The sequence below is a fragment of the Pseudomonas sp. W2Aug9 genome (assembly GCF_023127755.1).
GTDB lineage: Bacteria > Pseudomonadota > Gammaproteobacteria > Pseudomonadales > Pseudomonadaceae > Aquipseudomonas > Aquipseudomonas synxantha_A.
On the sequence record NZ_SPKL01000020.1, the window covers coordinates 417,388 to 472,330 of the forward strand.

Here is a 54,943-nt window from a genome sequence, read left to right on the forward strand (position 1 = left end):
AAATTCAGTCATTGCCTGAGTCCCCAACCGTTGATGCAGCGGCCGAAAGAACCGGTCCTGGCGCTGAATCACCGGCAGCCTGTCCTTGAGTGTCGTCGCGCTCAGGTGATACAGCGGCGGTACGTTGTAGAGCAGTTGGGCCAGTTCATTTTCAGCCCGTACATTGCTCAGCTTGAGGTTGTCGAACAGCCAGTGATGAGTGGTGATCACCGAGCCATGGAACACCGCCTGATACAACGGCAGCCGCATCGTCGGGTCGAAATACACCGTGCGCAGCGACGCTTTCAACGGCACAGGCTTGAAGAACACCGCCGGCTGTTCCGCCGGGTACCAGTTGCCGACGTAATAGGGCGACTGCCGGTCGCGGGTCATGTCCCGGTCACCCCAGCCAATCACCGGAGTTTGCATACCATGGGCAAACATAATGCCCTGAGCGGTGACGGCGTTGCCGTCTTCGGAACCTGCGGGCAGTTTTAGCGAAGTGTTGATCCAGCGCGAGGCGTCGATATTGCCCTGGGCATTCTGCACCTGACTCATGGAGGCGCCGTCGCGGTAGCTGTCAAAGATCATGCTGGTGGCGTACGCATCGAGGAACCAGGCATTGAATCCGGCTGCGGCCTGCACCGCCTTTACCCGTGCTTCCAGCAACGGTCGCACACAGCGCGGGTCCGTGTAGTGGCCGGATTGTTGGAAACCGGCTTTCGGCTGGCCGTTCTTCAATATGATTGCGCAGTCACGGTACGCCTTACCGCCCAGGTGGGCAGTGGCCCAGTCCGGATTTTCGCTGGCCGACAGCGCCGTTTCATACGAATCGTAAGGCGCCATCAGATACCCGGCATCCACGCCTGCGCGAATCGCTTCGGGATGCCAGAGCCCGCCTTCCCAGCCATCACCCAGGGTCAACAGCAGACGCGAGAGCCCCGCGTCACGCAAGGCTTGGATAGTCGAATGCCCCCAGGTTTCGGGGCGATCACTCAAGGCTGAGGCGAAATCCACGGCCAGCTCGCTACGCAACTCGCCGTAGCGAGTGGCAAGGCGACTCATGTCGGGCTCTTCCACTTGCCAGGCTTGCCGGGCCTTCTGGTTGATGGCCGCATTGAGGCCGCGCAGCAACACGGTTTGCTCATAACGATTCAATGCGGTTGTCTGTGCGAGCACCTTCGCAGACTCTTTGTCCAGCAGCCTGCCAAGCTCATGAGTGCGCAGCCGTTTGATCAACGTTGGCCAATCACGGACATCATCCAGCGTCAGCAAGCCGTTGCCCCAGAGGTAAACGTGACTGGCGCCGAGCAATTTCACCGCCTCGGGGGTTTGCCGCAGCTTGTCCGCCAGCGGCTCGTAACGGCCCTGCTCCACCAACCATTGGCGATAATGCTTGGCCCCGGCCAATGGGTCTGCATCGCCCAGGTACAGGCGCAGCGTCATCGGTGCGTCGGGGGCAAGGGTGGTGAATTCATGGGCCGCTGACAGCGCCAGACCCTGGCCGTCCGCTTGCCATTCAAGGCGATTGTTGTAGGGGTTGGTCAGCAGCCAGTTAAGCGTGAAGCGCCCGTGATCCAGGCCCCACAAGGGCAAGCTCAGGTCCTGGGTGGTATTGACTTCGCCGTGCTCAAGCAGGAACGCCTTCCACACGGGGTTATCAAAGGGCACATAATGCCCTTCAGCCAACGGCCAGATCAGCGCCTGGCCCATGGCCGTGGCCGGCTGGCGCAGCAGGGCCAATTCACCCGGCTCGCGAGCACTGATAGACAGGGACAGTTCGCGCTGCTCAAGCCGGGCCGTCAGGCGGTAGGCGCCGCTATCCCATTGCCAGGAGACCTGTGCGGCATCAGCTTGCAACGCACTGACAGCGTGCGCGGCGACACCGCTGGAGGCTTGTACCGGGGCCTCCCCCGCTGGCGTGACACGCAGCGCCAGGGTTGCAGGCTCGAGGTCAACGCGCCACAGGGCGTTTTCCAGCACGGTGGAGGCAAAGACTGAGGGCGCAAGAACAAGCGCACAGAGCACAAAGATGAGGCGCAGGCACTGCATGGGAATCGACCAGGACGGAGAAGTTAGGTCGAGAGGGTAAAACATGCAGACAGTGGCCGGGGCAACAAGTGGATTTTTCGGAAGCGTCCCACAGCCTCAAGCGAGATGAAGATCCAAATGTGGGAGGGGGCTTGCTCCCGATGGCGATGGGCCAGATACAGATGCACTGACTGAACCATCGCCATCGGGAGCAAGCTCCCTCCCACATTTTTAACCGCGCTGTTCCTGATGCTCTTGTTTGGGTTCGCGGATTTTGTACCAGGCCACATACAGCGCCGGAAGGAACAAAAGCGTCAGCAACGTGGCGATGATAATCCCGCCAATCATCGCGTAGGCCATCGGCCCCCAGAACACTTCCCGGGCAATCGGGATCATGCCCAGGCTCGCCGCTGCCGCCGTAAGCAGAATCGGCCGACGCCGGTGTTCGGTCGCTTCCACCACCGCATCCCACGGCGTATAGCCCGCCACTTCATACTCATGAATCTGTGTGACCAGGATCACCGAGTTGCGGATGATGATACCGATCAGCGCCAGGATCCCCAGGATCGCCACAAACCCCATCGGCGTACCGGTGGGGATCAACGCCAGCACCACGCCGATCAGCCCCAGCGGTGCAACGCTGGCCACCAGGAACATTTTCTGCACGCTGTGCAACTGGATCATCAGGAACGTGGCCATCAGGAACAGCATCAACGGCACCACACTGGCAATCGGGCCCTGGGCCTTGCCGCTTTCTTCCACGGTGCCGCCGGTGGCGACTTTGTAGCCCACCGGCAGGCCGTCACTGAATTTCTGGATGGTCGGCGCCAGTTGCTTGACCAGGTCGGTCGGCTGCATCTCATCGCGCACCGCGGCCTTGATGGTAATCGTCGGCTTGCGGTCACGACGCCACACCAGCGGCTGCTCCAACTCGTAACGCACCGTGGCAAACGCGAGCAACGGGATCGAGGTACCGTTGGGCGTAACGATCTGCAGGTTCTGCAAGGTTTCCGGCGTGCCGCGCTCGGCATCTTCGGCGCGACCGACCACGTTGATCAGGTAGATATCGTCGTGCACCTGGGTCACCGCCGCGCCGCTGACCACGCTGTTCATCAACTGCGCCACGTCTTCCGACGACAGCCCCAGTTGCCGCGCCTTGTCCTGGGCGATGTCGACGCGTAGCACTTTGCCCGGCTCGTTCCAGTCGTAGATGATCTCGCCCAAGTGGGTGTTCTGGTCCAGCAAGGTCGCCAGTTCGATGGCGTGCTTGCGCACCTGGTCGGTGTCTTTACCGGAGACGCGGTACTGGATCGGCCGCCCGACCGGCGGGCCCATTTCCAGCGGCTGCACATAGCTGCCGATACCGACAAAATCATCGCGCAGGCGTTTCTGCAATCGCGCAATCAAGGCGCTGCGCTCTTCCAGGCCCTTGCTGACGATCACCAACTGCGCGTAGTACGGGTTCTCCAGTTGTTGGTCCAGCGGCAGGTAGAAACGGATCGCGCCCTGGCCGATGTAGGTGCTCCAGCGAGAAATGTCCGGGTCGTCCTTGATGATCGCTTCGAGGCGGTCAACCGCCTTGCGCGTCTCGTTGATCGAGGCGTTTTGCGGCAGGTTCAGATCAACCAGGATTTCCGGGCGATCCGATGACGGGAAAAACTGGTTCTGCACAAACTGCATGGAAAACACCGAGGCCGCAAACAGCGCCACAGTGATACCGATGGCCCACCAGCGGTTGCGCATGGCCCAGAGCATACCGCCATTGAACGCGCGGCCGATGCGCCCAGGCTCGGCGTTATGCGGCTTCACATTGGCGCTGAGAATATGCACGCCGATCACCGGCGCAAACAGTACCGCCACCACCCACGACACCAACATCGCCACGGCAATCACCGCGAACAGAGTAAAGGTGTACTCGCCCGCCGAACTGGCATTGAGGCCAATCGGCACGAAACCGGCTACGGTCACCAGCGTACCGGTGAGCATCGGGAACGCTGTTGAGGTGTAGGCGTAGGTGGCGGCCTGCTCCTTGGTTTCGCCTTTTTCCAGGCGCGTGATCATCATCTCCACGGTGATCATCGCATCGTCCACCAACAAGCCGAGTGCAATGATCAACGCACCCAACGATACCCGCTGCATGGTGATGCCGCTGTATTCCATAAACACGAACACCAGCGCCAGCACCAACGGAATCGAGCACGCCACCACCAGCCCAGCGCGCATACCGAGGCTGATAAAGCTCACCACCAGCACGATAATCACGGCTTCGAACAACGCGCTGGTAAAGCCGCCGACGGCCTCTTCCACCACTTCGGCCTGGTCAGACACCTTGTGCACACCGACGCCAACCGGCAGGTCGGCAGTCAGCTCATCCATGCGCCCGTGCAGCGCCTTGCCGAACGACTGGATATTGCCGCCCTTTTGCATGGCGATCGCCAAGCCAATCGCCGGCTTGCCATTGAAACGGAACATCGGCCTTGCCGGGTCGACGTAACCGCGACTGATGTCAGCGATATCCGCCAGCCGATAGAAGCGGTCATTGAGGCGCAGGTTGACGTTGGCCAGGTCTTTCTCCGAAGCAAACTGCCCGGAGGTGCGCACCGAAATCCGCTCCGGCCCGGCCTCGATCACCCCGGCGGGCGTTACCGCATTCTGCGATTGCAGGCTTTGCACGACCTGGCGCTGATCAATGCCCAACGCCGCCAGTTTGCGCGTGGAGAAGTTCAGGTAGATCACTTCGTCCTGCTGGCCGATCATCTCGACCTTGCCCAGCCCCGGCACCGAGCGGATTTCGGCGCGCACCTGCTCCACGTAGTCGCGCAACTGGCGCATCGACAAGCCGTCGCCAGTAAAGGCGTACACCGAGCCGAACACATCACCGAACTCATCGTTGAACGACGGCCCCTGCAAGCCCTGGGGGAAGGTGCCGCGAATATCATCGATCTTCTTGCGAACCTGGTACCAGATCTCCGGAATGGCCTTGGCGCTGGTGGTGTCCTTGAGGAACACGAACACCGTGGACTCACCCGGTCGCGTATAACTTTTCACGTAGTCGAGGGAGTCGAGCTCTTCGAGTTTTTTCTCGATGCGATCGGTGACCTGCTTGAGGGTTTCCTCCTGGGTAGCGCCCGGCCAGCGGGTCTGGATCACCATGGTCTTGATGGTGAACGAGGGGTCTTCTTCGCGGCCCAGGTTCATATACGAGAACACGCCCATCAGTAGCGCGACGAACATCAGGTACCAGACGAAGGACTGATGCTTGAGTGCCCAGTCGGATAAGTTGAAGCTCCCTTTCATCGCGGGCTGTCCTCGTCGATTTTGACTTTTTGCCCGGGTTTCAGGCTGTTCACGCCGGCGGTGACGATGCGTTCACCGGCTTTGATGCCGCCATTGACCAAGGCGCTGCCAGCATCCCGGCTGACCACACTGACGTCGCGTGGCTGCACGGTCTGGCTCTGGGTATCAAGCAGCCAGATGCGCGTCTTGCCGTCGACGTCCTGCAAGGCGCTCAAGGGCAATTCGATACGCGGCGTAATGGCGCTGCTCAAGGTCACGCTGATGGCCGTGCCCAGGCGGAACGCGGCGGGAGTGTCGGTCAGGCTCAGACGTGCGCGGCGGGTGCGCGTGGCGCTTTGGGCCTGGGGTTCGATCTCACGCACGATGGCGGTGGTATGCACGCTGGGGTCCAGTTGCCCGGCGACCAGAAACACCACATCCGTCGGCAGGCGCTCGGCCAGGCCGGCAGGCAGGTCGATCACCGCCTCCTTGATGTCCGGGCGAGCCAGGGTCACCACCTGCTGCCCCGCGCTGACTACCTGGCCAGCCTCGGCATCCCAGGCGGTGACGATACCGGCGTGGTCAGTGTGCAGTTCGGCGTAATTGAGCTGGTCCTTGGCTTGATTGACCGAGGCGCGGGCCTGATCAAGGGTGGCCTGGGTGGTTTTCAGGTCAGTCTGCGCCACATCCAACTGAGCCTGGGCGCCGACGCCCCGGTTGAACAGCTCCTGCTGGCGACGGGCATTGGCCTGGGCATTGATGAACTGTGCCTGCACGCGGGCGAGGTCGCCCTGGGCGGCACGCAGTTGGTTCTGCTGGTCGGTGGGGTCGAGCACGGCAAGCAAGGCCCCCTTCTCCACCTCGGCGCCCACGTCGACGGCGCGACGGGCGATGCGGCCCGACACACGGAAACCCAGGTTGCTTTCGTAGCGGGCCTGGATAGTGCCGGCGAAGCGGCCGAGGTTTTCCTGATCTTCAGCCTTCACTTGCATGGACAACACCGGGCGCACAGGCTCAGGCGGCGCCTCTTCCTTGGAGCAAGCCATCAGCAACAGGCTGGCGGCGACGATGACCGTCAGTTGCTTCATGGCTGGGCTCCTTGCTGGGCGATCTCGACCACCATGCCGGGGTGCAGCAATTGCCCACCGGCCACTACGACTTTTTCGCCGCCTTTAAGGCCCTCGCCAATAATCACCTTGCCGGTGAGGTAACGGGCCACCTTGACCTTGTGCAGCTGCGCCTTGCCGTCGGCATCCACCAGCCATACGGCAGGCTCGCTGAGGTCTTTGGTCAAGGCCGCCCAGGGTAATTCGATGCTGGTCTTGGCCGGGCCGTTGGCGGTGGCGCTCACCACCGAACCCAGCTCCATGCCTTTAGGCAGGTTTTGCAGGGCGATCTTCACTTGTATGGTGCCGGTATTGGCCGCCACTGCCGGGGTCACTTCACGCACCTTGCCCACGGCTTTGATGCTCGGGTTGTCCAGCAGGCTGACGGTAATCGGCGCATCCGGCGGCGGCTCCACCAGCAGGGATTCATACACGTTGAACACCGCGTCACGTTCGCCATCACGGGCCAGGCTGAAGATCGGTACGGTGGCTTGTACCACTTGGCCGACTTCGGCCTGGCGCGCCGTGATGATCCCCGGTGCATCGGCGACCAGCGCCGTGTAGCCAAGTTGCTCACGGGCGTTGGCCAATTGCGCCTGCGCGGCGGCCAGGGCACTTTGGCTGCTGCGCAACGCGGCCTGGGCGGCGTCGTATTCGCTGCGACTGGTGTAGCCCTTGGGCAAGAGTTTTTCCTGGCGCACGAAGGCGGCGGCGGTCTGCTTGACCCGCGCCTGTTCGGCCACAACCTGGGCCTGGGCGGAATCGACGTTGGTTTGCAGGTCCTTGGGGTCGAGCTTGGCCAGTACTTGCTTGGCCGTAACCCGGTCGCCCACATCGACCATACGCTGGATAATCTTGCCACCCACGCGGAAGGACAAATCGGTCTGCACCCGCGCCTGGATATCGCCCGTCAGCGTGACCGCCGCGGCAAAATCCGCCGGCTGCACGGTTTGCACAAATACCCGTGAATGCTGCTTGGGCTCGGCTTTGTCTTGGCCACAGCCGCTCAGCAGCGCCAGGAGGCCAAGGCTGAGAATAAATGTCGAAGTGCGACCGCCCATGCAGGCTCCTTTTGCGTGACGCAAGGTACAAGTGTGTATGCGACTGTGAGCTTAGATCAGGGTTCCTTATCTGCATGGAGGATCCCATACTCCAATGGTTCCCCAGCCGATTAAATGCATATGCTGAAAACCCTCGCGGTGGCCAATTACCGCTCGATCAACAAATTGGTAGTGCCGCTGGACCGCTTGAACCTGATCACCGGGCCCAATGGCAGCGGCAAGTCCAACCTGTACCGGGCCCTGCGCCTGCTGGCAGAAACCGCCCAGGGCGGAGTGATCAATGCCCTGGCCCGTGAAGGCGGGCTGGATTCGACCTTCTGGGCCGGGCCGGAAACCATCAGCCGGCGTATGCGCACTGGTGAAGTACCGATCGAATCCAATGTGCGCCAAGGCGTCAAACGCCTGCGCTTGGGGTTTGCCGCCGAAGATTTCAGCTACGCAATCTCTCTGGGATTGCCGGAAAAAACCTCGTCGTTCTTCAGCCTCGACCCCGAAGTGAAGAAGGAATGCATCTGGGCCGGCCACATCTACCGCCCGGCCAGCCTGTTGGTGCAGCGCTCAGGTGCCATGGTGCGTGCCCGCGAAGGCCGTGCCTGGGATGTACTGGCGCAGCACACACCCAACTACCACAGCCTGTTCGATCAGGTCGGCAGCCTGCGCGGCTCGCCGGAAGTGCTGCTGTTGCGTGAAAGCATTCGTGGCTGGCGCTTTTATGATCACTTTCGCAGCGACGTGGACGCGCCAGTGCGCCAGCCCCAGTTGGGTACGCGTACGCCGGTGTTGCACCACGATGGCCGCGATTTGGCGGCCGCGTTGCAGACTATCCGCGAGATCGGCGACCCCGAGGCGCTGCAACGTGCCGTAAGCGATGCATTCCCGGGGGCGCGCCTGAACATTGAACCGTTGCAAGGCGGACGCTTTGCCATTGAGTTCTATCAGGAAGGCTTGCTGCGGCCGTTGTCGGCGGCGGAACTGTCAGACGGCACCCTGCGCTACCTGCTGCTGATCGCAGCGCTGCTGACGCCACGCCCACCGACCATGATGGTACTGAACGAACCTGAGACCAGCTTGCATCCGGACCTGCTGCCCGCCTTGGCGCGCCTGATTATCGAAGCGTCGAAGCAGTGCCAGGTGTGGGTGGTGTCCCATGCCAGCCGCTTGATCGCGGCGTTGCAGCAGGATGAGGGGTGCAATTCGATTGTGCTGGAGAAGGTGTTGGGGGAAACGCGGATCGTGGGGCAAGGGATTCTGGATGGGCCGGCCTGGCATTGGCCGGAGTAGGTGGTGACTGTACCGGCCTCATCGGGAGCAAACCCCCTCCCACATTTTGACCTGTATTCACACATCGGAATGTGTGAACCCGATCCAGTGTGGGAGGGGGCTTGCTCCCGATGAGGCCGGTGCAGCCAACACAAAAAGTCAGGTTTCAGCCCTGCCACTTCCCGCCTTCAACAATCACACTTTCAGGCTTGGTGTCATCGCTCAGTTCTTTGCGCACATATTGGTCATAGAGCTTGAGCAGGAACTTCTCCTCGCCCAGCTTTGCCAGCTCGGCATTCACCCAGTCGCGCAGTTCGGTATTGCCCTTCTTCACCGCCGGAGCAATCGGTGCTTCATCACCCAGCTTTTCTTCCAGCACACGGTAGCCCGGGTTCTGCTTGGCCCAGCTGAACAGCACCAGGTTGTCCTGGGCATAGGCATCGCCACGCCCGGCCGACAGCGCTTGCAGCGACTCGGAGTTTTTCTCGAACTTGAGCAGCTTCCAGTCCGGGTGGTTTTTGGTCAGCCAGATGTCGGCGGTGGTGCCGGTGGTGACAATGGTGGTGCGAGTGGCCAGGTCATCCAGGCTTTTTACCGTGCTGTCATTCGGTACAAGGGCCTGCACCGCGACTTTCAGGTTGGGGTTGGTAAAGTCCACCGCTTCCTTGCGCTCGGGCGTCACCGTCATGTTGGCGAGAATCAGGTCGACCTTGTCGCTTTGCAGGAACGGAATGCGGCTGGCGGGCTCAACGGCGACAAACTCCACCTTGTTTTCGTCGCCCAACAGGTCCTTGGCGAATTGACGGCCAATGTCAGTATCGAAGCCGACGTAGCGGCCAGCCTCATCGACAAAGCCAAACGGTGGCTTGTCCGTGAAGACGCCAACGATCAGCTTGTCCCGCGCTTTTATTTTGTCGATGTAGCTGACAGCCGCGGGTTTTACCGGCTCTTCGGCCTTTTTATCGCAGCCGGCCAGCAAGGCGACGGCAAACAGTGGCAGCAGTAACTTTTTCATATCAGCTCCAGTTCCTTGATCTTTTTGGGCAGTGTTGAAACGAAGGAGAACTTCTCCAGGAACTGCTGCGCGCGTGCGGTCTGCGGGTTCGTAAAGAATGCCTCGGGGGTGTTGTGTTCGAGGATGCGACCGGCCTCCATGAACACCACGCGGTCGGCGACGGCGCGGGCGAAGGCCATTTCGTGGGTGACGATCAGCAGGGTCATGCCATCGCGGGCCAGGCCCTGGATCACTTCCAGCACTTCCTTGACCATCTCCGGGTCAAGAGCCGCCGTGACCTCATCAAAGAGCATGACCTGGGGGTTCATGCACAATGAACGCACGATGGCGATGCGTTGCTGCTGGCCGCCGGAGAGCTGGCGCGGGAACGCGTCGCGCTTGTCGGCCAGGCCCACGCGCTCCAGCAGTTTTTGCGCCTGCTCACGGGCCTCGCGGGGGTCACGCTTTTGCACTTTCAGCGGGCCGAGCAGGATGTTGTCGAGCACGCTCATGTGCGGGAACAGGTGGTAGCTCTGGAACACCATGCCGATGTCCTGGCGCACCTGGCGCCAGTCGGTGTTTTTATCCAGCAGCTCAACGCCTGCAAACCGCAGGCTGCCGCTGTGCGCGACTTCCAGCCCATTGAGGCAGCGCAGCAAGGTGCTTTTGCCACAGCCGCTGGGGCCGAGGATCACCACCACTTCGCCGCTTTGCACGCTCAAGTCGATGCCCTTGAGCACCTGCGCCTGGCCAAAGAATTTGTTGAAACCCTGGAACTCGATCAATGCGCTCATGCGTGGGCCCAGCGCCGTTCCAGCACCTTGGAGGCGGCCGATAACGGGTAGCAGATAAAGAAGAAAAACAGGAACAGCGCGCCGTAGATCAATACCGACTCGTAGGTACGCTCGATGATTTGCTGGCCGACCTTGATCACATCCACCACGCCAATCAGCACCGCAAGGGAACTGGTCTTGATGATGCGCGTGTAGACGTTGATGGTCGGCGGCGTCATGCGTTTAAGGGCCTGGGGCAGCAGCACGTAGCCGTACAACTGCGGGTCGGACAGGCCAATCGACAAGCCCGCTTCACGCTGGCCACGCGGCAGCGAATGCAATGCACCGCGCACCACCTCGCCGACTTCGCTGGCGCCCCATAGCGACAACACCAGTACCGCGCACCAGAAGCTCGGCAGGCTCACACCAAAGAAAATCGGCAGGCCGAAAAACAGCAGGTACAACCACACCAGCACCGGAATCGCCCGGAACAGCTCCAGGTAGATGCGCAGCACACCGTTGATCACCTTGTTATCCAAGGTGCGCAGCACGCCATACAGCACGCCGCCGACCGTACTGAAAGCGATGCTCAAAAACGAAATCGACAGGGTCTGCGCAGCGCCTTTACCCAGTTGTGGCAACGACACCCACAGCAACTCAAGACCCGAACTGGCCATGCTGGAGCCTCCTTTCCAAACGGCTGAGCAGCAACGACAACGGCAAAAACAGCAGCACGCAAATCAGCGTCAGCACGGTGAGCATCTCGTAGGTCTTGTAGTAGAGGGCGATGTAGCTCTTGGTGGTGTAGAGAATCTCCGGCACCGCCACCGCGGAAACCACCGTGGTTTCCTTGAGCAGAAAGATGAAATTGGCGAACAGCGCCGGCAGGCTGAGGATGCCGGCCTGGGGCAGAATCACATGGCGCAACAGCTGCCAGTCGGACAGGCCAATGGACTTGCCCGACTCGATCTGCGCCAGCGGCACCGCTTCCACACCGGCGCGCAACACTTCAGTGAGGTAGGCGCCGCCGAGAAAGGTCATGGTGATGATTGCCGCCCAGAACCCGGAGATATTCAAACCCAGGGCCGGCAGTGCGAAGTAGACGAAAAACAGTTGGATCAACAGCGGCGTGTTCCGCGCCAGCTCCACATACAACGCTACCAGCCGTGACAGGTACGGCGTGCGAAACACCAACAAGGCTGCATTGATCAGCGCCACCAGCAAGGAGGTGCCGATGGCGATCAGGCCCACTTGCAGGGTTACGCCCACCGCTTGCAGGAACGCCGGCAAGGTGCTGAGGATAAAAGCGAAATCGAAGGTCATGTGCAGTCCATATCGCCGCATGGGTAATGCTGCGAGCGCAATCCGTTCCGACGTGGATAACGTCGGGTAGCGCGAACTTTAAAGGTATAAAAAGCAAAATTTAAATACCGAAATAGCATATTGATATCACCCAAAAAACTAACCTTCGCCAGGGCGATCAATGTGGGAGGGGCAAGCCCCCTCCCACAAAAAAAACGCCGACGCTGTAGTAGCCGTCGGCGTTGAAACCTTGAAGGGGGTTTTGAGTTACATCAGAACGCCGGCACGACTGCGCCGTTGTACTTCTTCTCGATGAAAGCTTTGACTTCCGGGCTGGTCAGGGCCTTGGACAGTTTCTGGATAGCGTCGCTGTCCTTGTTGTCCGGGCGCGCTACCAGGAAGTTCACGTAAGGGGATTTGGCATCTTCGATGATCAACGCGTCCTTGGCCGGGTTCAGGCCGGCTTCCAGGGCGTAGTTGGTGTTGATCACATCCAGATCAACCTGATCCAGCACGCGTGGCAGCAGGGCCGATTCCAGCTCTTTGAATTTGAGGTTTTTCGGGTTGTCCTTGATGTCTTTTGGCGTGGACAACGCGTTGGTCGGGTCTTTCAGGGTGATCAGCCCGTTCTTCTGCAGTAGCAACAGGGCGCGTCCACTGTTGGAGCCTTCGTTCGGGATGGCCACGGTCGCGCCGTCTTTCAGATCTTCAATTTTCTTGATCTTTTTCGAGTAGCCGCCGATGGGTTCAACATGCACACCGACTACCGTGACCAGGTTGGTGCCCTTGCCCTTGTTGAAGTTTTCCAGGTACGGCAGGGTCTGGAAGTAGTTGGCGTCCAAGCGCTTCTCAGCGACTTGCACGTTTGGCTGCACGTAATCGGTGAAGACTTTGATCTGCAGGTCCACGCCTTCCTTGGCCAGGGTCGGCTTGATCAACTCCAGGATCTCAGCGTGCGGAATCGGCGTGGCCGCTACCACCAGCTTTTCGTTGGCCTGGGCGAAGCCGGCAGTCAGGGCAGCCGCCAGGGCGGTAAACAACAGAACCTTTTTCATGCAGTGTCCTTTTCTAACGACCATTTTTTATGTGAGGTGCCAGCGAAATGCTATCGCGGCGTAGGAAGGACAATACCTAGATTTTTTATTCCCGAACAATATCTTTTATTCACGTTGATATTCCATTTTGTTCATACAGGAAGGTACGCAGCGATTCGCGCTCGGTCGCACCGGCGCTGGCAAAAATTCGTCGCACTTGCTCCAGCGGCGAGCCGGCCACCGGCAGGTTCAAATGCTCGGGCAAGATTTCATCGCCACTGCTCACCAGCAAGGCAAAGTGAATGACGTTTTCCAGTTCGCGGGTATTGCCCGGCCAGGTGTGACGCTCCAGTACCTGTTGAGCGGCGTCGCTGATAAGCGGCACCGGCAGGTCCAGGCGCTGGCTGTAGATGCCGAGAAAATACTCGGCCAGAGACAAAATATCCCCCACCCGCTCGCGCAACGCCGGCAGGTCCAGCCGGCCTTCGCTCAAGTAATGAAACAGGCGCTCGTGAAACTTGCCAACGGCCACAGCCTGGGCCAGGTCGATGCTGGTAGCGGCCACCAGACGTACGTCTACCGGGCTGGGCTGATGGGCACCGACGCGGGTGACCTCATGATTTTCCAGGGCCGCGAGCAATTTCACCTGGATCGGCAACGGCAAGTCACCAATCTCATCCAGGTACAAGGTGCCGCCGTTGGCAGAGCCAAACCAGCCAGCCCGACTGCTCGCTGCGCCGCTGTGGCTGCCGGCGGCATAGCCAAACAACTCGGCATCCGCATAGGTAGGACTGATGGCGCCACAGTTGACCGAGACAAACAGGCCAGTACGGTCACTGCCACGGTGGATGTGTCGCGCCAGCAGTTCTTTACCACTGCCGGTTTCACCGCGGATCAATACGGGTAAGGCGCGCGGCGCAAGGCTTTCCAATTCTTCACGCAGTTGGCGTGAGCGTGGGTCGACGAACACCAACGCCTTGGCGCGGATGCTCAGTGGGCTCTTTTCGGCATCGGGAAAGGTCAGCAAAGGCTGGCCGTAGGTTTCATGCAAACTCATGGCAGGCTCCCGCCCCAATCCACTCAGGGACGGGGCGTTAAAAAATATCAGGCACTACGCCGAGCATGGTGCTCGAGGCGGCTCTGCAGGCGATAGAGATAGGCGAAACCCTGCTCCCAGCGGCGGTGGCCGGACTTCACATTGATATGCCCGGCGCCGGACAAAATGCCGGCTTCGGCCCCCCACTGACGCGCCAACTCAAGAGCCCGGGGCGCGCTGACGGCGCTATCGTTGTCGGAGCTGACCACCTGGCTGGGAAACGGCAGCAGGTCGGTGGGAATTGGTGCGAAGTTACGCAGGGCCGGGGCACAGGCTGCGCGCTCGACATCGGCTGGGGCTACCAGCAAGGCGCCGCGAACCTGACGCAAGAAATGCACGGGGGCAGTGGCCGCCCAATGAGCCACGGTGATGCATCCCAGGCTATGGGCAATCAGGATTACCGGTGTGCTGTCGGCGGCAATCGCCTCAGCCAGTGCAGCTACCCAATCCTCTCGACGCGGCGTCAGCCAATCGGCCTGCTCCACGCGAGCGCTGTTGGGCAGGCTGTGCTGCCAATGGGTTTGCCAATGATCTTCTGGCGATCCTTGCCAGCCCGGCACGATCAGATAACGAATCGACTCGCTGTGCATGGGTGTGCCCTCCTGCAGCTTTTAACGTTGCTGACCAGTATAGGGGCGCCCCAACAATCAAATAAGGAATAAAAAGGAATTTATTAATAACCAAAAGCTCATCACATCATTTATTCGAATCCGACTCCCTTCCACATTCCTGGAAACCCAACCATTGTGCCCCCCGACGCCATGGCATCGGGGGGCCGGTAATGTTGAGTTGGATAACCCAATGCTCAACGACCGCTACCGCTATACCGACTCAACGAGAATGATGCATAGAGTGCTCCGAGCCGATATCGACCCCAAACTTACGATTCATGGGCATATAGAAATCGCGTACTTCCATGTACTTTTTTCCGAAATATTCGGGCAAAAGAAGACGCGCATTCAAAAGTTCAGTCATGTCATCAACAAACGGGAAAAAACCATATTCCTCTTGCGCCACTACATCACCAAACATTCTCGGCCCGGTAACCTCGAAGATTTTCGTCTCGTACTCTTTATAGGCTTGCCGTTCTATGTCTGTCGAACCTTCTCTTAAAAACGGACGATTATTGTTAAACCACGACTCGTTGGCTTTGAACCGCTGATATGACTCCTCCAGAATCTTGTCAAATAATGGATTGTCTGCATGGCTTGCGAAATTACTTGTATTGAACCCATTGAAATCCGCTCCCTCATAAGTAATGGGCGAGTTCATCAATAGATCACTTGGTGTGGCTTTCAGCGTGACATCCCCCACGTTGAAGGTCAGCGTGTCATCCGTATCCAGGTATATTCCACCGTGCTTCTTTATCAGTGCAACGCGCATCACATCCGATGAAGCCGCTAAATTTTGCCCTTGACCCGATCTAAAATACTGATACATCTCTCCATATTTACTTGACGTTAGCTCTCGAAAAGCTTCATCCTCTTTCAGATCATGCACCTCCAGCCCACCCACTTTGTGATCCAGAGCAGATTTTATTTTCTGAAACGCGCTCCCGCTGTTTGCATCCACGTGAACAACAGACTTGTAACCCGGGCTTTTCCTGGCGTTCTCAATAATGTTCTGGATTAAATGCTCCGGCATTTCATTGCCAGCCCAAAAATAATGAATGACTTTGGGCACTTCTGTCGTACCGGACGGCAGCGACGGCAACCGTGGTAACTTAAGCGTTTTATTTATAACTGATGGAGGTACGCTCTTATTCCCTTCGATCGCTTCGGTTTTAGTACCACCTAACCATCTTCCTCGGCCATTACGCCAATAGAATATATCATTCACTTGACCATCTTCGTTGAGCCCACGCCAGAGGCGTGCCTCAACGTCATAAGTGACTTTAGTACCGTACTGCCCGACAAAAACCATGTAGTCCTGAGAAAACATTCGCTGCACGTCGTCCATGGGGACCGTGAACTCATCGAGGATAACGGGAGGCGTAGTAGGCCCCATTGGGTAGCCGATATGCCCATTGACCCGTCGTGGGGGATTGAAGAATGGACGCTCCTGTTCAGCAACTTGAGTGGGCGCCTGGGCTGCTGCATCAACCCCTGCTGTAACGCCCCCGTTGGCCATTCTCTCTGTCATCGCTTTCGCCAGCGGCGCCCCCGCATGGGTGACCAAGGGCGGTATCGCGTTCAGTACTCCAAATACAATCCGGTCAGAACCCGTGGCCTTTCCTTTGACGGCATCATCAATACCGATACCTGTTTGAGTGGCTCCGGCTGCCATGAAAAAAACATCCAAGCCTATCGCTACTTCCGGCATGACCAATGCCAGAGGCGTCATGAACATGGCAACCTTCGTGGCCTCTTCCACACCTTGCAAGACTTTGTTCTTGGTGTAGTCACCATCGCTGACGATCGCGTTTTCTGCATCCGAATAAGACCGCGCCTTTTGCCGGACCTTGACCGCTTCAAAAGGATCGCTGCGCAAAGGCTCAACCGAGATAAAGCGATCGGGCACCCAGCCGTTGATCCTTGCAAGGAAGCCGTTGCCAGATACTTGCGCATTGGACCAATGTGCCATCCCGTCCAAGGATTGACGCACACCGTCTGCCAACAGCTTTTGGGCCTGGTCCTTGAGGGAAAAATGGGTCAGCAGTGATTCAAGTTTCACAGGATCAGTGGCTTGCTTGGCCAGCCAGATATTCATTTGCTGTGGGTTATCGAAACGATGTATCGGCGAGGAGTTACCAGGGATGTAAAGCAAGGTCAGCTGGGTTTTGCGATCGGTCACACACATCAAGTCGGTTGACTGCAGGCCATTGATGCTCAGCAACCCGATATCCAGGTTCGGATCCTTGACGGCAGGTGCTGAAAAGTCCTGAACCGTCAGCTCGGACCATTGCTTTTGCGCAACAGGCCCCAACGCCCTCTGGGCGAGTGCCGCCTCGACTGGGCCAAGCGTGCCTTCCAAGCGCTGTAGGTTGATCGCTTTAACAAAGGATATTTTACTCAATGAAGCATAGGAACTACTGTGCTTGTCCCAAAACCCGTCAAGGGTGTTCTTGTAAAGTTTGGTTCGGTCTGTATCCCAGACCAAGGCTTTGAAGTCTTCAACAGGAATGGACACTTGAGTGTCTGCACTATACAGCGCAGAACCTGGGGAACTCGGCTCTCGGTAAATAGCTTGTCGACTGTGTGCTTCCTGCACCCAACCGTCAACTTTATTGTAAATATAAACTGCCGGCGAAAAATACTTGGCAATCTTTACAAACCAGCCCTCATTATCCTCAATCGTTACATCTTGTCTGTTTTTCAACGCCGCTTGTGTCAGCGTTATTTTTTCCACAACATCTTTATCATCTTTACCATTATCTTTAAACGTAACCAGATACGTTTTATCAGGATCAACGTCGACGCCCCAATGTTGTTTTATTTTCGCCGAGAGTATCGTCGAAATTTCTTTCTCGGGAGAAATGTAGTCAAAAGAGTGTGTGCTGATATAAGCATCTATTTCAGGGTTTGGTTTCAACACCGGCGCCCCGGCCTTTGGCGCTTTACTCTCTCGATAATCAGCGCGACTTAATGATTTTTTGGGAAGCGGATGCTGCACACCCGGCCTATCAGGCCGCGAATAAATCCTTGCAGTGGGGGTTTCTTCGAGCTGAGGGGGAGTTAATTGTGGGTTAACAAATGCACTTACCGAATGAATAGGAAAGCGTACGTTCATGCAACTTCTCCATTAGTTAAATTTCTCCATGCGCCGACTAGAGTAATCATACTGTTGTGAATTGCACGCCCAGAAATATTCAAATACGTGAAAATTCTTTTCCTCTATAAACACTGTAACCACAAAATAAAAAAAGGCCGCACCCTGCCAAGGAAACGGCCTAAAAAACGTGTCGCGGCGGATGAAACTAACGTGCGGTAATCACCGACAATTTGGTAATCCCCGCACGTTCAATCGACGCCATGGCGCGTGCCACTTCGCCGTAGTTCACTCCATCGTCAGCCTGCAATTGCACCCGCACATCGGGGTCCTTGGCCTTGGCCGCCTGCAGGTTGAATTCCAGCAGGTCCGGCTGGATTTCGTCCTTGTTGATAAACAGTTTTCCCGCGCCGTCGATGCTCACCACCAGCGGGTCTTTCTGCTCGACAGGCGCCACGGCCTGGGTCTTGGGCAGGTTGATCGGGATCGAGTTGGTCAACAACGGCGCGGTGACGATAAACACCACCAGCAGCACCAGCATCACGTCCACCAGGGGCGTGACGTTGATCTCGCTCAGCACCTCATCACTGTCTTGCGTGGAGAAGGCCATGTCAGGACGCCTCCTTCACTTTTTGCGGGCTGGCGGCGCTGGCTTTGGTCAGTGTCGGGTGCAACAGCACGCGGAATGAGTTCTTCTGCGCCAGGCTGTAGAAGTCGTGGGCAAAGTCATCCAGGTCTGCCGCTGTCAGCTTCAGGCGGCGCAGGAAATAGTTGTAGACAAGCACCGCAGGCACCGCGACGGCGATCCCCACACCGGTCGCGACCAACGCCGCACCAATCGGCCCCGCCACGGTTTCCAGGCTGGCGGACCCGGCGGCGCTGATCCCCTTCAGCGCTTCCATGATGCCCCACACGGTGCCAAACAGGCCGATGAACGGCGAGGTGCTGCCGATACTGGCGACCACAGCCAGGCCGGTCTCCAGGGAGCGGCGCTCGCGCACGATTTGCTGGCGCAGGGCGCGTTCGAGGCGGTCCTGATGATTGATCGCCTGGCTTAGATCCGCAGCGTGAGGGGTATCGCCCACCTGGATTGCGCCATAGCCGGCCTGGGCCACGCGCGCGGCGGCGCCGGGCTGGGTTTCGGCGAGTTCGGCGGCTGAATCGAGGCTCGATGCCGCCCAGAACTGTTTGTGAAACTTGCGATCCTGGGCCTTGAGGCGACCGAACTGCACGCCCTTGAGCAACGCCAGGCCCCAGGTGGCGACCGAAAAGATCACCAGCAGCCAGATCACCGCGCTTTCGATGGATTCAAGTGGAGACGCTAATGCCATGATGTTTTCCCTCTTGTGCAGGTCGCGGCGTGTGCACACCGCGCCCGAATAATTAATGAATCTTGAAGTCGATCGGTACGCTGACCCAGCCGTCCTGGGCCACATCCCCCTGCTTGGCCGGTACGAAGCTCCAGCGCTTTACGGCGGCCAGTGCGGCGTCATCGAGCTGCTGGCGCCCGCTGCTTTTCTGCACCTGAATCTCGCCCGGTTTACCGCTGGCCAGCACATGCACCCTTAACAACACCGTGCCTTCCCAACCGCGACGCTGAGCCAGTGACGGATACTCCGGTGCCGGGTTTTTCAGGTACGCGGCGTTGGCCGAAGCCGGCGTCACCGGCGCGGGTGCGGGCGGAGCAGGTGGGGCTGGCGTCGGTGGCGCAGGCGGCTGCTCGACGGGTTTGGGGGCCGGCTTGGGCTCAGGTTTCGGCGCGGGCTTGGGCTTGGGCTTGGGTTTCACAATAGGTTTGGGCGGCGCCGGCTTGGCCGCCAACTCATCCACCACCGGCGGCGGTGGCTCGACTACAGGGGGCGGCGGTGGTGGCGGTACAGGTGGTGGCGGTTCAACCACCGGCGGCGCCGGCTGGGAAAATTCGATGGTCATCGGCGGAATTTCCGGCGGCACAATCGGCAGCACCGGCGTGGGTTTCTGGCTCACCCAATAGATCACTGCGCCGTGCAGCGCCAACACCAGCAACCCGAGCAAAATCCCTTCGCGGCGGCTGGAAAAACGCTTCGGGGTCTTCTGCAGGCGCAATTGCCCCAACGGCGCGCGATGCGGCCGGCCAAGGTCGACCAACTCACCACTCGGTGCCTGGCGCCATTGCGCCTCGGGTGCACTGGCGGCGGTCTGGACATTGCCCATTGATTCACTCCCTACGGTTTTGAAAAACCGACGGGCCAGCGTGCAGCCCCGTCGAGGGCTGAATCATCGGGGCCTGACACTTATCTCTTAAAGTAATCTTTAAAGTTATACATAGAACAAAAACGCATAAATAAAACAACCGCTTACGTCAAAGCCACGTGGCTCGGGGCCTGGCACCAAACCCTTGTTTTTCAATGCTTTAAAGGCATACAAAATATTCAGCAAAGGTATGGCTCAGTGCGGGTTCCCACTGCATAACGCCAGCAATTCTCCCAACAAACTCTGGCCCGCTGCGCCCAGGCCACTGCGACCATACAAGGCCAATCGCACGCCATGGACAGGCGGCAGGCCACTCTCTGGGTCGAGTATGCGATGGCCCGGTTGCAACACCCGCTCCGGCAACAGGCTGATGCCCAAGCCTGCCGCCACCGCTGAACACACGCTGGCCAGGCTGGCACTGGAGTAGCCGATGCGCCAACGCCAGCCGGCCCGCTCAAGATGGTGAAGCATGTCGTTGCGGTACAAGCCGCCCACCGGGAAAGCCACCAGCGGCAGCGGATCGCGGCCCAGCGCCGGGGTGCTCAGGCTGTCGACCCAATACAAGGGCTCCGGCCACGACGCCACACAGTCGTCGCTGTCGCCCATCTGCTTGACCAGCAGCACATCGAACTCACCACCCCGGTACTGGCGCTGCAATTCAGGGCCCAGACCGCTGGTGACTTCCAGCCGCACCCGTGGATACGCCACGACAAACGCTGAAAGCAGCGGCATCAGGCGCTCGGCGGCAAAGTCCTCCGGCACGCCAAGGCGCAACACACCGTCGCTCTGCTGGTTGATCAGCACGTCAGCGGCTTCTTCGTGCAGTGCGAGAATGCGGCGCGCATACGCGAGCAGACGCTCACCCTCGGCGGTAGCCACCACGCGGCGCTGGTCGCGGTCCAGTAACTGACAAGCCACTGCGTCTTCCAGCCGGCGGATCTGCTGGCTGACAGTGGACTGGGTCAAATGCAGGCGCTCGGCAGCGCGGGTGAAATTGCCGCAGTCCACCACGGCGACAAAACTGCGCAACAACACGGGATCGAACAACGTCATCACCATTGCGTTTGCCACTGATTGGCATGTTTATATTTAATTTCAGCATACCCCAGTGGCTGACCATACTTCACCTTTCATCGCGCCCGGGGGGGCTTGTATGACCAACGATCAACCACACCTGCAACGCGCTATCGCCTTGGCCCGCGCCAACGTTGCCCAAGGCGGCCGACCCTTCGGCGCGGTGCTGACGCGCAACGGTGAAGTGCTGGTGGAAGCCGTGAATGAGATCCACCTGACCCAGGACCCCACCGCCCACGCCGAGCTGCTGGCGATCCGTGCAACGAGCCGCCAACTGGGTGCACGCCTGGACGGCTGCGTGATCTACGCCAGCGGCCAGCCTTGCCCGATGTGCCTGAGCGCCATGTACCTGTGCGGTGTAGAACGGGTGGTGTTTGCCGCCAGCAACGAAATGGCCGAGCCGTTCGGCCTGTCGACCGCAGCCATTAGCCAACAGGTCGGCTTGCCCATCGGTGCGCAACGCCTGCCCATCCAGCACCTGCCCGACAGCGCAATGACTGCGCTGTATCACCAGTGGAAAGCTCTGCATGACCCTGAATAAATCCCTTGCCGGCTGGGGCCTGCTGGTGGTGCTCGGCCTGAACCTGCGCCCCATCCTCAGCTCCATTAGCCCGTTGCTCGGCGAGATTCGCCAGGCCACCGGGCTGAGCTTCCAGAGCAGCGCCTTGCTCACCAGCCTGCCGGTGATCTGCATGGGGTTGGTAGCATTGGTGGGCGTACGGGTGGAAGCCCGCTTGGGCGAGCGTCGCGGCATCGCCCTGGGCTTGTTAATGATTCTACTGGCGTGCCTGGCGCGCTGGTTGATGGGCCAGGCTTCGGCGCTGTTGGTTACCGCACTGCTCGGCGGCGCGGGCGTGGCGCTGATCCAGGCGCTGGTGCCGGCGATGATCAAGCGCGAATTTCATCACCGCGTGCCGGTGGCGATGGGCGTGTATTCGGCCTCGCTGATGGCCGGTGGTGGGCTGGCGGCGCTGCTTAGCCCTGTGGTGGCCATGCATTTCCAGCAATGGCAGGCGGGCCTGGGGGTGTGGTTGTTGCCGGCGCTGGGGGCATTGCTGCTATGGGCCTGGCTGCCGCTGGGTGCCGCGCGAAACCCACAACAGGCACCTGCGTTCAAAGGGTTGCGCAACCGGCGTGCCTGGCTGCTGGCGCTGTATTTCGGCCTGGTCAATTGTGGCTACATGAGCATGGTCGCGTGGCTGCCCGCCTACTATCAGCAACTGGGTTGGGGCGTGCTGCCCAGCGGCTCGTTGCTGGCGTTCATGACCATCTTCCAGGTGATCGCCGCACTGTTGATGCCGGTGCTGGCGCAACGTGGGATTGATCGGCGCCCGTTGCTGAGCATCAGCCTGCTGGCGCAAACGGTCGGCTACCTCGGCCTGCTGATGGCGCCACAGCAATTCCCGCACCTGTGGGTAGCGCTGATCGGCTTCGGCCTGGGCGCGTGTTTCGCCCTGAGCCTGCTGCTGACCCTCGACCACCACCGCGACCCACGCCAAGCCGGGCAACTGGCAGCATTCGTGCAAGGCGTAGGCTTTCTGATCAATGCACTTTCGCCGTGGCTGACCGGCGCGCTGCGCGAGCTCACCGGCAACTTTGTCAGCGCCTGGGTGGTGCTGACAGTGACGGTGATGGCGATGCTGCTGGTGACGCGGGTGTTCAGCCCGGCCACCTATCGCACTGACCTAGAAGTCGTAGCGCCCAGTCACGCCTAGGGTGCGCGGCGTGCCCAACAGGCCCTCGTAACCGCCGTTACCGCCGGTCCACAGGGTGGTGTAGTAGGTTTTGTCGAAGGCGTTTTTCAGCCACAGCGACACGTCCCACTGCCCCTGCTCATAGTTACCGCGCAGGCCGGTGGACAGGTTGACCACCGCATACGCCGGGATCTGCCCGTAGTCGGAATCTTCCACCGTGCCCACCGCCTTGGAACGGAACGCGTAGCTGGCGGTGACGTAGGGTTCCAAACCGTTAGCCAGGTTCCATTTGTATTCGCCGTTGGCGTTGGCGATCCATTTGGACGCGCCCACCACTTGATGGCCCGTGAGGTCGCAGGACGCCGGAGCACCAGGGCGCAGGCTGGTTTCGGGTGGGCACGGTGCATCCTTGTACGACAGGTAGCTCACGTCGTTGAACGAGCCGTTGATATTCAGGGTCAGGCCCTTGATCGGCACCAGTGTGCTTTCCACTTCCACGCCCCGCGAACGCACGGAACCGGCGTTGGTCAGGTACTGCACGCGGTTGTCCTGGTCGTAGGCGTTGGTCTGGTAGCCGTTGACCTGGGTCCAGAACAGGTTGGCGTTGAGTTGCAGGCGGCGGTCCCACAACGTGCTCTTGAAACCCAACTCGGCGTTGTTGGCGCGCTCGGTGCCGATCAGTAACGAGTCGGCACCGGCCGTGGGCGCAGACCCTACCGCCAGGTTGACCCCACCAGACTTCTCGCCGTGGGACAGCGTCGCGTAGCCGAGCAGGTTGTCATTGAAGTGATAACTGAGGTTGAGCAGCCCCGAAGGGGTGGCGCTGTACTGCGTCAGGTCGCCCGAGTCATACGCCCCGGTGCGCCCCCGCCGTGCAGTGGCAGCCGCACCGCTCACCGCAGCACCGCCCAGCGGCGCATTGCGCGTGACCCAGGCGCTCTTTTCTTCGTAGGTGCCGCGCAGGCCGGCGGTGAAATCCAGGCGCTCGGTGAGGTGCCAGGTGCCTTGGGCGAACAGGGCAAAACTGTCGGTGCGGATATGCCCGTTGCCGACGCTGCTCACATTGCTCAAAGCGCCGTTCGGCGTGCCGTTCCAGATATCGGCCTTGGGGCCGTAATAGGCGAAGGATTTGTTGTCCAGGTCGGAGCCGAAGTAATAGGCGCCGAGCACGTAATCGAAGAAGCCGCCGGTAGGCGATGCCAAGCGAAACTCCTGGGACCACTGCTTATCTTCCACCGAAACCCCGGCGTTATACGACGCCGGTACGTTGAGGCCGTCATCATTGCGTGGGGTGAAATTCCACCAGCGATAGGCACTCACCGACGTCAGGGTGAAGTCGTTTGGCAGCGTCCAGTTGGCCTCCAGCGAGGTACCACCCTGGAACACGGTGACATGCTGGTCGTTGTCCAGGTTGACCTTGCGATGGGTGCCATCCACCAGGGTCGCCCCCGCTGCGTTGGCCCGGGATTGATACAGGTTGGTGCCATTGATGGTCGGCCCGGTGCTGTACAACACGCGGGTGCCGGCGCTGGAATCTTCTTCGTTGTAATCACCGATCCAGCGCAGGTTGAACGCCTCGTTGGGCTTGTACAACAGTTGCCCGCGAAAGCCCTGGCGCGAACCGCCGTTAAGCTCATGGCCGTCGTGCTCGTTCTTGATGTCGCCGTCGCTGCGGGTGCGATAGGCCGAGAAACGTCCTGCCAGGTCCTCGGTGAGTGGGCCCGAGATCGTGCCCTTGGTCTGGAAATAACCGTCCTCGCCCAGAGAGGTTTCGATGCTGCGCTCCGGCGTAAAGCTCGGTGCGCGGGTGCTGATGTTGATGACCCCGGCGGTGGTGTTCTTGCCGAACAACGTCCCTTGCGGGCCACGCAGTACTTCAAGCTGCTCGATGTCCATCAGGTCGAACACCGCCATGCCCGGGCGCCCGAGATAGACGTTGTCGATGTACAACCCCACGCTGCCTTCCAGGCCATCGCTGGCCGGGTTGTTGCCCAGGCCGCGAATCGACACGCTGGACTGGCGCGCGTGCATGTAGGCGACGTTGACGCTGGGCACCAGTTGCTGCAAATCCTGGATGCGGTACACCCGCTGGGTTTCCAGCGCCTGCCCACCGACCACGCTCATGGGCGTCGGCACGGCCTGGGCACTTTCGGTACGCCGCCGGGCGGTCACGGTGACGGTTTCCAGTTGGCCACTGGCGCTTTCGCCCTTGCCGGCAGGCGCGGGTGTTTCAGCGGCCTGGGAAGGCGACCAACTGCTGCTACCGGCCACCAGCATCGCCAGCGGCAAGGACTTGAACAGACTCATAAGCGGCTCCAGAACCCGGAGATATCCGTCGCCAGATATTCCTAAAGGTTATTTATTTATGTTTTTACGAACATTTACTGCATAAGAGATAGCCTTTATAAGGAGTCGACCTAATGCATAGCCAATGCATTTCCCGGATATTTTTGATGTGAAAAATGCATATCGATCTGCGCCAGCTTCGCCACTTCATCGCCCTCGCCGAGCAACGCAGTTTTGTCGCGGCAGCCTTGGCCGTGAACCTGTCGCAGTCGGCGTTCAGTCGCAGCATCCAGGCCCTTGAACACAGCGCCGGCTGCCAGCTGGTAGACCGTGGCCGCAAGGACCTGGCGCCCACCAAGCAAGGTCAGGTACTGCTCGAACATGCCCGGCGCCTGGTCAGCGGCGCCCAGCAATTGGCCAACGAGATCAGCCAGTTCAACGGCCTGGAAGCCGGCGAGCTGCGCTTCGGCTGCGGCCCGGCCCCGGCAGGTGGGTTGATCCCGCGCGCCATCGGCAGTTTTATCGGGCGCTACCCCAAGGCCCGCGTGCAGTTCCAGGTGGATGACTGGCAAAGCCTGGGCAAACGCCTGCTCAGCGAAGAGTTCGAATTCTTCGTCGCCGACACTCGCCACTTCGAAGCCAACCCCGACTACCACACCCACCGCCTGCGCGCCCGTCGCTGGTATTTCTGCTGCCGCGCCGGCCACCCCCTGGCCGGCCGCGAAAGCATCCGCGCCGATGAACTGATGAGTTATCCGCTGGCGGTCACCATTCGCCCGCCGAACCTGCGCAAGGTCATCGCCGACCTCAGCGGCCGGCCCGATTACCAACCCAATGTGGAGTGCGAAAACGGCTATAGCCTGATGGGCGTGGTGCTGCGCTCGGATGCCATCGGCATCGTCAGCGCCAACAGCGATGTGCTGCACATGGCGCGGGGCGAGCTGGTGTGTTTGAAGATCGATGGCCTGGATGAAAACCTGGAGGAGCGTTACACCCGCTACGGGATTGTCAGCCGTGCGGGGTATCGATTGTCGCCGTTGGCGGAGGCGATGATTGAGCAGATCAAGGAGATTGATGAGAGGGACGAGGATGCTTATGCGTTGGAAAATATTGCGGTCTGAGTCAGTGGTGAACGGAGGCCCGCCACCTCCTATGGGAAGACCAGACCCACATAGCCTTTCTCTCCATATTTCCCAACACGCCGGGGTTCAGTGTCGTTATCCCCAAAACCCATCACGGCAGCTACGCGTTTGCCGAACCGGACACCGCGCTGTGTGACTTGGTCATCGCAGCCAAGAAGACGGCGCAGCTTTTGGACGAAGCGCTAAAAGGTGTGGCTAGAACGGGCATGATTCTGGAGGGTTACGGCGTCGATCATCTGCACGCCAAATTATTCCCGATGCACGGGACCGGGGAAGACGATAAAGAGCTGGCAGAGCTGGCTGCTCACATCAGGTCCTTCGCCGAGTAAGCCCGCTCCCACAGGCTGATCGTGGGGCGTCAGGTAGATGAGTGTCGGCTGGCTTGCCTGCGATGGCGCCAGCAGCCACACCCATGCATTCCCTGCATAAAATCCAGACCTCAAATGCACTTGCCAGCACACCCTGCGAACGGCGAAAAAACGCTCCTGTCCTTCGTCCGGTAAACCTCCATGTCTGAACCAAAACCCGTGCGCAACGTGCTCTACATCATGTGCGACCAACTGCGTCGCGACTATCTGTCGTGCTACGGCCATGCCCATCTGCACACGCCGAATATCGACCGCCTGGCCGCTGCCGGTGTGCGTTTCAGTCGGGCCTATACACAAGGCACCATCTGCGGGCCCTCGCGCATGTCGGCCTATACCGGGCGTTACGTCAGCAGCCATCAGGTGGCGTGGAACGCCGTACCGCTGCCGCTGGAAGAACTGACGATTGGCGACTACCTGCGCCCCCACGGCATCCGCACCGCGCTGGTGGGCAAGACCCACGCCACGCCGAACGTGGAGGCGTTACAACGCCTGCATATCGACCCCGACAGCGCCCAGGCCGAGCCGCTCAATGAGGTGGGCTTTGATGCGTACCTGCGCCACGACGGCATCTACCCCGACAGCCCGCTGTTCGACGACAAACGCGAGTCCGCGCCCTACACCCGTTACCTGCGCGAGCAGGGCTACGGTGGTCGCAACCCCTGGCATGACTGGGCCAATGCGGCCCAAGGTGAAGACGGTGAAGTGCTCAGCGGCTGGCACATGCGCAATGCCGGCAAACCTGCGCGGGTGGCCGAACAACATTCGGAGACCGTCTACACCACCGACCGCGCCATCGACTTTATCGGCGAGCAGGGGCAGCAGCCATGGTGCCTGCACCTGTCGTACATCAAGCCGCACTGGCCCTACATTGCCCCGGCGCCGTACCACGCGCTGTATGGCGCCGAGCATATCCAGGCGCCGATTCAACCTGAACACACCAGCGATCACCCGGTGTACCAGGCGTTTCGCCAACACCAGGAGAGCCTGAATTTTTCCCGCGACGAAGTGCGCCTGACGGTGATTCCCACGTACATGGGCCTGATCAAACAGATCGACGATCAACTCGGGCGGCTGTTTGATTTCATGCAAAGCACTGGCCGCTGGGACGACACGCTGATCGTGTTTACCAGCGACCATGGTGACTTCCTCGGCGATCATTACCTCGGTGAAAAAGAGTTTTTGCTGGAGCCTGCGGTGGGTGTTCCCTTGATCGTGCGCGACCCACGGGCCAGTGCCGATGTCAGCCGTGGCAGCGTGGACGCACGCCTGGTGGAAACCATCGACGCCCTGCCCACCTTCCTCGACGCTCTGGGCCTGCCCGCCGCCGACCATCGCCTCGAAGGCCGCTCGCTGATCCCACTGCTGCACGGCGAGCAACCCACCTGGCGCCACTACGCCATTGCCGAATACGACTACGCCTTCCAGGCCCCGGCCCGGGAACGCCTGGCGCAGCCCATCGACCGTTGCCGCATGACCATGGTGCGCAGCGAACGCTGGAAGTACCTGGCCTATGACGGCTTTCGCCCGCAGCTGTTCGACCTGGAAAACGACCCGCAGGAAATCCACGACCTAGGCAGCGATCCCGCCTATGCCCAGGTGCGCGAGACTCACTTGGGTTATCTGTTCGAATGGCTGCGTGGGTTGAAGCGGCGTACCACCATCAGCCACACCGAGATCGAAGTGCGCGGGCAATGGTTTCGCTATGGGGAGCCGGAGGCGGAAAAAGTGGTGCAAATCGGCGTCTGGTAAACGCCACAAATCCAATGTGGGAGGGGGCTTGCTCCCGATAGCAGTGGGCCAGTCAAAGATGCTGTGACTGACACTCCGCTATCGGGAGCAAGTCGAATCGTCGCACCGCCCCTCCCACATTTTGATCTCCAACCGGCTTAGAGACCTTTCGTGGTCTGGCTGCGCTGCCCCTGCACACCCACCGGCACATCACCCTTGAGCGTGACCCGGCGCACGATGCGCTCTTGGGTGCCATAGTCGTCCACCGCGTAATGCTGGGTGGCACGGTTATCCCAGATCGCCACGTCACCGGTATTCCAGCGCCAGCGTACGGTGTTTTCCAGACGCGTGACGTGGCCTTGCAGCAGGTTGAACAGCTGGGTCGACTCCGCCTGGGAATAGCCTTTCAGGCGCTTGACGAAGTGCCCCAGCAGCAGGGTTTTCTCACCGCTGACCGGGTGCACACGCACCACCGGGTGTTCGGTTTCGTACACTGTCGAAGTGAAGACCTTGCGGTATTCCTCCAGCTTCTCCACCGCCACATCCGGCTTGCGTGCGGCGTAGTCGTATTCGTTGCTGTGCACCGCCCATAGGTGGTCAGCCAACGCACGCAGCTCGACGCTGAGGTCGTTGTAAGCGGCGGCGGTATTGGCCCAGACGGTGTCGCCGCCGGACGCTGGCGCCAGCACCGAACGCAGGATCGAAGCTTTCGGGTAGGCATCGACGAAAGTCACGTCGGTGTGCCAGGAGTTGGCGCGCTGACCACGGGTGCCATCCAATTCCATCAGAAAGCGCGTGCCGTCGCGCACCGGCACCGTAGGGTGTGCAATCGGCTCACCAAGCAGGTGGGCGAAGGCTTCCTGGCTCTGGTCATCGAGATGGGTTTGTTCGCGGAAGAAGATGACCTTGTACTGCACCAGTGCCTGCTGGATGGCCTCAACGGTGGCGGCATCCAGGTCACCAGACAGTTTGATGCCACGGATCTCGGCGCCGATACGACCGGCCACCGGGTGGATGTCGAGCGCGTGGGCGATGGGTTGAACAGCTAATGCGGCGTTGCTCATTGTGATGACCCTCATGTGCCTGCTGATGGTGGAGATGCTTTCCAGCAACGCTCTATCCATATGCATTTTAGATCTAGCAAATGAATCAATGCTTCGTTGACGGAATAAGAGCTTGCATTTAAAACCTCAGCTTGCTCGGTCGCAAATGCCTTCGACCTATTTTTAAAATGCCGGGAAAGCATATGGATCTTCGCCAACTGCGCTACTTCATCGCCCTCAACGAACACCGCAGTTTCGTGCGTGCGGCGGACGCCATGGGCATCACCCAACCAGCGTTCAGCCGCAGCATCCAAGGGCTGGAACAGGAGTTTGGTTGCGTGCTGGTAGACCGCGGCCACAAGGACCTGCGCCCTACGCCGGAAGGCCAGGTGGTGTTGCAGCACGCCCTGAGCCTGGTGCACGGCGCAGCGCTGCTGAGCAGTGAAGTGACGCGCATGACCAAGCTCGACGCCGGCGACATGCGCTTCGGCTGCGGCCCCGCGCCAGCGGTGAAGTTGGTGCCGGATGCGGTGGCGCGATTTATCAACGCCCACCCGAAAATCCGCACGAGTTTCCAGGTGGACAACTGGGAAACCCTCAGCCGCAGCCTGAGCCGTGAAGAGATCGAATTCTTTATCGCCGACATCCGTCAGTTCGAGGCCGACCCGAATTTCCAGACCCGCGCACTGACACCCAAGCGCGGCGTCTTTTTCTGCCGCCCCGGGCACCCGTTGCTGGCCAAGGACAGCCTGTCGACCAACGATATGTTCGACTATCCGCTGGCCGCGCCGCTGATCTCCCAGGGTATTCGCAAACTGCTGGCGAACCTGAGTGGGCGCATGGATTTTTCCCCGAGCATCCAGACCGAGCACTTCCCGGCGCTGGTGAAGATTGTGCTGCAATCCAACGCCATCGGCGTCGGCACCGAGGAAGCGTTCGCCGAGGATGTGGCCAGCGGTTCGCTGGTGCTGCTGCATTGGCGCAACCTGCCGCAGAATATGGAGACCATGAGTGCGCGTTGCGGGATTGTCAGTCGCACGGGGTCGCGGTTGTCGCCAGCGGCGAAGGCGATGATCGAGACGTTGGTGGAGGTGGATAGTCAGCAGGTAAGTGTGGCGGTTTGAAGGGCCTCATCGCGGGCAAGCCAGCTCCCACATTGAGCGGTGAACACATTCAAGTGTGGGAGCTGGCTTGCCTGCGATAGCGATAGCCCAGGCACCGACAAGCTCAGAGCCCCGCCGCCACCAAACCCGGCGCCACCCAATCGCTCACCTGAAACGACTTGCGAATCAGCTTCTCCTTCGAGGCCAAATCCACCGCATCCTGCAATTTGCCCAGGAACACCGGGTCCAGGGTCGAGGGGAAAATCTCACTGAGTTTCTGGTCTTTCAAATCATTGGTCAGGATCACCGGCGGGTAACTGGCCAACCCCGACACCAGCGCGATATAGGCCTGCTTGTTGTTGTCATCGGTCAACCACCGCACTGCTTGCTGCTGGGCCTTGAGCAGCTTGGCCACAGCATCTGGGTGTTCGTCGACAAACTTGGCGCTGCCCACCAGCACGGCCTGGATGCTGCCGGCATCGCCCAGGTCCTTGGTGGTCAGCGGTATTTCTGCCAAACCTTTGGCCTGCAACGCCGTGAGAGTGGAGCCGCCCCAGGTTGCGTCAATCTGCTTGGCGGCCAACGCAGCGCTGGCGGCATTGAAGTCCAGGTTGATGACCTTCAGGTCCTTCTCACTCAAGCCCTGGCTGGCCAATGCGCTGTCGAACGACAACTGGCTGGCCGTGCCGCGGAACACCGCCACGCGCCTACCCTTGAGGTCTTGCAGGGTCTTGATGCCTGAACCCGGCACCACCCCGAGGTAGTGCTTGACCCCACGTGCTGTGGCGCTGAGCAGCCGCGTATCCAGGCCATTGGAACGGCCGATGATTGCCGCCAGGTCGCCCAGATAGGCGAGGTCCACCTGGCCGTTGGCGAAGGCTTCATTGATCACAGGGCCCGCGCCTTTGAAGTAATTCCACTGGATCTTGATGCCTTGGTCGGCAAAGGCTTTTTCATAGATTTGCTGTTCACGCAAAACGTCGGTGATGCCGCCGCCACTGTGCTGGCTGCCGGCACTGAGGTCGGGCACGGCGATGCGAATTTCCTTGAGGTCAGCGGCATGCACCAGCCCGGCCAGGGCGGTACCGGCGAACAGGCTGATCAGACGTTTGAAGGGCAGTTTCATAAGCGCAGCTCCTGGTGGGCGACGGTCGCCTGGGGAGCAAAAAATAGGCACAGCACGAACAAAACTTTAAATACTATAAATGCACAATTTAATAGCTTTTTGGACTATGCGAGCGAATACACAGGCTCCAGAGCGGTATGCATGAACAGCATCGAAAATATTCTTCGAATGCATTGGATGCGTGGAGAGCTGAGGCTTTAAATGATTTCTCTTATCTCGCAATCATCTTGATTACGTTTTTATAAGATCGAAATCACATAATGCATTTGGCGACACGGAGGTCTTCCATGGCCCGGATTTCACTTTTGAGCCTACCTCTGGCGGCCCCGTCCAACGGCAGAGTGCCGCGTTGGCCGCAGCTGTGTCAGCGCCTGTTGGCGTGGCTGCTGCCGTTCACGTTGTTTGCCCTATGGTGGTTGGCCAGTCGCAATCACTGGATGAGCGAACAGATTCTACCCGCCCCCACCCTGGTGTGGAGCAGCGCAGTGGAGTTGGCCGGTGGCGAGTTATGGAGCCATCTTGCGATCAGCTTGCAGCGCCTGTTCTGGGGCCTGCTGGCCGGTATCGGCGTGGGCGCGATACTCGGCGCAGTCCTGGGTTTCAGCGCCCGCGCCGAGCGTTTGGTATTCCCCACGTTCAGCGCGCTGTCGCAGGTACCGACCTTGGCGTGGATTCCGCTGTTCATGGTGTTTTTCGGCATTGGCGAAACCTTGAAACTGGTGGTGCTGGTCAAGGCCATTGTGGTGCCCGTAACTCTGCACACCCTGGTGGGCGTGCGCGACGCCCAACCCAACCTGCGCGAAGCCGCCCGCGTGTTGCGCCTGCCCACCCACTTGCTGATCCGCCGCCTGATCCTGCCCGCTGCGCTACCGGCGTTCATGGCCGGGGTACGCCTGGCCCTGGCGGCGGGCTGGACGTCGTTGCTGGCCGTGGAGTTGCTGGCCTCCAGCGAAGGTATCGGCTACCTGATGGTGTGGGCGCGCCAGTTGTTCATGCTCGATATTGTCTTTGTGTGCATCGTGGTCATCGGTGTGCTGGGTGTGGTGATGGACCGCGGCATCGGTTGGCTGGATCGCAAGTGGGTGCACTGGCCCCATCCGGCTACAGCGCAGATCCGCCGCGGGCCACGCTATGAAGGCTGGCAACGCTTGCAACCGTGGCTGTTGCCGCTGCTATTGCTGGCGTTGTGGCAAGTGGCAACGCAACAGGGTTGGGTCGACCCGAACATTCTGGTCAGCCCCCAAGCGGTGCTGCAAACCACCGTGGCGGGTGTGCTGGATGGCAGCCTGACCACGGCGCTGGGCAAAAGCCTCGGCCGGGCCGTGGGCGGCTTGCTGCTCGGCGGCAGCCTGGGCTTTGCCATGGGCTTGTGGCTGGGGCTGTCGCGGCGCAGTGAACGGGTACTTGGCCCGACCCTGGCCGCGCTGCGCCAGATCGCGATTTTCGCCTGGGTGCCGCTGCTCACCGCCTGGTTCGGCCTGGGTGAGCTGGCCAAGTGGGTGTTTATCGCCCTCGCCGCGTTCTGGCCGTTATTTATCGCTACCCAGCGCAGCGTGCTCAACCTGTCGCCGCAACTGCGCGAGGCGGCGCAGGTGCTGCGCCTGAGCCTGTGGCAGCGCCTGCGTCGTCTGGTACTGCCGGGGGCCGCGGCGGGGATTTTCGCCGGCCTGCGCCTGAGCCTGATCTACGCCTGGATGGGCACCATCGGCGCGGAATATTTCATGCCCTCGGACGGCGGCATCGGCAGCCTGATGATCGGCGCCCAACAGTTGCTGCGCATGGACCTGATCATGAGCGGCATGCTCCTGGTCGGCCTCACCGGCGCCGCCCTCAACCTGATCGGCCAACGCATCGAAACCCGTGCCACCCGCTGGAGACACGCATGAACGCACCGATTGTCAGCTTCAACCATGTGGGCAAAAGCTTCGACGTCGACGGCTTCGAACTGGAAGCCATCCGCGAATTCAACCTGCAGATTGCCGAAGGGGAATTTGTCGCGATTGTCGGCGCCAGCGGTTGCGGCAAGTCCACCCTGCTGCGTCTGCTGGTGGGGCTCGACACGCAATATCGCGGCGAGATCCAGGTTGATGGCAAGGCCGTCAGCGGTATCGGTGGCGAGCGCGGCATCGTGTTCCAGGAGCACCGCCTGTTTCCCTGGCTGACCGTGGCGCAGAACATCGGCCTGGGCCTGGTCAACGAGCCGCTGAACGAGGCCGAGCGCAACCGGCGCATCCGTGACTTTATCGAGCTGGTGGGCCTCACCGACTTCACTCGCGCCTACCCGCATCAACTTTCCGGCGGCATGGCGCAACGGGTGGCGATCGCTCGTGGCCTGGTGGCCAGCCCGCGCATCCTGTTGCTGGACGAACCGTTCGGCGCCCTGGATGCACTGACTCGCCAGCAGATGCAGGACGAACTCCTGGCAATTCGCGCCCGCGCCAGGATCACCACGGTACTGGTCACCCATGATGTGGAAGAGGCGATTTTCCTCGCCGACCGCGTGGTGGTGATGGAGCCCCGGCCGGGGCGCATCAAGCAGGTGGTGGACATCACCCTGCCCCATCCGCGCCAGCGCAGCAGCTTTGAATTCCACCAACTGCGCGAACAATTGCTGCATGAACTGATCAGTGACGACCACTACCAGCCGCCGGTGCGCGAACAGATCCGCGATTTGCCCCTGGCGTTCATTGCTTGCTGAAAGCGAGTTTGACGCCCGGCTGCTCCTGGCGCTCAAACCGATTGGCCCGGGCGAAGGTGCCGAAATCATTGAAGCGCACACCCATCTCGGCCATGACCTTATGCGCCACCTTGACGGTCATCTGGCGAATGTAGAACGGCTCCTTCACCACAAAGTGATGGATGCCATGGGTGCTGCCGAAGTTGAAGCAGAACGCCTGCAACGGCCACAGCCACCAGGGGTTCAATACCTGGGTCTGCTGGATCACGTTGCCCAGTTCCACATCGCCGTAGTAGTGCATGTTGGAGCTGACAAAGTGCAGGCAGAACGTGCGCAATACGTTGGGGCCGATGATCACCACTGCAGCGATGTCGATCACCTGCATCATCTGCAAGGTGCCGGCCGACCACATGATCGGCGCGCCCAACAGGCTGGCAATGCCGTTGGCGGCATGAAAGCCCAGGAAGACGTACCAAGCGCCCCAATGCAGCAGTGCCAGCGGGGCATACACCAGCACCACGCGCTTGAGGATGCTGAGCTTGTGTGCCCAGGTCTTGGCCCGCAGCATTCGGATCAAGGCCGACATCATGTTGTCGCCCACCATCAGCAAGCGCGCAAGCCCCCAGGGCTCGCCGTTGGTAATGGCGCGCTCTTCCATATCGGTCTCCGTGCCGGAGACCTTGTGATGGTTGAGGTGCAAATGCCGGCGTATCCACGGGTTGATCGTGCTTGGCCGTGCCAGCCATACCAGGCCCATCATCAGGTTGTGGGGCAGGCGCTGCTTGCGAAAGTACATGCTGTGGATCAGGTCGTGCTCCAACTCGTGGGTCAGTGAAGCAAAGAACGCATTGAGCAGCAGGCACGCCCACCAGGCCAGGTGACCGCTGATATAGAGCGCCGCCGAGCCGAGCATGCCCAACAAGGCAAACGCCAGGATGCCCACGCCCAGGGCGTCCTGATGCAGCAGCCAGGGATGGCGCTGGCGCAATCGGGCGCCCTCGGCCAGCACCACCTCACGGATATGCGCTGAACGTTGTTGTGCGTTCATCTGTTGGGGACTTGCAGAAGTACCGTCCATGCTTCCATCCTCTTGTACATTGATGTGTCCATCCTGCCCTAAGCGATCGGGCAGGATGCTAGCCTCGGACGCCAACCTGTTGACCGCAAGCGCCAATCGCCATGACCGAACCCACTTCCCTCGCCAGTTGGACCCGCGCCCTGCGCAAGCAGCTCGACGCCCTGGGCCTGAACAGCGCCACGCTCTGCGCCGAGGCCGGACTCGACCCGCAGCAGATGGACGACCCCAACGCACGCTATCCGTTGTCGGCCACCACGCGCCTCTGGCAACTGGCGGTGCAGGCCAGCGGTGATCCGGCGATTGGCTTGCGGGTGTCGCGGTTCGTCAGCCCCACCACCTTTCACGCCCTCGGTTATGCCCTGGTGGCCAGCGGCAGCTTGCGCGAGGTGTTCGAGCGCATCGTGCGCTATCACCAGGTGGTCAGTGACGCCCTGAGCCTGGAGTTGACCCGCCATGGCGACGCGTACCACTTTCGCCTGCTCCAACCCCAAGGCAGCCCCGCGCCGGCGCCGGAGGCCATCGACGCCTTCGTGGCGATCTATGTGCGCACTTGCCGCAACCGCCTGGGGCGTGACTACGCGCCGTTGGCCGTTTATCTAATGCGCCCGGAACCCGCCGACCCCACGCCGTGGCATACCGTATTGCGCTCGCCGGTGTTTTTTGCCGCCAGCGAAGACCGCCTGGAGTTCGCTGCCCACGACTTCGACAGCCATCTTGACGACGCCAACCCGGAATTGGCCGAACACAATGAAACCGTGCTCAAGCGCACCCTCGCCCACCTGCAACCGCTGACCTGGGAGCGCAAGGTGCGCGCCGTGATCGAGGCGCAATTGCCCGATGGCGAGCCGAGTGCCGAACGCGTTGCCCAGGCCTTGCACCTGAGCTTGCGCAGCTTGCAGCGCCACTTGGCGGATGAAGGCTGTCGGTTTGATGCGCTACTCAATGAGTGCAGGCAGAACCTGGCGTTGCTGCACCTCAGGGATCCGCAGTGTTCGTTGGCCGAGATCAGCCATTTGCTGGGGTTTGCCGATACCAGCAGTTTCAACCGGGCGTTCAAGCGCTGGACGGGGATGACGCCCGGGCAATTTCGGGAGGGATTGCGGTAGGAGGATTTTCAGTGGCTGTGATGGCCTCATCGGGGGCAAGCCCCCTCCCACATTCTGATTTGTGAACACGTTCAAAGTGTGGGAGGGGGCTTGCTCCCGATAGCGGTCGCCCAGGCAATCAACGCCCACGATCCCGGCGCAATACTTTCCTCACGCGCGCCACCAACACCTTGGCGTCAAACGGCTTGAGCAGGTAATCATCCTCGTGCAGCTCCAACCCCCGCAATCGGTCCTCAATGCCGCCCGGCGTGGTCAAAAACAAAATCGGCGTTTTGCCGCGTTGGCGAATCGCCTGCTGCAATTTCCAGGCGTTCAAGCCCGGCAGCATCACATCCAGAATCACCAGCTCGTACACAGAGCTTTCCACAAACCGCTGCGCCGCCATGCCGTTGGCCGCAACTTCCACGGAGAAGCCGGCCTCGCTCAGACCCTGGGCCATAAGCTGCGCCAGTTGCGGCTGGTCTTCCACTAACAACACCTGCATGTCTTACCTCTGGGTTTGATTACAAACCTGTCATCCAATTGTGCGACTTTTGTCCGCGTCCACTGGCTACCGTGAGCACCTGCCTCCTGGAGCCACAAACATGTATCGCACCGCTTTGTTCTTGAGCCTCGCTGTGACCACCGCTGCACAGGCCACGCCACAACTGCCGCGCCACGCCGAGCTGGATCTGCGCACCGCACGCCAACTGGCCGACGCCAGCCTGGCCCATTGCACGGCTGCACTGACGGTACTTGATCGCGGCGGCAACCTGCTGCTGGGCCTGCGGGCTGACGGTGTCGGCCCGCACAACAGCCTCGCCAGCCAACGCAAGGCATACACGGCGCTGTCGACCAAAACCCCAACCCGGCTGTTTGCCGAGCGTGCGCGTAACAACCCTGAAGCCGCCAACCTTAACAGCTTGCCCGAGTTGCTGTTGCTCGGCGGCGGCGTGCCGCTGTTCGCTGATGCTGAACTGGTCGGCGCGCTGGGCATCGCCGGTGCCGGCGGCGCTGCGCAGGACGAAGCCTGCGCCGTACAGGCTGCCGAGCAACTGGGCTTGAAAACCACCCCTTGATTCCACCCACTGTCACAAGGATTTCTCGATGAAAAACCTTAGCATGACCCTTGCCGCCCTCAGCCTGAGCGGCCTGTGCAACCTGGCCCTGGCCGCCGGCAACCCGCTGAGCGTACACGTGCTCAACCTGGAAAACGGCCTGCCATCGGCCGGTGTCAGCGTCACCCTGGAACAGCATGTGGGCGATCAGTGGCAATCACTGTCCCAGGGCGTGACCAATCAACAGGGACGCATCGCCGAACTGTTCCCCGCCGACCAGAGCATGAAGCCGGGCGAGTACCGTGTGGTGTTCAAGACCGGCGATTACTACAAGAAGGCCAACCGCGAGACGTTCTTCCCCGAGGTGCCGGTGATTTTCCAGGTCAAGCAGGTCGACCAGCACTACCACATCCCGCTGTTGCTCAGCCCTTACGGCTTCTCCACCTATCGCGGTTCATAGGCCCGCGGCCAGGCGCAGCCCGGCGAGGTCCAGTATCTCGATGGCGCCGTAGCTCAAACCAATGATGCCCTGTTGCTCCAGCGCCTTGAGCAGACTGTTGATGGTCTGGCGCGACAGGCCCAGCATCGCCGCCAGATCCTCCTGAGGCAGTTGCAGCACGCGGCGCGCCTGCTCTATTTCGCCGTAACCCTGGGCGATCATCAGCAACCGATGGGCCAGACGCTTTGAGGCGGGCATCAGGCTTATCTGCTCAATGTTGATCAAAGACAGGCGCAGTTTATGGCTCATCAACAGCGCCATATCGCGCCAGAACACCGGTTGTTGTTCAAGAATCTTGAGTATCGCCGCCTGCGGTACCTGCAACAGCGTGCAGGCTCCCGTGGCGAGGGCATCGTGGGTGCGTGGCAGGTTGTCGAACAGGCAGATCTCGCCGAACCAGTGAGGGGTTTCCACCAGGCTCAATACCGCTTCCTTGCCTTGGGCGCTGACGGCACTGATGCGCACCGCCCCTTCCAGCACCGCATACAGGCCACACGGCGGGTCGCCGCGTTTGAACAGGAACTGCCCCGTTGCAAGTACGCGCAACCGCGCCGCCCCCAGCAGGCTACGCTGAAAGTCTGGCGGCAAGTGGCTGAACCACTGACCGCGAACCAATTGCGCGTGCCATTTGCCTGTGTCCATGGGAACTCCGAAGATTGTCGCCCAATTGACAGTTAGGCACCGACTGACAGGGCATGATCAAACATCCTACAGGAGGAACAACAATGAAAAGCCTCGTCGACCACCTCAGTCAATACGCCGCCTACCACCGCGACCCGCGCAATATTGTCAGTCACTTTATCGGTATCCCATTGATAGTGGTTGCCGTGGCCGTGCTGCTGTCACGCCCCGAGTGGACGGTGGGTGGCCTTTGGGTCTCGCCAGCGGTGCTCCTGGCTTTGTTCTCGGCGTGGTTCTACCTGCGCCTGGAACTGGCCCTGGGCGCGCTGATGACGGTGTTGATGGGTCTGTCGGTATGGGCTGGGCATGTATTGGCGGCACAGAGCACGATGGTATGGCTGAGCAGTGGCGTGGGTATGTTTGTGGTGGGCTGGGTGATTCAGTTTGTCGGGCACTACTACGAAGGCAAGAAACCCGCGTTTGTGGACGATGTGTCGGGGCTGATCGTGGGGCCGTTGTTTGTGGTGGCGGAGTTAGCGTTTTTGCTGGGGTTGCGGCAGGACCTGCAAAAGCAGATTGAACAACGTTCAGGCCCGGTGGGACGCCGCGATCTCAAGCCAAGTGAAGTCTAAATGTGGGAGGGGGCTTGCTCCCTCCCACATTGGGTTCTGTATTGAGTTTAGGCTTTTTGCCAGACCTTGGGTTTGAAGAACAGGGTCTCGCCACGGGCCAGCCCGGTGAGGCTGTCGTGGTCTTTCACCACCTCGGCCTCGATCAGCTCGCTTTGCCCTTCCACCTTCAAGGTCACGCGAGTCGTTGCGCCCAGCGGACGAATATCGCGTACCTCGGCCGCATGGTGATCTTCCAGTTCATGCCGCGACAACGACACTTCGTGGGGGCGGAACAGCAGGTGCTTGTCTTCGCCCAAATGCAGGCGGTTCGAATCACCCAGGAAGTGATAAACAAAATCGCTTGCCGGGTTTTCGTAGACATCCCCCGGTGAGCCGATCTGCTCGATCACGCCCTTGTTCATCACCACGATGCGGTCGGCGACTTCCATGGCCTCTTCCTGGTCGTGGGTCACAAACACTGAGGTCAGGTTGATGTCTTCGTGCAGGCGCGCCAGCCAGCGGCGCAGCTCTTTACGCACCTTGGCATCAAGGGCGCCGAAGGGCTCGTCCAGCAGCAGCACTTTAGGCTCCACCGCCAGCGCGCGGGCCAGGGCGATACGCTGGCGCTGGCCACCGGAGAGTTGTTCCGGGTAGCGGTCGGACAACCAATCGAGTTGCACCATGTTGAGCAGCTCATGGACCTTGGCCGCGATCTGGCTTTCATTCGGGCGCTGGTTTTTCGGCTTCATGCGCAGGCCGAAGGCGACGTTGTCGAACACGGTCATATGGCGGAACAAGGCATAGTGCTGGAACACGAAGCCAACATTGCGATCCCGCACATCGTGGCCGGACACGTCTTCGCCGTGGAACACGATGCTGCCGGCATCCGGGGTTTCCAGGCCGGCGATGATGCGCAGCAAGGTGGTCTTGCCGCAGCCGGACGGGCCCAGCAACGCCACCAGCTCGCCACTCTGGATATCCAGGTTGATGCTGTCCAGGGCCTTGAAGGCGTTGAAGTTCTTGCTGACATTACGGACTTCGATCGACATGACTTATTCCTCACCGGCGCTGTTGCGCAGGCGGTTGATTCGGTTCTCGCTCCACTGCTTGAGCAGCAGGATGAAGAGCGCCAGGATCAGCAACAGGCTGGCCACCGCAAACGCGGCAACATGGTTGTATTCGTTGTAGAGGATCTCGACGTGCAGCGGCAGGGTGTTGGTGACGCCGCGAATGTGCCCGGACACCACCGACACCGCGCCGAACTCGCCCATGGCCCGCGCCGTGCACAGCACCACGCCGTAGATCAGGCCCCATTTGATGTTCGGCACGGTGACATGCCAGAACATCTGCCAGCCATTGGCGCCCAGCAGGCGCGCGGCCTCTTCTTCCTGAGTGCCTTGCTCCTGCATCAGCGGGATCAGCTCACGGGCCACGAACGGCACAGTAACGAAGATGGTCGCCAGCACGATGCCGGGCAAGGCGAACACGATCTGGATGTCATGGTCCTGCAACCATGGGCCGAAGAAGCCCTGGGCGCCGAACATCAGCACGTAGACCAGGCCCGCAATCACCGGTGAAACCGAGAACGGCAGGTCGATCAACGTGACCAGGATGCTTTTGCCACGGAACGAATACTTGCTTACGCACCAGGCCGCGCTGACCCCGAACACCAGGTTGAGCGGCACCGAAATCAACACGGCGATCACCGTGAGTTTCAGCGCCGACAGCGCGTCCGGCTCAAGGATCGCGGTGAAGAACGAACCCAGGCCATTCTTCAGGCCCTGGGACACCACGATCACCAGCGGCAACAGCAGGAACAGGGCGAACACCAGCCAGCCAAGGCCGATCAGGATACGTCGCGACGTCGCGCTGCCACGGCGGGCAGCGTTGGCCGAGGACGCGGCGGAAATAGACGATTGGGACATGTTCCGCGCCTCCTTATGGACGTTCGATGCGCCGCTGCAACAAGTTGATCAGCAGCAGCAAAACAAAGGAAACCACCAGCATCAGCACACCAATGGAGGTGGCGCCGCGGTAGTCGTATTGGTCCAGCTTGACCATGATCAGCAACGGCAGGATTTCGGTTTTCATCGGCATGTTGCCGGCGATGAAGATCACCGAACCGTACTCACCCACGCCACGGGCGAAGGCCAACGCGAACCCGGTCAGCCAGGCAGGCAACAATGCCGGCACGAGGATATGGCGGAACACCTGCAGTGGCTTGGCACCCAGGCAAGCGGCGGCTTCTTCGACTTCCCGGGGGATATCGGCCAGTACCGGCTGCACCGTGCGCACCACGAAGGGCAAGGTCACGAAGGTCAGCGCCAGGGTGATGCCCAAGGGGGTATAGGCGATCTTGAAGCCCAGGTCGGTTGCGAACTGGCCGACCAGGCCGTTAGGCGCATACAGCGCGGTCAAGGCAATACCGGCGACGGCGGTGGGCAAGGCGAACGGCAGGTCGATCATCGCATCGATGATCTTGCGGCCGGGGAAGGTGTAACGCACCAACACCCAGGCCAGCAGCGTGCCGATCACGCCATTGATCAGCGCGGCGTACAGCGCGGTGCTGAAGCTCAGCTTTAACGCCGCCAGCACGCGAGGTGCGGAGATGATGTTCCAGAACTGATCCCAGGTGAGTTGGGCGGCGTGTACAAACATCGCCGCCAGCGGGATGAGCACGATCAGGCTGAGGTACACGACGGTGTAGCCCAGCGTCAGCCCGAAGCCGGGTATGACGGGGGAAATACGACGCGACATAAGAGTCCTTGGTTAAAGGGTAGAAACCACTGTAGGAGCGCGCTTTTTGTGGCAGCTGGCTTTTCTGTGGGAGCCGGGCTTGCCCGCGATGCAGGCACCTCGGTGTATCAGCCACACCACGGTGATGCTATCGCAGGCAAGCCAGCTCCCACACAAGCCCAGTTCCTACAGAAAGTCAGGCCCCTACAGTTACTTTGGCTTACTGCGCCGTGTAGATCTGGTCGAACACGCCACCGTCGTTAAAGAATTTCGGTTGGGCAGTTTTCCAGCCGCCGAAATCTTTGTCGATAGTCACCAGGTCCAGTTTCGGGAACTGCTGGGCGTATTTGGCGGCTACTTTTGCATCGCGTGGGCGGTAGAAGTTTTTCGCCGCAATCTCCTGGCCGGCCGGGCTGTACAGGTGTTTGAGGTATTCGGTGGCGATCTCGGTATTGCCTTTTTTCTCGGCGTTCTTGTCGACCACAGCCACCGGCGGCTCCGCCAGGATCGACAGGGACGGCACGACAATGTCGAACTTGTCGGCGCCGCCGTCTTCTTTCAAGGCCAGGAACGCCTCGTTTTCCCAGGCCAGCAATACGTCACCCTGACCGTTGTTGACGAAGGTAATGGTAGAACCGCGGGCGCCGGTGTCCAGCACCGGGACGTGCTTGAACAGCTCTTTCACGTACTCCTGAGCCTTGGCTTCGCTGCCTCCGGCCTTGAGGCCATAGGCCCAGGCAGCAAGGAAGTTCCAGCGCGCCCCGCCGGAGGTTTTCGGGTTGGGCGTGATCACCGACACGTCTTTCTTGATCAGGTCGCCCCAATCCTTGATGCCTTTAGGGTTGCCCTTGCGCACCAGGAACACGATGGTCGAGGTGTACGGGGTGCTGGCGTCCGGCAGACGCGTCTGCCAGTTTTCCGGCAGGGTCTTGCCCAGCTTGGCGACTTCATCGATGTCACCGGCCAGGGCCAGGGTCACCACGTCGGCGCGCAGGCCGTCGATCACTGCTCGTGCCTGCTTGCCCGAGCCGCCGTGGGACTGCTGGATCTTGACGTTGTCGCCGGGGTGAGACTGCTTCCAGAAGTTGGTGAACTCTGCGTTGTAGTCCTGGTACAGCTCACGGGTCGGGTCGTACGAGACATTGAGCAACTCGTAGTCCTTGGCAACAGCGGAACCGGCAAACACGGCACTGGCCAGCGCGGCCAAGGCATAACGGCGAATCGACGACATAGAAGCTCCTGAAATTATTGAGTGTTGGCTTTTCTTATTAGTTGCGGGTCTATCGCCGTTCTTGCTCAGCTCGGTTTGTTACCCGGGTTCTGCAGGCGGAATTTTTCCTTGCGCTCGATCTGTACCACTTGGGCGTTGTGCACAGTGATTTCCACCGCGCCAAAGCGCAGATCACGCAAGGCGCTCTGGATCTCACGCAAAATGGCTGCTTCGTCCTGGCCGTCGACGCTACGTAGAGATGCGCTCATGGTCTCGCTCCTGAAATGAATAGTGCCTGGCAGTGACGACACTGCTTGCGGCGTGAGGGCGATAGTAGATAAGCGTGGATATTCTTAAAAATACTATTTAAGAATGTTTATATAACCAGAAAGAATTTTCTGATAGGGCGCGGGGTTGCGTGTGGATTTTCTGCTCAGATGCTGAAGTTAAGGCCTGATGTGATCCAAATGTGGGAGCAAGCCCCCTCCCACATTTTGAGCGCATTTCAAGTCTGGATTTGGGGTGCTCGGGTCCAGTCGATAGCGTCGGCCGGCATCGGCCGTCCAAACCAGTATCCCTGGCCCATATCGCACTCCTGACCCAACAGGAACCGTGCCTGTTCCACCTGCTCGATTCCTTCGGCATGTACCTGCATCCCCATGCTTTTGGCCAGGGCGATGACCACACGTACGATCGCGGCGTCGTCTTCGTCCCACGGCAGACCGGCGACGAAGCCTTGGTCGATCTTCAGCTTCTGCACCGGCAGGCGCTTGAGGCGCAACAGCGAAGAGTAGCCGGTGCCGAAATCGTCGATGGCCAGGCGCAAGCCCAGTTCGCGCAGACGGTGCAGTTGCTCCAGAGCCACTTCGGGGTCGTCCATCACTGCGCTTTCGGTGACTTCCAGCTCAAGAAACGCCGGGTCCAGGCCCGTGTCGTGCAGCACCTGAGCCACTTGTTCATAGAGTTCACGCCGGGCAAACAGGCGGCTGGAGACGTTGACGGCGATAAAGCCCAACGGCGCGCCGTCCGCCAGCCATTGGCACATCTGCCGGCACGCCTGGTCCATCACCCACGCGTCGATATCGGCAATCAACCCGGTGCGTTCGGCGATGGGGATGAATTCGCCAGGGGGCACCAGGCCGCGCTCCGGATGCTGCCAGCGCACCAGCGCTTCAACGCCCACCAAACGGCTGTCGGGCAGGTTATGCACCGGCTGGTAGTAGACGCGCAGTTCCTGCTGGTCGAGGGCACGGCGCAGTTCGCTGGCGATCTCCACGCGATTTTGCGCGTGAGCGGTCAGCTCTTCGGTGTACAGGGCATAGCCCTCGCGGCCGGCGCTTTTGGCCTTGAACAACGCGGAGTCGGCATTGCGCAGTAATTGCTCGGCGCTCAAGGCATCGCTGGGGAACAGGCTGATGCCAATACTGGCGCTGATAAACAATTGATTACCGTCAAAAACAAACGGGTCTTTCATGGCATTGAGCATGCGCTGCGCCAAGGCAGCGGCCTGGATCACCTGTGGACAACTTTCCGCCAGCACCGCGAACTCGTCGCCGCCCAGCCGCGCGAGTGTGACCCCAGGCCCGAACAGGCCCTTGAGACGGTCAGCCACCAGCTTGAGCAACTGGTCTCCAACATTGTGGCCAAGGCTGTCATTGATGATCTTGAAGTGGTCCAGGTCCATTAACAGCAGGGCACAGCCACGCTTGTGCACTTGCGCCGAGGCCAGGGCCTGCTCGGTACGATCGGTGAATAAAAGGCGGTTGGGCAGGTCGGTGAGCGGGTCGTGATGGGCCAGGTGCGCCAGTTCGTGTTCGGAGTCCTTGATGGCGCTGATGTCCGAGAACACCGCGACGTAATGGCTGATATGGCCCCGCTCATCGCGAATCACACGGATGGTTTGCCACTGTGGATACACCTCGCCGCTTTTGCGGCGGTTCCAGATTTCGCCGCTCCATTCACCTTCACGTTCCAGGGTCTGAAACATCTGTTGATAGAAAGCCGACGAATGGCGCCCGGACTTGAACAGGCTGGGCGGCTGGCCCATGACGTCTTCGCGGCGGTAGCCGGTAATCTCCATGAATGCGCGATTGACGTGCACGATCAGGCCCTGTGCATCGGTGACCAATACACCTTCGCGGGTGCAATCAAACACGGCGGCCGCCTGTTGCAGGCGTACGCGGTTTTCTTGCAGGGGCAGCTGTAGTTGGTGGGCGCGGGCGAAACATACGCCCATCAGGTATATAGCCAGCGCACTCAGGGCTACCCAGACGTAGCCGCGAAGTTGCAGCCAATGCGCCAGCGCCCCCGGTTCATCGATAAAGTTGATCAATAATTGGTGGCTGAGTCTGAGCCATACGACGGAAATCAGCAGGTATACCAGCCCCGCACGTAGGGCTCCTCGGTATGAAAACAGCATATGGTCAGTAATCCTTACCAAAAAAAACAGAATCGCCCTACGAAGGCTGGGGATTATAGAATAAGAAACATCCAGTCACTCCTATCTGAAAGAGCGGCTGGTTTTCTCTGTAGGCTTAGTGATAATGCGTGAGCTGTTCTTTTCTTTATCTGAGGGCCATACAGCCTATGTGGTACAACGGTTTTCTTGACCTGTCAGCCTGGCAACTGGTGGCAGTCACGCTGTTGATGACCCACGTGACCATTATTGGGGTCACTGTCTATCTGCACCGTTATTCGGCCCATCGCTCGCTTGAGCTCAATGCCGGCCTGAAACACTTCTTCCGCTTCTGGCTGTGGCTGACCACGGCGCAGAACACCCGCGAGTGGACCGCCATCCACCGCAAGCACCACGCCAAATGCGAAACCGTCGATGACCCGCACAGCCCGGTGATCAAGGGCCTGTCCACGGTGCTGCGCAAGGGCGCCGAGCTGTACCGTGCCGAGGCGGAAAACCCCGAGACCCTGCGCATCTACGGCAAGAACTGCCCGGACGACTGGATCGAACGCAAGCTCTACACGCGCTACCCGCTGTTGGGCGTGGCGCTCATGGGCGTGATCGACCTGCTGCTGTTCGGCACCATCGGTATCACCATCTGGGCGATCCAGATGATGTGGATTCCGTTCTGGGCCGCCGGCGTCATCAACGGCCTGGGCCACGCCGTGGGCTATCGCAACTTCGAATGCCGTGACGCCGCCACCAACCTGGTGCCGTGGGGCATCATCGTCGGCGGCGAAGAGCTGCATAACAACCACCACACCTACCCCAACTCGGCCAAGCTGTCGGTGAAGAAGTGGGAGTTCGACCTGGGCTGGGCCTGGATCAAGGTGTTCAGCTTCCTGCGCCTGGCCAAGGTGCAGCGTGTTGCCCCCATCGCCCACCGTGTCGAAGGCAAGGGCAGCCTGGATATGGACACCGCCATGGCGATCCTCAACAACCGCTTCCAGATCATGGCCCAATACCGCAAGTTGGTGATCGGCCCGCTGGTCAAGCAGGAGTTGGAGAAGGTCGATCACTCGGTACGTCACCAGTTCCACCGTGCCAAGCGCCTGTTGTCACGGGAAACCAGCTTGCTGGATGACCGTCACCACTTGCGCATCCAAAGCATGTTGGAGCACAGCCATGCGCTGACCGTGATCTATGAAAAGCGTCTGGCGCTCCAGCAGATCTGGCTCAAGACCAGCACCAATGGCCACGATATGCTGGCCGCGATCAAGGAATGGGTGCACGAAGCCGAGGCCAGCGGCATTCAATCCCTGCGCGACTTTGCCCACCAGTTGAAGACCTACTCGCTGCGCCCTGCGGCGGTCTGACGGTACTTTGGGAGGGCTTGCCCTCCCACACACTGGCTTTTTGGCGCCATTTTCCGGGCACCGTCAATCCATGCCGATCACGGAACTTCACTGCAAATCCCCTCTCTCAAAGAACACTTCGCCATCATGGTGACCCCTTGTAGTGACCGCTGCTCCATCCTGCGGCGCGCCCAGAGAGAGTTGTACCGATGGTTCACGAAAAGCCCTGCCTGCCCGATGTGCCCACTGCCGAGCCGCCGCGTCCAGCTGCGGCGGCGACCCTGTTGGCGCTGATGCATGCCCAGGGCGAAGTGGAGCGGCTGAGTGAGCGCGAGCAGTTGCTCAGTTCGCTGTTGGTCAGCGTGAACGCTGTGCTCTGGGCCATCGATTGGGCAACCCGTCGCGTGCTGTATGTGAGCCCAGCCTACGAGCGCATATTCGGTCGTTCGGCCGGTTTGCTGTTGGCCGACCACCGCGAATGGCGCAACAGTGTTCACCCCGAAGACCTCGATTACGCCGAACACAGCCTGGCCCGCGTGCTGGAACAAGGCGCCGTGGAAGACCGCGAGTACCGCATCATCACCGCCGACGGGCAAATCCGCTGGCTGAGTGACAAGTGCTACATCAACCAGCAGGTGGTGCCCGGTGAACCGCTGATTGTGGTTGGCATGGCCGAAGACATCACCGAAAAGAAGCTGCTGGAGCTGGAACTGCAACGTCTGGCCACCACCGACGTGCTGACCCAAAGCAGCAACCGCCGGTATTTTTTCGAATGCGCCAACCAGGCGTTCGACAACGCCTGCGTTCAGGGCACACCGCTGGCGTTCCTGTTGCTGGACATCGATGACTTCAAGGACGTCAACGACACCTACGGCCACCTGGAGGGCGATCAGGTGCTGCGGCGCATCGCTGAGAGTGGTCGGGGGGTATTGCGCCGTGGCGACCTGTTCGGGCGCATTGGCGGCGAAGAATTCGCCGCTGTGCTGCCCGGTTGCGCGCCAGAAATGGCCCTGCAAGTAGCCGAACGGCTGGGCAAGGAGATCCAGGCCTTGTTGTTCAGTTATGAAGGGCGCGAGTTCAGCGTGACCGTCAGCCAGGGCCTGGCCAGCTTGCGTGAAGATGACTCCACCCTCGACAGCCTGTTCGCCCGGGCGGATGCAGCGATGTATGAGGCAAAACGCCAAGGCAAGAACCGCGTTATAGCCGGTTGATACCGATCAACTGTGGGAGCTGGCTTGCCTGCGATGGCGTCTTGGCTGACCCACCGCTATCGCAGGCAAGCCAGCTCCCACAGTTGATCGGTGTGTGTTTCAGGTTTTGCGTACTCGCGTCAGTTCGGACAAGCCCACCTTTAGCAGCCGTGCGGTCTTGCTGCCGGCCAGCTCTTGCAGCCCTTCGTGCTCGGTCAACCGCGCCATCTGCGTCGCCAGGTTCACCACCAAGGCTTCGCGTGAATACACACCGCCTTCCAGTGAATAGGTGGCCGCGATCAATTGGCGCAATTCCAACGGCAAGCGCCAGCGAGTGCGCAACGCCGAACCGTAGGCGGCGCCGAAGTTGTCGAGGGATTCGCCGATCGCTTCGTCATCCAGGGCGCCGCCGCCCTGACGCCAGTCTTCCAGGCAGCGCAACAAGGCCAGGTCGCCCAACCGATGCAGGATGCAGGCGCTGTAGCAGCGCTGGTGATCCAGTTCCAACATGCGTGCCAGGCGCCGGGCGTACTCGGCGCTGTCCTCGGACAACTGCCAGTGCCGCTCGGCGTAGGCCACCAGCCCAGAGTCACCCAGCACCACGTTGTGCTTGAGCGCAAGGCCCAGGATGAGGTTCATGCTTTGCCCAGGGACCAGCTTGTTCAGGGCCGCGTGCAGAGTCTGCACCGGCGTGCCGTGATACCCGGCACTGTTGGCGGCAGCGATCAGCACAGCGGTGATTTGCGGGTCCATGCGCACCTGATCTTCAAGCTGCTGCAGGTCCACGCCCTCGGGGCCCAGGCTGCGATGCACCGCCGCTTTCACGTCCACACGCAACGGTGCGCCATCGCAGACCTCTCGGCGCTGCTCCAGGAATGCTGGCAAGGTCATTCCCGGTGCCAGCGCCGGGATCTCGCAATACACGCTTTCGCCTTCGTTAAGCAGCAGGTCTTGCAGGCGCTGGGTCAGGCTCTCCATGTTCAGCGGGCGGGTCAGGTAGGCCGTGGGCGCCAGGGGCAAGGCTTCGCGTACGCTGGCGCTGTCGTTGCGACTGCTCAGCAGAATAAATGGCAATGCGGGGGAGCGGCGCTGCTGGCGCACACTGCGCAGCAGGCTCAGACCATCGACGCCTGCAAGCTCCCAATCCGCCAGGATCAGGTCATAGCTTTTCTCACGCAACAGCGCAGCAGCGTGGTCACCATCTGCGCACACATCCAGCCGCGCGTCACAACGCACATTCAACAACACTTGCTTGAGCAGGTCCCGCGACCAGGGGTCCGCCTCGGCAATCAACACTCGGGGTACAGCAGGTAAATCAACAGCAGTCATCCAGCACGCTCCATCGGCAATGCTTGCACCTTAGACAATGCCGCCGCGTGCGTACAATGAAGCAGGCACAAAAAAACCGCCGAAGCGGTTTTTTTGCTTTTCGTAGGAGCGGGGCGTGTCAGAGTTCGGAGAAACACTCTTCGATAATCGCCAGACCCTTGTCCAACTGCTCGTCCGGCGAGGTCAGCGGCACCAGTACGCGCAACACGTTGCCGTAAGTACCACAGGACAGCAGGATCAAGCCCTTGTCACGCGCCTTGGCCACCACGGAGGCAACGGCGGCAGCGTTTGGCTTGTGGGTGTCGCCGTCTTCGAACAGCTCGACCGCGATCATCGCGCCCAGGGCACGCACTTCGCCGATCACCGGGTACTTGGCCTGGATGGCCTTGAGGCCGGTCACCAGGCGCTCGCCGACAGCCTTGCAGCGGTCCAGCAGGTGCTCTTCTTCGAACACTTCCATCACCGCAAGGGCTGCCGCACAGGCGATCGGGCTACCGGCATAGGTACCGCCCAGGCCGCCTGGGGCGATGGCGTCCATGTATTCGGCCTTGCCGCACACACCGGCCAGCGGGAAGCCGCCAGCGATGGATTTGGCGAAGGTGGTCAGGTCGGCGGCAACGCCCATCTGTTCCATGGCGAAGAAGGTACCGGTACGGCCGGCACCGGTTTGCACTTCGTCGGCGATCAGCAGGATGCCGTGCTTGTCGCACAGTTCGCGCAGGCGCTGCATGAAGGCTTTCGGCGCGACGTAGAAACCGCCTTCGCCCTGTACCGGTTCGATGATGATGGCGGCGATATCACGTGGCTCGGCATCGTTCTTGAAGATGCGTTCGATGCTGGCGATCGAGTCATCGACGCTCACACCGTGCAGTTCGTTCGGATACAGCGCACGGAACACGCCACCTGGCATCAGGCCCATGCCGGCCGAGTAAGGCACGACCTTGCCGGTCAGGCCGAGGGTCATCATGGTGCGGCCGTGGTAAGCGCCCGTGAAAGCGATCACACCAGCACGGCCCGTGGCAGCGCGGGCGATCTTCACCGCGTTTTCCACCGCTTCGGAACCGGTGGTGACCAGCAGGGTTTTCTTGGCGAAATTACCCGGCACCTTGGCGGCGACTTTTTCGCACACTTCGACGTAGGGCTCGTAGGCCAATACCTGGAAGCAGGTGTGGGTCAGCTTGTTCAACTGCTCGGTCACGGCCGCGATGATTTTCGGGTGCACGTGGCCGGTGTTCAGCACGGCGATACCGCCGGCGAAGTCGATGAACTCGCGACCTTCAACGTCGGTCACGGTGGCGTTCTTCGCCGAGTCGGCGAAGATCGGGTGAATCTGGCCAACACCGCGCGGTACAGCGGCTTCGCGGCGTTTCATCAGGGAAGCGTTGGTCTTGCTCATAAAGTCCTCATTCGCCACTCATCGGGTGGCGTGGTCCAAGGCATACGTGGCGGGGAGGCAACTACGGCAGCATTCGATGATCGACTGCCCCAGCTTTCCCGGCCACTACGAATAACGATGTGAAACACGCAAAGGGACAGCGCTCTCGTGCCCTCTGCGTTTACTGCAATCCCGCGCCTTAGATACCCAGGCAGAGGTATTTGATTTCCAGGTAATCCTCGATCCCGTACTTGGAGCCTTCACGGCCCAGGCCCGAGGCCTTGATGCCGCCGAACGGCGCCACTTCGTTGGAGATCAACCCGGTGTTGACGCCGACCATACCGTACTCCAGGGCCTCGGCCACACGGAACACACGGCCCAGGTCACGGGCGTAGAAGTAAGAGGCCAGGCCGAACTCGGTGTCGTTGGCCATCGCGATAACGTCGGCTTCATCTTTGAAGCGGAACAGCGGCGCCAGCGGGCCGAAGGTTTCTTCCTTGGCCACGGCGGCGTCTTTGGAGACGTTGGTGAGGATGGTCGGCTCAAAGAAGTTGCCTTCCATCGCCTTGCCACCGGCCAGCAGCGTGGCGCCTTTGCTCAGGGCATCAGCGATATGTTCCTGAACCTTGGCCACGGCTTTTTCGTCGATCAGCGGGCCCGTGGTGGTGCCTTCTTCCAGACCGTTACCGATCTTCAATTTGGTCACCGCCACCTTGAGCTTTTCAGCGAAGGCGTCGTACACCGAATCCTGAATGTACAGGCGGTTGGCGCACACGCAGGTCTGGCCGTTGTTGCGGTACTTGGAGATGATCGCGCCTTCGACGGCCTTATCCAGGTCGGCGTCGTCGAACACGATGAACGGCGCGTTACCGCCCAGCTCCAGGGAGACTTTCTTGATGTCCTTGGCGCATTCGGCCATCAGCTGGCGACCGATTTCGGTCGAGCCGGTGAAGGACAATTTACGCACGATCGGGTTGCTGGTCAGTTCGCCGCCGATGTCGCCGGCGCTGCCGGTGACCACGCTGAGCACGCCTTTGGGGATACCGGCGCGGTGCGCCAGCTCAACCAGGGCCAGGGCCGAGAAGGGGGTTTGCGAGGCCGGCTTGATCACCATGGTGCAACCGGCGGCCAGGGCCGGGCCGGCTTTGCGGGTGATCATCGCTGCAGGGAAGTTCCACGGGGTGATGGCTGCGGTCACGCCGATAGGCTGCTTGATCACGATCAGGCGCTTGTCGGGCTGGTGGCCGGGGATCACGTCACCGTAGATGCGCTTGGCTTCTTCGGCGAACCATTCGATAAAGGAGGCGGCGTAGACGATTTCGCCCTTGGCTTCGGCCAGTGGCTTGCCTTGTTCGAGGGTCATCAGGCGGCCGAGGTCGTCCTGGTTTTCGATCAACAGTTCAAACCAGCGGCGCAGCTTGTTGGCGCGCTCCTTGGCGGTGAGTGCACGCCAGGCCGGCAGCGCCTTGTCGGCGGCTTCGATGGCACGGCGGGTTTCCGCGGCGCCCATCTTCGGCACGGTGCCGAGAATCTCGCCCGTGGCCGGGTTGTTGACCTTGATGGTCTGACCGTTGTCCGCATCGACCCAAGCGCCATCGATAAAGGCTTGCTGGCGGAACAATTGGGTATCTTTGAGCTGCATGTCGGCTTTCCTTAACAGCACCGCGCGCACGCGGAGCGAATTAGAGTTGTTGAAAGGCGCCTTGTGGGCTGCCGTCAGGGAAATCAGCCCCAGCACGCAGAAGAAATAAAAGTGCGCACGGGAGACAGAGCGTTTGAAATCTCAAACGAATCCTAGGATCAATGGGGGTACAGGGCAATAGGATGTTCGAAAAAAAGAACGAATATGGCGCATCCGGCTCATCTTTCAGATCAAGCGCACACACGACAACAGCCCCGGAGCCTTGTGGGCGCCGGGGCCGTTGGGGACCTCGCAGCTTAAGGTTGGAACGACTTGAGCACGGCCAGCAGGCTGGTCAAGTTGTCGGCCACGCCGCCCTGGGCGACTTTTTCGGTGGCCGCGGCGCCAGCGGTGGTGTCGACACTGTAGATCTGCATCACGCCCTGGTTGGTGGCCGCCTGGGCCAGGGTGTTTTGTTGCTGTTGGGCCGAGACCGAGTTCTGGAACAGGATCGCCGTGGCCTGGCCCATGGATTGGTAGATGGTGCTCATGGCCATCGCGGGTGATTCGGCAACCACCTTGACGTTGGTCTGGGTGACGGCATCGGTGATTTGCGGGCTGACTGTACTCATGGTTGAAACTCCTGGGTTGAGAAAGAACAACATCCGTTATCGCTCAGTGCTTAAGGCTGGAAAGACTTGAGCACGGTCAACAGGCTGGTGAGGTTATCCGACACGCCGCCCTGGGCGACTTTCTCGGTGGCCGCCGCACCTGCGGTGGTATCGACGCTGTAGATCTGCATCACGCCCTGGTTGGTGGCCGCCTGAGCCAGGGTGTTTTGCTGCTGTTGGGCCGACACGGCGTTCTGGAACAGAATCGCCGTGGCCTGCGCCATGGATTGATAGATGGTGCTCATCGCCATCGCTGGCGATTCGGCCACCACTTTGACGTTGGTCTGGGTGACCGCGTCGGTAATTTGCTCGTTAACAAATGCCATGATCAATTTCCTTATTTAGTACACGGTGCATTCCGTGTTCATCAATGAACGTTGCCAAACAAGGGCTGTGAAACCTGTGGCTTCAGGATTTCGCAGGTCCGGCCCGGGCGGCCTCGATCCGTGCGATCAACTGCTGGATCTCCTTGTTCACTTCACGCTTGAGATCCAACTGCTCGACGCTTTGATCGGGCGCGCCATTCAGCGCTTGGCGTACCGCCGCCTCGCTCTGCTGGGCGGCCTGGCGAATGGCCTGCTCGTTGGTCTTCGATTGTTCAAGCACCTGCACCGCGCGTTTGAGGCTCTCGTCAACGATGGCTCGCGGCGCACCCTCGAACATTTGCGGGCTGCGCAGCATCGCCTCAAGCCGCTGGCGATCAGCGCTGGATAGAACCGGTGGCTGCATGTGAACCTCCTGCGGAACTGGCTGGACGGCAACAGCGCCGCTAAAGCCGCACCTCAACGTTGTCCTGCCAGAAGCCTGCAAAGTAAAAGTGCGGCGAGGAATCACAGAAGGTCGCCAACTCCGCAGGCGTTATGGCGCTAGGCTGGTTGGGGAAAATGGCAGGCGGAGGCGGCAGCAGATTGGCCTCGTTGTAGAGGTTGCCGACTTCATAACAGTTGGCCGCAAACTGCGAACAAAAGGACCCGCTGCCGATGTCGATGGACTCGTTGATCCGCGTCACCAGGCTGGTATCGGAAGTCCAGCGCCGAAAGGCTGAGATCATCGCGTTCCACACGCTATAGCGGCCCCGGATATCACCGCCGATCTTGTCGAAATAGAACTGCTTGGCAGCTACCGTCGCCGCCTCGCCCAGTTCGGTATCCACGCAGGAAAACACCATCGCCGAGCGCGGCGGTTTTTCCAGGCTCAGGTCGGTCAGGGCCAGGCCACTGCCGACACTTTCGATCACCATCGTGTCGCTTACCGCAATCGCCGGATGCACCACATTCAGGTAGGTCGTGTCCTGCGAGAACACCTTGGCCTTGACCAGTTGACCGGCTTTGATAAACGCCCGCGTAGCGCTGTCGTCATCTTGTTTGACAGAAAAAATAATATCTCCAGGCTGCATGATGTCGCTCCTCACTCAAGAAAAGTTGCTTTCAAGTTGCTGTTGCACCGCTCCAGCCGAACGCTGGAGCGCTGTGCTGGGTTCAGGCCGCTGGCGCGGCCCGGTTGGCCAGGGTGCTCGCGTACTTGGCGATGCTCTGGTCGATCTTGTCGATGGCCACGCTGGCGGCTTCGGCTTCCATGGCTCCGGCGGCGGCGGCCACGGCGGCAGCGGCGCCCACAAGCAGGTCGGTGGCCAAGGCGCCCAAGGCGTCTTCGGCAGCGCCTGGCAGGTTGTCGTTGACGATGTTCTCGGTCATTTGCTGGAGCAGCACGGCCTGGGCCGCCAACGCGATCTTGCTGACCCCGTCGAAGTACCCCGCCGCCGCCTGCGCCACCAGCCCGGCCGCCTGGCTGATCATCATGTCGGCCGGCACCGCGATCTGCGCCGGGGCATAGGCAAAGTTCTGCGCGTTGGTGAACTGCACCGCCTGCACGATCTGGCTATTGAGCGCCGCCGTGCTATCGGGCGACGGCGTGCTTACCTGGTTGAGCAGGTGCTCGTTCATGCGCGCCATGATCGAGCGCGAGGCCGGTGCAGCGGGCGCTGGCGGCGGCGGGTCGGCGGCGGGCGTTGCTTGG

Annotated in this window: 50 protein-coding genes and 1 pseudogene (1 of these 51 cut by a window edge); 15 read left to right on the plus strand and 36 right to left on the minus strand. The window is 60.5% G+C overall.

Going from position 1 to position 54,943, the window contains the following annotated elements; all coding sequences use genetic code 11:
• The 4 genes from E3O56_RS15530 to E3O56_RS15545 all read right to left on the minus strand — a co-directional run.
• Positions 1-2,031: the 5' portion of a glycoside hydrolase gene (locus E3O56_RS15530; protein ID WP_248128504.1), read on the minus strand. It extends 159 nt beyond the left edge of the window; only the first 2,031 of its 2,190 coding nucleotides appear in the window; its start codon is at positions 2,029-2,031; its stop codon lies beyond the left edge, outside the window.
• Between the two features lie 210 nt (positions 2,032-2,241).
• Positions 2,242-5,307 (minus strand): efflux RND transporter permease subunit, encoded by a 3,066-nt coding sequence (locus E3O56_RS15535; RefSeq protein ID WP_032878431.1) that lies wholly within the window; start codon positions 5,305-5,307, stop codon positions 2,242-2,244.
• Positions 5,304-6,374: an efflux RND transporter periplasmic adaptor subunit gene (locus tag E3O56_RS15540; RefSeq protein WP_248128505.1), complete on the minus strand. Its 1,071-nt coding sequence runs from the start codon at positions 6,372-6,374 to the stop codon at positions 5,304-5,306. The genes E3O56_RS15535 and E3O56_RS15540 overlap by 4 nt, the downstream gene beginning before the upstream one ends.
• Complete coding sequence (locus tag E3O56_RS15545) at positions 6,371-7,453, minus strand: efflux RND transporter periplasmic adaptor subunit (protein WP_103734001.1); 1,083 nt, start codon at positions 7,451-7,453, stop codon at positions 6,371-6,373. The genes E3O56_RS15540 and E3O56_RS15545 overlap by 4 nt, the downstream gene beginning before the upstream one ends.
• 120 nt (positions 7,454-7,573) lie before the next feature.
• On the opposite strand from E3O56_RS15545, the gene E3O56_RS15550 reads away from it, so the two are divergent.
• The gene (locus tag E3O56_RS15550; protein WP_032881152.1) at positions 7,574-8,734 is read left to right on the plus strand and encodes an AAA family ATPase; all 1,161 of its coding nucleotides are present in this window, start codon (positions 7,574-7,576) and stop codon (positions 8,732-8,734) included.
• Positions 8,735-8,879: 145 nt separating this feature from the next.
• Here E3O56_RS15550 and E3O56_RS15555 read toward each other — a convergent pair whose 3' ends face one another.
• The 12 genes from E3O56_RS15555 to E3O56_RS15610 form a co-directional block, all read right to left on the minus strand.
• Positions 8,880-9,728, minus strand: a complete 849-nt coding sequence (locus E3O56_RS15555; protein ID WP_122734780.1) for a transporter substrate-binding domain-containing protein — start codon at positions 9,726-9,728, stop codon at positions 8,880-8,882.
• Positions 9,725-10,501 carry an amino acid ABC transporter ATP-binding protein gene (locus E3O56_RS15560; RefSeq protein WP_005783763.1) on the minus strand — a complete coding sequence of 259 codons (777 nt, stop codon included), beginning with the start codon at positions 10,499-10,501 and terminating at the stop codon, positions 9,725-9,727. The genes E3O56_RS15555 and E3O56_RS15560 overlap by 4 nt, the downstream gene beginning before the upstream one ends.
• Complete coding sequence (locus E3O56_RS15565; protein ID WP_248128506.1) at positions 10,498-11,157, minus strand: amino acid ABC transporter permease; 660 nt, start codon at positions 11,155-11,157, stop codon at positions 10,498-10,500. The genes E3O56_RS15560 and E3O56_RS15565 overlap by 4 nt, the downstream gene beginning before the upstream one ends.
• A complete protein-coding gene (locus E3O56_RS15570; protein WP_103734005.1) occupies positions 11,138-11,803 on the minus strand; it encodes an amino acid ABC transporter permease in 666 nt (221 codons plus the stop codon). The genes E3O56_RS15565 and E3O56_RS15570 overlap by 20 nt, the downstream gene beginning before the upstream one ends.
• 251 nt (positions 11,804-12,054) lie before the next feature.
• The gene (locus tag E3O56_RS15575) at positions 12,055-12,837 is read right to left on the minus strand and encodes a MetQ/NlpA family ABC transporter substrate-binding protein (protein WP_032878438.1); all 783 of its coding nucleotides are present in this window, start codon (positions 12,835-12,837) and stop codon (positions 12,055-12,057) included.
• Positions 12,838-12,946: 109 nt separating this feature from the next.
• Positions 12,947-13,873, minus strand: a complete 927-nt coding sequence (locus E3O56_RS15580) for a sigma 54-interacting transcriptional regulator (RefSeq protein WP_148854254.1) — start codon at positions 13,871-13,873, stop codon at positions 12,947-12,949.
• A gap of 47 nt (positions 13,874-13,920) precedes the next feature.
• Positions 13,921-14,502, minus strand: a complete 582-nt coding sequence (locus E3O56_RS15585) for an alpha/beta hydrolase (RefSeq protein ID WP_032878440.1) — start codon at positions 14,500-14,502, stop codon at positions 13,921-13,923.
• 241 nt (positions 14,503-14,743) lie between these two features.
• Positions 14,744-17,641 carry a DUF6543 domain-containing protein gene (locus tag E3O56_RS15590; RefSeq protein ID WP_248128507.1) on the minus strand — a complete coding sequence of 966 codons (2,898 nt, stop codon included), beginning with the start codon at positions 17,639-17,641 and terminating at the stop codon, positions 14,744-14,746.
• Positions 17,642-17,828: 187 nt separating this feature from the next.
• Positions 17,829-18,230 (minus strand): biopolymer transporter ExbD, encoded by a 402-nt coding sequence (locus E3O56_RS15595; protein WP_034125467.1) that lies wholly within the window; start codon positions 18,228-18,230, stop codon positions 17,829-17,831.
• 1 nt (position 18,231) lies between these two features.
• Positions 18,232-18,954, minus strand: a complete 723-nt coding sequence (locus E3O56_RS15600; RefSeq protein WP_248090774.1) for a MotA/TolQ/ExbB proton channel family protein — start codon at positions 18,952-18,954, stop codon at positions 18,232-18,234.
• A 49-nt stretch (positions 18,955-19,003) separates the two neighbouring features.
• Positions 19,004-19,813: an energy transducer TonB gene (locus E3O56_RS15605; protein WP_248128508.1), complete on the minus strand. Its 810-nt coding sequence runs from the start codon at positions 19,811-19,813 to the stop codon at positions 19,004-19,006.
• 234 nt (positions 19,814-20,047) lie between these two features.
• Entirely contained in the window at positions 20,048-20,899 is an 852-nt protein-coding gene (locus tag E3O56_RS15610; protein WP_248128545.1) for a LysR substrate-binding domain-containing protein, read from the minus strand.
• Between the two features lie 106 nt (positions 20,900-21,005).
• Here E3O56_RS15610 and E3O56_RS15615 point away from each other — a divergent pair, with 106 nt between their 5' ends.
• Both E3O56_RS15615 and E3O56_RS15620 read left to right on the plus strand, forming a co-directional pair.
• Positions 21,006-21,467 carry a nucleoside deaminase gene (locus tag E3O56_RS15615; RefSeq protein ID WP_248128509.1) on the plus strand — a complete coding sequence of 154 codons (462 nt, stop codon included), beginning with the start codon at positions 21,006-21,008 and terminating at the stop codon, positions 21,465-21,467.
• A complete protein-coding gene (locus E3O56_RS15620; RefSeq protein WP_248128510.1) occupies positions 21,454-22,641 on the plus strand; it encodes a CynX/NimT family MFS transporter in 1,188 nt (395 codons plus the stop codon). Before E3O56_RS15615 ends, E3O56_RS15620 begins: the two co-directional genes overlap by 14 nt.
• Here E3O56_RS15620 and E3O56_RS15625 read toward each other — a convergent pair.
• Positions 22,612-24,927, minus strand: a complete 2,316-nt coding sequence (locus E3O56_RS15625; RefSeq protein ID WP_248128511.1) for a TonB-dependent receptor — start codon at positions 24,925-24,927, stop codon at positions 22,612-22,614. The two genes, E3O56_RS15620 and E3O56_RS15625, sit on opposite strands and share 30 nt — an antisense overlap.
• 155 nt (positions 24,928-25,082) lie before the next feature.
• Between E3O56_RS15625 and E3O56_RS15630 the strand changes: the two genes are divergently transcribed.
• The 3 genes and pseudogenes from E3O56_RS15630 to E3O56_RS15640 all read left to right on the plus strand — a co-directional run bounded on the left by E3O56_RS15630 (position 25,083) and on the right by E3O56_RS15640 (position 28,165).
• Positions 25,083-26,027, plus strand: coding sequence for a LysR family transcriptional regulator (locus E3O56_RS15630; RefSeq protein WP_032878447.1), 945 nt, complete (start codon positions 25,083-25,085; stop codon positions 26,025-26,027).
• A 23-nt stretch (positions 26,028-26,050) separates the two neighbouring features.
• Positions 26,051-26,377, plus strand: a pseudogene (locus E3O56_RS15635) (HIT domain-containing protein); the annotation flags it as partial.
• A 180-nt stretch (positions 26,378-26,557) separates the two neighbouring features.
• Positions 26,558-28,165, plus strand: coding sequence for an alkaline phosphatase family protein (locus E3O56_RS15640; RefSeq protein ID WP_248128512.1), 1,608 nt, complete (start codon positions 26,558-26,560; stop codon positions 28,163-28,165).
• Between the two features lie 137 nt (positions 28,166-28,302).
• Here the strand turns inward: E3O56_RS15640 and E3O56_RS15645 are convergent, their stop codons facing one another.
• The gene (locus tag E3O56_RS15645) at positions 28,303-29,208 is read right to left on the minus strand and encodes a TauD/TfdA family dioxygenase (RefSeq protein ID WP_032878449.1); all 906 of its coding nucleotides are present in this window, start codon (positions 29,206-29,208) and stop codon (positions 28,303-28,305) included.
• Positions 29,209-29,390: 182 nt separating this feature from the next.
• On the opposite strand from E3O56_RS15645, the gene E3O56_RS15650 reads away from it, so the two are divergent.
• Complete coding sequence (locus E3O56_RS15650) at positions 29,391-30,311, plus strand: LysR family transcriptional regulator (RefSeq protein ID WP_248128513.1); 921 nt, start codon at positions 29,391-29,393, stop codon at positions 30,309-30,311.
• A gap of 103 nt (positions 30,312-30,414) precedes the next feature.
• Here E3O56_RS15650 and E3O56_RS15655 read toward each other — a convergent pair whose 3' ends face one another.
• Entirely contained in the window at positions 30,415-31,416 is a 1,002-nt protein-coding gene (locus tag E3O56_RS15655) for an ABC transporter substrate-binding protein (protein WP_248128514.1), read from the minus strand.
• A 287-nt stretch (positions 31,417-31,703) separates the two neighbouring features.
• Between E3O56_RS15655 and E3O56_RS15660 the strand changes: the two genes are divergently transcribed.
• Together E3O56_RS15660 and E3O56_RS15665 are read left to right on the plus strand one after the other, a co-directional pair.
• Entirely contained in the window at positions 31,704-33,302 is a 1,599-nt protein-coding gene (locus tag E3O56_RS15660) for an ABC transporter permease (protein WP_248128515.1), read from the plus strand.
• Entirely contained in the window at positions 33,299-34,114 is an 816-nt protein-coding gene (locus tag E3O56_RS15665; RefSeq protein WP_103734017.1) for an ABC transporter ATP-binding protein, read from the plus strand. Before E3O56_RS15660 ends, E3O56_RS15665 begins: the two co-directional genes overlap by 4 nt.
• Here E3O56_RS15665 and E3O56_RS15670 read toward each other — a convergent pair.
• Entirely contained in the window at positions 34,101-35,171 is a 1,071-nt protein-coding gene (locus tag E3O56_RS15670) for a fatty acid desaturase (RefSeq protein WP_248128516.1), read from the minus strand. The genes E3O56_RS15665 and E3O56_RS15670 overlap by 14 nt on opposite strands.
• A 101-nt stretch (positions 35,172-35,272) precedes the next feature.
• Between E3O56_RS15670 and E3O56_RS15675 the strand changes: the two genes are divergently transcribed.
• A complete protein-coding gene (locus E3O56_RS15675) occupies positions 35,273-36,277 on the plus strand; it encodes an AraC family transcriptional regulator (protein WP_078820003.1) in 1,005 nt (334 codons plus the stop codon).
• Between the two features lie 118 nt (positions 36,278-36,395).
• Here E3O56_RS15675 and E3O56_RS15680 read toward each other — a convergent pair whose 3' ends face one another.
• Entirely contained in the window at positions 36,396-36,761 is a 366-nt protein-coding gene (locus E3O56_RS15680; RefSeq protein WP_005783719.1) for a response regulator, read from the minus strand.
• A 100-nt stretch (positions 36,762-36,861) separates the two neighbouring features.
• Between E3O56_RS15680 and E3O56_RS15685 the strand changes: the two genes are divergently transcribed.
• On the plus strand, positions 36,862-37,335 hold the full coding sequence (locus E3O56_RS15685) for a heme-binding protein (RefSeq protein ID WP_248128517.1): 474 nt from the start codon (positions 36,862-36,864) through the stop codon (positions 37,333-37,335).
• Positions 37,336-37,363: 28 nt separating this feature from the next.
• Complete coding sequence (uraH, locus tag E3O56_RS15690; protein ID WP_078820001.1) at positions 37,364-37,774, plus strand: hydroxyisourate hydrolase; 411 nt, start codon at positions 37,364-37,366, stop codon at positions 37,772-37,774.
• Here the strand turns inward: uraH and E3O56_RS15695 are convergent.
• Entirely contained in the window at positions 37,769-38,455 is a 687-nt protein-coding gene (locus E3O56_RS15695; RefSeq protein WP_248128518.1) for a Crp/Fnr family transcriptional regulator, read from the minus strand. The two genes, uraH and E3O56_RS15695, sit on opposite strands and share 6 nt — an antisense overlap.
• Before the next feature lie 83 nt (positions 38,456-38,538).
• Here E3O56_RS15695 and E3O56_RS15700 point away from each other — a divergent pair, with 83 nt between their 5' ends.
• Positions 38,539-39,066: an Mpo1-like protein gene (locus tag E3O56_RS15700; RefSeq protein WP_032878461.1), complete on the plus strand. Its 528-nt coding sequence runs from the start codon at positions 38,539-38,541 to the stop codon at positions 39,064-39,066.
• Between the two features lie 47 nt (positions 39,067-39,113).
• Here the strand turns inward: E3O56_RS15700 and E3O56_RS15705 are convergent, their stop codons facing one another.
• The 6 genes from E3O56_RS15705 to dibA form a co-directional block, all read right to left on the minus strand.
• The gene (locus E3O56_RS15705) at positions 39,114-40,094 is read right to left on the minus strand and encodes a sulfate ABC transporter ATP-binding protein (protein ID WP_005783710.1); all 981 of its coding nucleotides are present in this window, start codon (positions 40,092-40,094) and stop codon (positions 39,114-39,116) included.
• Positions 40,095-40,097: 3 nt separating this feature from the next.
• Positions 40,098-40,970: a sulfate ABC transporter permease subunit CysW gene (gene cysW / locus E3O56_RS15710; protein ID WP_032878463.1), complete on the minus strand. Its 873-nt coding sequence runs from the start codon at positions 40,968-40,970 to the stop codon at positions 40,098-40,100.
• A gap of 13 nt (positions 40,971-40,983) precedes the next feature.
• Positions 40,984-41,802, minus strand: a complete 819-nt coding sequence (gene cysT / locus E3O56_RS15715; protein ID WP_005783708.1) for a sulfate ABC transporter permease subunit CysT — start codon at positions 41,800-41,802, stop codon at positions 40,984-40,986.
• A gap of 199 nt (positions 41,803-42,001) precedes the next feature.
• A complete protein-coding gene (locus E3O56_RS15720) occupies positions 42,002-43,012 on the minus strand; it encodes a sulfate ABC transporter substrate-binding protein (protein WP_005783707.1) in 1,011 nt (336 codons plus the stop codon).
• Between the two features lie 65 nt (positions 43,013-43,077).
• A complete protein-coding gene (gene oscA / locus E3O56_RS15725) occupies positions 43,078-43,260 on the minus strand; it encodes a sulfur starvation response protein OscA (RefSeq protein ID WP_003170956.1) in 183 nt (60 codons plus the stop codon).
• A 236-nt stretch (positions 43,261-43,496) separates the two neighbouring features.
• A complete protein-coding gene (gene dibA, locus E3O56_RS15730; protein WP_248128519.1) occupies positions 43,497-45,410 on the minus strand; it encodes a phosphodiesterase DibA in 1,914 nt (637 codons plus the stop codon).
• Between the two features lie 167 nt (positions 45,411-45,577).
• Between dibA and desA the strand changes: the two genes are divergently transcribed.
• Both desA and E3O56_RS15740 read left to right on the plus strand, forming a co-directional pair.
• The gene (desA, locus tag E3O56_RS15735) at positions 45,578-46,762 is read left to right on the plus strand and encodes a delta-9 fatty acid desaturase DesA (protein ID WP_005783697.1); all 1,185 of its coding nucleotides are present in this window, start codon (positions 45,578-45,580) and stop codon (positions 46,760-46,762) included.
• A 188-nt stretch (positions 46,763-46,950) separates the two neighbouring features.
• Positions 46,951-47,952 carry a sensor domain-containing diguanylate cyclase gene (locus E3O56_RS15740; protein WP_032878465.1) on the plus strand — a complete coding sequence of 334 codons (1,002 nt, stop codon included), beginning with the start codon at positions 46,951-46,953 and terminating at the stop codon, positions 47,950-47,952.
• Positions 47,953-48,051: 99 nt separating this feature from the next.
• On the opposite strand, the gene E3O56_RS15745 is transcribed toward E3O56_RS15740, so the two are convergent.
• From E3O56_RS15745 to E3O56_RS15780, 8 genes are all read right to left on the minus strand, one after another.
• A complete protein-coding gene (locus tag E3O56_RS15745) occupies positions 48,052-49,260 on the minus strand; it encodes an HDOD domain-containing protein (protein ID WP_248128520.1) in 1,209 nt (402 codons plus the stop codon).
• A 118-nt stretch (positions 49,261-49,378) separates the two neighbouring features.
• Positions 49,379-50,656: a 4-aminobutyrate--2-oxoglutarate transaminase gene (gene gabT, locus E3O56_RS15750; protein ID WP_078819994.1), complete on the minus strand. Its 1,278-nt coding sequence runs from the start codon at positions 50,654-50,656 to the stop codon at positions 49,379-49,381.
• 178 nt (positions 50,657-50,834) lie between these two features.
• Complete coding sequence (gabD, locus tag E3O56_RS15755) at positions 50,835-52,277, minus strand: NADP-dependent succinate-semialdehyde dehydrogenase (protein ID WP_032878469.1); 1,443 nt, start codon at positions 52,275-52,277, stop codon at positions 50,835-50,837.
• A 296-nt stretch (positions 52,278-52,573) separates the two neighbouring features.
• The gene (locus E3O56_RS15760) at positions 52,574-52,888 is read right to left on the minus strand and encodes a RebB family R body protein (RefSeq protein ID WP_003187551.1); all 315 of its coding nucleotides are present in this window, start codon (positions 52,886-52,888) and stop codon (positions 52,574-52,576) included.
• Positions 52,889-52,938: 50 nt separating this feature from the next.
• Positions 52,939-53,253 carry a RebB family R body protein gene (locus E3O56_RS15765; protein ID WP_005783676.1) on the minus strand — a complete coding sequence of 105 codons (315 nt, stop codon included), beginning with the start codon at positions 53,251-53,253 and terminating at the stop codon, positions 52,939-52,941.
• An 82-nt stretch (positions 53,254-53,335) separates the two neighbouring features.
• Positions 53,336-53,656: a hypothetical protein gene (locus E3O56_RS15770; protein ID WP_248128521.1), complete on the minus strand. Its 321-nt coding sequence runs from the start codon at positions 53,654-53,656 to the stop codon at positions 53,336-53,338.
• Positions 53,657-53,696: 40 nt separating this feature from the next.
• Entirely contained in the window at positions 53,697-54,323 is a 627-nt protein-coding gene (locus tag E3O56_RS15775; RefSeq protein WP_003187547.1) for a hypothetical protein, read from the minus strand.
• Between the two features lie 82 nt (positions 54,324-54,405).
• Positions 54,406-54,943: hypothetical protein (locus tag E3O56_RS15780; RefSeq protein ID WP_248128522.1), on the minus strand; the 538-nt coding region annotated here is incomplete at its 5' end.

What these genes read in the sequence shown, in the direction of transcription:
- E3O56_RS15535 (WP_032878431.1), bottom strand. Translation starts at nt 5,307, where the DNA reads ATGAAAGGGAGCTTCAACTTATCCGACTGGGCACTCAAGCATCAGTCC.
- E3O56_RS15540 (WP_248128505.1), bottom strand. Translation starts at nt 6,374, where the DNA reads ATGAAGCAACTGACGGTCATCGTCGCCGCCAGCCTGTTGCTGATGGCT.
- E3O56_RS15545 (WP_103734001.1), bottom strand. Translation starts at nt 7,453, where the DNA reads ATGGGCGGTCGCACTTCGACATTTATTCTCAGCCTTGGCCTCCTGGCG.
- E3O56_RS15550 (WP_032881152.1), top strand. Translation starts at nt 7,574, where the DNA reads ATGCTGAAAACCCTCGCGGTGGCCAATTACCGCTCGATCAACAAATTG.
- E3O56_RS15555 (WP_122734780.1), bottom strand. Translation starts at nt 9,728, where the DNA reads ATGAAAAAGTTACTGCTGCCACTGTTTGCCGTCGCCTTGCTGGCCGGC.
- E3O56_RS15560 (WP_005783763.1), bottom strand. Translation starts at nt 10,501, where the DNA reads ATGAGCGCATTGATCGAGTTCCAGGGTTTCAACAAATTCTTTGGCCAG.
- E3O56_RS15565 (WP_248128506.1), bottom strand. Translation starts at nt 11,157, where the DNA reads ATGGCCAGTTCGGGTCTTGAGTTGCTGTGGGTGTCGTTGCCACAACTG.
- E3O56_RS15570 (WP_103734005.1), bottom strand. Translation starts at nt 11,803, where the DNA reads ATGACCTTCGATTTCGCTTTTATCCTCAGCACCTTGCCGGCGTTCCTG.
- E3O56_RS15575 (WP_032878438.1), bottom strand. Translation starts at nt 12,837, where the DNA reads ATGAAAAAGGTTCTGTTGTTTACCGCCCTGGCGGCTGCCCTGACTGCC.
- E3O56_RS15580 (WP_148854254.1), bottom strand. Translation starts at nt 13,873, where the DNA reads ATGAGTTTGCATGAAACCTACGGCCAGCCTTTGCTGACCTTTCCCGAT.
- E3O56_RS15585 (WP_032878440.1), bottom strand. Translation starts at nt 14,502, where the DNA reads ATGCACAGCGAGTCGATTCGTTATCTGATCGTGCCGGGCTGGCAAGGA.
- E3O56_RS15590 (WP_248128507.1), bottom strand. Translation starts at nt 17,641, where the DNA reads ATGAACGTACGCTTTCCTATTCATTCGGTAAGTGCATTTGTTAACCCA.
- E3O56_RS15595 (WP_034125467.1), bottom strand. Translation starts at nt 18,230, where the DNA reads ATGGCCTTCTCCACGCAAGACAGTGATGAGGTGCTGAGCGAGATCAAC.
- E3O56_RS15605 (WP_248128508.1), bottom strand. Translation starts at nt 19,813, where the DNA reads ATGGGCAATGTCCAGACCGCCGCCAGTGCACCCGAGGCGCAATGGCGC.
- E3O56_RS15615 (WP_248128509.1), top strand. Translation starts at nt 21,006, where the DNA reads ATGACCAACGATCAACCACACCTGCAACGCGCTATCGCCTTGGCCCGC.
- E3O56_RS15620 (WP_248128510.1), top strand. Translation starts at nt 21,454, where the DNA reads ATGACCCTGAATAAATCCCTTGCCGGCTGGGGCCTGCTGGTGGTGCTC.
- E3O56_RS15625 (WP_248128511.1), bottom strand. Translation starts at nt 24,927, where the DNA reads ATGAGTCTGTTCAAGTCCTTGCCGCTGGCGATGCTGGTGGCCGGTAGC.
- E3O56_RS15630 (WP_032878447.1), top strand. Translation starts at nt 25,083, where the DNA reads ATGCATATCGATCTGCGCCAGCTTCGCCACTTCATCGCCCTCGCCGAG.
- E3O56_RS15640 (WP_248128512.1), top strand. Translation starts at nt 26,558, where the DNA reads ATGTCTGAACCAAAACCCGTGCGCAACGTGCTCTACATCATGTGCGAC.
- E3O56_RS15645 (WP_032878449.1), bottom strand. Translation starts at nt 29,208, where the DNA reads ATGAGCAACGCCGCATTAGCTGTTCAACCCATCGCCCACGCGCTCGAC.
- E3O56_RS15650 (WP_248128513.1), top strand. Translation starts at nt 29,391, where the DNA reads ATGGATCTTCGCCAACTGCGCTACTTCATCGCCCTCAACGAACACCGC.
- E3O56_RS15655 (WP_248128514.1), bottom strand. Translation starts at nt 31,416, where the DNA reads ATGAAACTGCCCTTCAAACGTCTGATCAGCCTGTTCGCCGGTACCGCC.
- E3O56_RS15660 (WP_248128515.1), top strand. Translation starts at nt 31,704, where the DNA reads ATGGCCCGGATTTCACTTTTGAGCCTACCTCTGGCGGCCCCGTCCAAC.
- E3O56_RS15665 (WP_103734017.1), top strand. Translation starts at nt 33,299, where the DNA reads ATGAACGCACCGATTGTCAGCTTCAACCATGTGGGCAAAAGCTTCGAC.
- E3O56_RS15670 (WP_248128516.1), bottom strand. Translation starts at nt 35,171, where the DNA reads ATGGACGGTACTTCTGCAAGTCCCCAACAGATGAACGCACAACAACGT.
- E3O56_RS15675 (WP_078820003.1), top strand. Translation starts at nt 35,273, where the DNA reads ATGACCGAACCCACTTCCCTCGCCAGTTGGACCCGCGCCCTGCGCAAG.
- E3O56_RS15680 (WP_005783719.1), bottom strand. Translation starts at nt 36,761, where the DNA reads ATGCAGGTGTTGTTAGTGGAAGACCAGCCGCAACTGGCGCAGCTTATG.
- E3O56_RS15685 (WP_248128517.1), top strand. Translation starts at nt 36,862, where the DNA reads ATGTATCGCACCGCTTTGTTCTTGAGCCTCGCTGTGACCACCGCTGCA.
- uraH (WP_078820001.1), top strand. Translation starts at nt 37,364, where the DNA reads ATGAAAAACCTTAGCATGACCCTTGCCGCCCTCAGCCTGAGCGGCCTG.
- E3O56_RS15695 (WP_248128518.1), bottom strand. Translation starts at nt 38,455, where the DNA reads ATGGACACAGGCAAATGGCACGCGCAATTGGTTCGCGGTCAGTGGTTC.
- E3O56_RS15700 (WP_032878461.1), top strand. Translation starts at nt 38,539, where the DNA reads ATGAAAAGCCTCGTCGACCACCTCAGTCAATACGCCGCCTACCACCGC.
- E3O56_RS15705 (WP_005783710.1), bottom strand. Translation starts at nt 40,094, where the DNA reads ATGTCGATCGAAGTCCGTAATGTCAGCAAGAACTTCAACGCCTTCAAG.
- cysW (WP_032878463.1), bottom strand. Translation starts at nt 40,970, where the DNA reads ATGTCCCAATCGTCTATTTCCGCCGCGTCCTCGGCCAACGCTGCCCGC.
- cysT (WP_005783708.1), bottom strand. Translation starts at nt 41,802, where the DNA reads ATGTCGCGTCGTATTTCCCCCGTCATACCCGGCTTCGGGCTGACGCTG.
- E3O56_RS15720 (WP_005783707.1), bottom strand. Translation starts at nt 43,012, where the DNA reads ATGTCGTCGATTCGCCGTTATGCCTTGGCCGCGCTGGCCAGTGCCGTG.
- oscA (WP_003170956.1), bottom strand. Translation starts at nt 43,260, where the DNA reads ATGAGCGCATCTCTACGTAGCGTCGACGGCCAGGACGAAGCAGCCATT.
- dibA (WP_248128519.1), bottom strand. Translation starts at nt 45,410, where the DNA reads ATGCTGTTTTCATACCGAGGAGCCCTACGTGCGGGGCTGGTATACCTG.
- desA (WP_005783697.1), top strand. Translation starts at nt 45,578, where the DNA reads ATGTGGTACAACGGTTTTCTTGACCTGTCAGCCTGGCAACTGGTGGCA.
- E3O56_RS15740 (WP_032878465.1), top strand. Translation starts at nt 46,951, where the DNA reads ATGGTTCACGAAAAGCCCTGCCTGCCCGATGTGCCCACTGCCGAGCCG.
- E3O56_RS15745 (WP_248128520.1), bottom strand. Translation starts at nt 49,260, where the DNA reads ATGACTGCTGTTGATTTACCTGCTGTACCCCGAGTGTTGATTGCCGAG.
- gabT (WP_078819994.1), bottom strand. Translation starts at nt 50,656, where the DNA reads ATGAGCAAGACCAACGCTTCCCTGATGAAACGCCGCGAAGCCGCTGTA.
- gabD (WP_032878469.1), bottom strand. Translation starts at nt 52,277, where the DNA reads ATGCAGCTCAAAGATACCCAATTGTTCCGCCAGCAAGCCTTTATCGAT.
- E3O56_RS15760 (WP_003187551.1), bottom strand. Translation starts at nt 52,888, where the DNA reads ATGAGTACAGTCAGCCCGCAAATCACCGATGCCGTCACCCAGACCAAC.
- E3O56_RS15765 (WP_005783676.1), bottom strand. Translation starts at nt 53,253, where the DNA reads ATGGCATTTGTTAACGAGCAAATTACCGACGCGGTCACCCAGACCAAC.
- E3O56_RS15770 (WP_248128521.1), bottom strand. Translation starts at nt 53,656, where the DNA reads ATGCAGCCACCGGTTCTATCCAGCGCTGATCGCCAGCGGCTTGAGGCG.
- E3O56_RS15775 (WP_003187547.1), bottom strand. Translation starts at nt 54,323, where the DNA reads ATGCAGCCTGGAGATATTATTTTTTCTGTCAAACAAGATGACGACAGC.